50 protein-coding genes (2 of these 50 running past the window's edge) are annotated in these 56874 nt (G+C 70.2%); 19 read left to right on the top strand and 31 right to left on the bottom strand.

Features of this window, described 5'->3' with window-relative positions; translation table 11 throughout:
- A protein-coding gene (locus tag ACYQ77_RS41710; RefSeq protein WP_459722668.1) for a CHAP domain-containing protein crosses the window boundary here: on the bottom strand, positions 1 to 333 show its 5' end (the start). Its footprint begins 444 nt before the window's first position; the window shows 333 of its 777 coding nt (coding positions 1-333); the start codon lies at positions 331 to 333; its stop codon lies beyond the left edge, outside the window.
- A 403-nt stretch (positions 334 to 736) separates the two neighbouring features.
- On the opposite strand from ACYQ77_RS41710, the gene ACYQ77_RS41705 reads away from it, so the two are divergent.
- From ACYQ77_RS41705 to ACYQ77_RS41665, 9 genes are all read left to right on the top strand, one after another.
- Entirely contained in the window at positions 737 to 1021 is a 285-nt protein-coding gene (locus ACYQ77_RS41705; RefSeq protein ID WP_459722611.1) for a transposase, read from the top strand.
- A gap of 297 nt (positions 1022 to 1318) precedes the next feature.
- Positions 1319 to 4000, top strand: a complete 2682-nt coding sequence (gene lanL / locus ACYQ77_RS41700; RefSeq protein WP_459722608.1) for a class IV lanthionine synthetase LanL — start codon at positions 1319 to 1321, stop codon at positions 3998 to 4000.
- On the top strand, positions 3997 to 5805 hold the full coding sequence (locus ACYQ77_RS41695; RefSeq protein WP_459722605.1) for an alpha/beta hydrolase family protein: 1809 nt from the start codon (positions 3997 to 3999) through the stop codon (positions 5803 to 5805). The genes lanL and ACYQ77_RS41695 overlap by 4 nt, the downstream gene beginning before the upstream one ends.
- Before the next feature lie 50 nt (positions 5806 to 5855).
- The gene (locus tag ACYQ77_RS41690) at positions 5856 to 6011 is read left to right on the top strand and encodes a hypothetical protein (protein ID WP_459722604.1); all 156 of its coding nucleotides are present in this window, start codon (positions 5856 to 5858) and stop codon (positions 6009 to 6011) included.
- 43 nt (positions 6012 to 6054) lie between these two features.
- Entirely contained in the window at positions 6055 to 6201 is a 147-nt protein-coding gene (locus tag ACYQ77_RS41685) for a hypothetical protein (protein ID WP_459722602.1), read from the top strand.
- Between the two features lie 32 nt (positions 6202 to 6233).
- Entirely contained in the window at positions 6234 to 6377 is a 144-nt protein-coding gene (locus ACYQ77_RS41680; RefSeq protein WP_459722600.1) for a hypothetical protein, read from the top strand.
- A gap of 80 nt (positions 6378 to 6457) precedes the next feature.
- Complete coding sequence (locus tag ACYQ77_RS41675) at positions 6458 to 7615, top strand: ABC transporter transmembrane domain-containing protein (RefSeq protein WP_459722598.1); 1158 nt, start codon at positions 6458 to 6460, stop codon at positions 7613 to 7615.
- Complete coding sequence (locus ACYQ77_RS41670) at positions 7612 to 8157, top strand: ATP-binding cassette domain-containing protein (RefSeq protein ID WP_459722596.1); 546 nt, start codon at positions 7612 to 7614, stop codon at positions 8155 to 8157. The genes ACYQ77_RS41675 and ACYQ77_RS41670 overlap by 4 nt, the downstream gene beginning before the upstream one ends.
- An 80-nt stretch (positions 8158 to 8237) precedes the next feature.
- Positions 8238 to 9854 carry an ATP-binding cassette domain-containing protein gene (locus ACYQ77_RS41665; RefSeq protein ID WP_459722593.1) on the top strand — a complete coding sequence of 539 codons (1617 nt, stop codon included), beginning with the start codon at positions 8238 to 8240 and terminating at the stop codon, positions 9852 to 9854.
- Positions 9855 to 9862: 8 nt separating this feature from the next.
- On the opposite strand, the gene ACYQ77_RS41660 is transcribed toward ACYQ77_RS41665, so the two are convergent.
- The 4 genes from ACYQ77_RS41660 to hisS all read right to left on the bottom strand — a co-directional run bounded on the left by ACYQ77_RS41660 (position 9863) and on the right by hisS (position 15659).
- Complete coding sequence (locus tag ACYQ77_RS41660) at positions 9863 to 11812, bottom strand: AfsR/SARP family transcriptional regulator (RefSeq protein WP_459722591.1); 1950 nt, start codon at positions 11810 to 11812, stop codon at positions 9863 to 9865.
- 1814 nt (positions 11813 to 13626) lie between these two features.
- Positions 13627 to 14049 (bottom strand): peptide-methionine (R)-S-oxide reductase MsrB, encoded by a 423-nt coding sequence (gene msrB, locus ACYQ77_RS41655; protein WP_459722588.1) that lies wholly within the window; start codon positions 14047 to 14049, stop codon positions 13627 to 13629.
- A 20-nt stretch (positions 14050 to 14069) separates the two neighbouring features.
- Positions 14070 to 14381: a hypothetical protein gene (locus ACYQ77_RS41650; protein ID WP_459722586.1), complete on the bottom strand. Its 312-nt coding sequence runs from the start codon at positions 14379 to 14381 to the stop codon at positions 14070 to 14072.
- 18 nt (positions 14382 to 14399) lie between these two features.
- Positions 14400 to 15659 carry a histidine--tRNA ligase gene (hisS, locus tag ACYQ77_RS41645; protein WP_459722666.1) on the bottom strand — a complete coding sequence of 420 codons (1260 nt, stop codon included), beginning with the start codon at positions 15657 to 15659 and terminating at the stop codon, positions 14400 to 14402.
- A 74-nt stretch (positions 15660 to 15733) separates the two neighbouring features.
- Here hisS and ligD point away from each other — a divergent pair, with 74 nt between their 5' ends.
- Positions 15734 to 16762: a non-homologous end-joining DNA ligase gene (ligD, locus tag ACYQ77_RS41640; protein WP_459722664.1), complete on the top strand. Its 1029-nt coding sequence runs from the start codon at positions 15734 to 15736 to the stop codon at positions 16760 to 16762.
- On the opposite strand, the gene ACYQ77_RS41635 is transcribed toward ligD, so the two are convergent.
- A complete protein-coding gene (locus ACYQ77_RS41635) occupies positions 16763 to 17206 on the bottom strand; it encodes a hypothetical protein (RefSeq protein ID WP_459722584.1) in 444 nt (147 codons plus the stop codon).
- A 192-nt stretch (positions 17207 to 17398) separates the two neighbouring features.
- Here ACYQ77_RS41635 and ACYQ77_RS41630 point away from each other — a divergent pair, with 192 nt between their 5' ends.
- The gene (locus ACYQ77_RS41630) at positions 17399 to 17599 is read left to right on the top strand and encodes a hypothetical protein (RefSeq protein ID WP_459722582.1); all 201 of its coding nucleotides are present in this window, start codon (positions 17399 to 17401) and stop codon (positions 17597 to 17599) included.
- Here ACYQ77_RS41630 and ACYQ77_RS41625 read toward each other — a convergent pair.
- The 4 genes from ACYQ77_RS41625 to ACYQ77_RS41610 all read right to left on the bottom strand — a co-directional run bounded on the left by ACYQ77_RS41625 (position 17596) and on the right by ACYQ77_RS41610 (position 23303).
- Positions 17596 to 18387: an endonuclease/exonuclease/phosphatase family protein gene (locus ACYQ77_RS41625; RefSeq protein WP_459722662.1), complete on the bottom strand. Its 792-nt coding sequence runs from the start codon at positions 18385 to 18387 to the stop codon at positions 17596 to 17598. The two genes, ACYQ77_RS41630 and ACYQ77_RS41625, sit on opposite strands and share 4 nt — an antisense overlap.
- A gap of 50 nt (positions 18388 to 18437) precedes the next feature.
- Positions 18438 to 19949, bottom strand: coding sequence for an alpha/beta hydrolase (locus ACYQ77_RS41620; protein ID WP_459722659.1), 1512 nt, complete (start codon positions 19947 to 19949; stop codon positions 18438 to 18440).
- Between the two features lie 1528 nt (positions 19950 to 21477).
- Positions 21478 to 22542, bottom strand: coding sequence for an ATP-dependent DNA ligase (locus tag ACYQ77_RS41615; protein WP_459722580.1), 1065 nt, complete (start codon positions 22540 to 22542; stop codon positions 21478 to 21480).
- 5 nt (positions 22543 to 22547) lie between these two features.
- Positions 22548 to 23303, bottom strand: a complete 756-nt coding sequence (locus ACYQ77_RS41610; protein WP_459722578.1) for a pyrimidine reductase family protein — start codon at positions 23301 to 23303, stop codon at positions 22548 to 22550.
- Between the two features lie 310 nt (positions 23304 to 23613).
- Between ACYQ77_RS41610 and ACYQ77_RS41605 the strand changes: the two genes are divergently transcribed.
- The 3 genes from ACYQ77_RS41605 to ACYQ77_RS41595 are packed head-to-tail and all read left to right on the top strand — an operon-like array spanning position 23614 to position 26479.
- Positions 23614 to 25239, top strand: a complete 1626-nt coding sequence (locus tag ACYQ77_RS41605; protein ID WP_459722575.1) for an ABC-F family ATP-binding cassette domain-containing protein — start codon at positions 23614 to 23616, stop codon at positions 25237 to 25239.
- Positions 25236 to 25949 carry an SDR family oxidoreductase gene (locus tag ACYQ77_RS41600; protein ID WP_459722572.1) on the top strand — a complete coding sequence of 238 codons (714 nt, stop codon included), beginning with the start codon at positions 25236 to 25238 and terminating at the stop codon, positions 25947 to 25949. Before ACYQ77_RS41605 ends, ACYQ77_RS41600 begins: the two co-directional genes overlap by 4 nt.
- Entirely contained in the window at positions 25946 to 26479 is a 534-nt protein-coding gene (locus tag ACYQ77_RS41595) for an AAA family ATPase (RefSeq protein WP_459722569.1), read from the top strand. Before ACYQ77_RS41600 ends, ACYQ77_RS41595 begins: the two co-directional genes overlap by 4 nt.
- A gap of 199 nt (positions 26480 to 26678) precedes the next feature.
- On the opposite strand, the gene ACYQ77_RS41590 is transcribed toward ACYQ77_RS41595, so the two are convergent.
- The 7 genes from ACYQ77_RS41590 to ACYQ77_RS41560 all read right to left on the bottom strand — a co-directional run bounded on the left by ACYQ77_RS41590 (position 26679) and on the right by ACYQ77_RS41560 (position 38745).
- Positions 26679 to 29378, bottom strand: coding sequence for a beta-galactosidase (locus ACYQ77_RS41590; RefSeq protein ID WP_459722566.1), 2700 nt, complete (start codon positions 29376 to 29378; stop codon positions 26679 to 26681).
- Positions 29375 to 32287 carry a glycoside hydrolase family 3 C-terminal domain-containing protein gene (locus ACYQ77_RS41585; protein ID WP_459722564.1) on the bottom strand — a complete coding sequence of 971 codons (2913 nt, stop codon included), beginning with the start codon at positions 32285 to 32287 and terminating at the stop codon, positions 29375 to 29377. The genes ACYQ77_RS41590 and ACYQ77_RS41585 overlap by 4 nt, the downstream gene beginning before the upstream one ends.
- A gap of 30 nt (positions 32288 to 32317) precedes the next feature.
- Positions 32318 to 34561 carry an alpha-xylosidase gene (gene yicI / locus ACYQ77_RS41580; protein WP_459722561.1) on the bottom strand — a complete coding sequence of 748 codons (2244 nt, stop codon included), beginning with the start codon at positions 34559 to 34561 and terminating at the stop codon, positions 32318 to 32320.
- A gap of 64 nt (positions 34562 to 34625) precedes the next feature.
- Positions 34626 to 35438, bottom strand: a complete 813-nt coding sequence (locus ACYQ77_RS41575) for a carbohydrate ABC transporter permease (protein ID WP_459722559.1) — start codon at positions 35436 to 35438, stop codon at positions 34626 to 34628.
- Positions 35435 to 36355, bottom strand: a complete 921-nt coding sequence (locus ACYQ77_RS41570) for a carbohydrate ABC transporter permease (RefSeq protein WP_459722557.1) — start codon at positions 36353 to 36355, stop codon at positions 35435 to 35437. Before ACYQ77_RS41570 ends, ACYQ77_RS41575 begins: the two co-directional genes overlap by 4 nt.
- Before the next feature lie 22 nt (positions 36356 to 36377).
- On the bottom strand, positions 36378 to 37670 hold the full coding sequence (locus tag ACYQ77_RS41565; RefSeq protein WP_459722555.1) for an ABC transporter substrate-binding protein: 1293 nt from the start codon (positions 37668 to 37670) through the stop codon (positions 36378 to 36380).
- Positions 37671 to 37740: 70 nt separating this feature from the next.
- Positions 37741 to 38745, bottom strand: coding sequence for a LacI family DNA-binding transcriptional regulator (locus ACYQ77_RS41560; protein WP_459722657.1), 1005 nt, complete (start codon positions 38743 to 38745; stop codon positions 37741 to 37743).
- Positions 38746 to 38854: 109 nt separating this feature from the next.
- On the opposite strand from ACYQ77_RS41560, the gene ACYQ77_RS41555 reads away from it, so the two are divergent.
- Both ACYQ77_RS41555 and ACYQ77_RS41550 read left to right on the top strand, forming a co-directional pair.
- On the top strand, positions 38855 to 40369 hold the full coding sequence (locus ACYQ77_RS41555) for a glycoside hydrolase family 13 protein (protein ID WP_459722552.1): 1515 nt from the start codon (positions 38855 to 38857) through the stop codon (positions 40367 to 40369).
- A 20-nt stretch (positions 40370 to 40389) separates the two neighbouring features.
- Positions 40390 to 41409 carry a LacI family DNA-binding transcriptional regulator gene (locus ACYQ77_RS41550; protein WP_459722550.1) on the top strand — a complete coding sequence of 340 codons (1020 nt, stop codon included), beginning with the start codon at positions 40390 to 40392 and terminating at the stop codon, positions 41407 to 41409.
- A 481-nt stretch (positions 41410 to 41890) separates the two neighbouring features.
- On the opposite strand, the gene ACYQ77_RS41545 is transcribed toward ACYQ77_RS41550, so the two are convergent.
- The 4 genes from ACYQ77_RS41545 to ACYQ77_RS41530 form a co-directional block, all read right to left on the bottom strand.
- Positions 41891 to 42478 (bottom strand): ATP-binding protein, encoded by a 588-nt coding sequence (locus ACYQ77_RS41545; protein ID WP_459722547.1) that lies wholly within the window; start codon positions 42476 to 42478, stop codon positions 41891 to 41893.
- Positions 42475 to 44199, bottom strand: coding sequence for a carbohydrate-binding module family 20 domain-containing protein (locus ACYQ77_RS41540; RefSeq protein ID WP_459722545.1), 1725 nt, complete (start codon positions 44197 to 44199; stop codon positions 42475 to 42477). Before ACYQ77_RS41540 ends, ACYQ77_RS41545 begins: the two co-directional genes overlap by 4 nt.
- Before the next feature lie 276 nt (positions 44200 to 44475).
- The gene (gene rocD, locus ACYQ77_RS41535; protein ID WP_459722655.1) at positions 44476 to 45675 is read right to left on the bottom strand and encodes an ornithine--oxo-acid transaminase; all 1200 of its coding nucleotides are present in this window, start codon (positions 45673 to 45675) and stop codon (positions 44476 to 44478) included.
- Positions 45676 to 45766: 91 nt separating this feature from the next.
- The gene (locus ACYQ77_RS41530) at positions 45767 to 46711 is read right to left on the bottom strand and encodes a GlxA family transcriptional regulator (RefSeq protein ID WP_459722543.1); all 945 of its coding nucleotides are present in this window, start codon (positions 46709 to 46711) and stop codon (positions 45767 to 45769) included.
- A gap of 82 nt (positions 46712 to 46793) precedes the next feature.
- Between ACYQ77_RS41530 and ACYQ77_RS41525 the strand changes: the two genes are divergently transcribed.
- Together ACYQ77_RS41525 and ACYQ77_RS41520 are read left to right on the top strand one after the other, a co-directional pair.
- On the top strand, positions 46794 to 47222 hold the full coding sequence (locus ACYQ77_RS41525) for a hypothetical protein (RefSeq protein WP_459722541.1): 429 nt from the start codon (positions 46794 to 46796) through the stop codon (positions 47220 to 47222).
- Positions 47223 to 47224: 2 nt separating this feature from the next.
- On the top strand, positions 47225 to 47476 hold the full coding sequence (locus ACYQ77_RS41520) for a hypothetical protein (RefSeq protein ID WP_459722539.1): 252 nt from the start codon (positions 47225 to 47227) through the stop codon (positions 47474 to 47476).
- Here ACYQ77_RS41520 and ACYQ77_RS41515 read toward each other — a convergent pair.
- From ACYQ77_RS41515 to ACYQ77_RS41475, 9 genes are all read right to left on the bottom strand, one after another.
- Positions 47442 to 47927 carry a hypothetical protein gene (locus tag ACYQ77_RS41515; RefSeq protein WP_459722536.1) on the bottom strand — a complete coding sequence of 162 codons (486 nt, stop codon included), beginning with the start codon at positions 47925 to 47927 and terminating at the stop codon, positions 47442 to 47444. The genes ACYQ77_RS41520 and ACYQ77_RS41515 overlap by 35 nt on opposite strands.
- 211 nt (positions 47928 to 48138) lie before the next feature.
- The gene (locus ACYQ77_RS41510) at positions 48139 to 48468 is read right to left on the bottom strand and encodes a hypothetical protein (RefSeq protein WP_459722533.1); all 330 of its coding nucleotides are present in this window, start codon (positions 48466 to 48468) and stop codon (positions 48139 to 48141) included.
- 12 nt (positions 48469 to 48480) lie between these two features.
- Positions 48481 to 48852 carry a hypothetical protein gene (locus ACYQ77_RS41505; protein ID WP_459722530.1) on the bottom strand — a complete coding sequence of 124 codons (372 nt, stop codon included), beginning with the start codon at positions 48850 to 48852 and terminating at the stop codon, positions 48481 to 48483.
- A gap of 110 nt (positions 48853 to 48962) precedes the next feature.
- Positions 48963 to 49961: a TIGR03842 family LLM class F420-dependent oxidoreductase gene (locus tag ACYQ77_RS41500; RefSeq protein ID WP_459722527.1), complete on the bottom strand. Its 999-nt coding sequence runs from the start codon at positions 49959 to 49961 to the stop codon at positions 48963 to 48965.
- A 12-nt stretch (positions 49962 to 49973) separates the two neighbouring features.
- Complete coding sequence (gene hydA, locus ACYQ77_RS41495; RefSeq protein WP_459722524.1) at positions 49974 to 51359, bottom strand: dihydropyrimidinase; 1386 nt, start codon at positions 51357 to 51359, stop codon at positions 49974 to 49976.
- 2 nt (positions 51360 to 51361) lie between these two features.
- On the bottom strand, positions 51362 to 52204 hold the full coding sequence (locus ACYQ77_RS41490; RefSeq protein WP_459722522.1) for a nitrilase-related carbon-nitrogen hydrolase: 843 nt from the start codon (positions 52202 to 52204) through the stop codon (positions 51362 to 51364).
- A complete protein-coding gene (locus ACYQ77_RS41485; protein ID WP_459722519.1) occupies positions 52197 to 53738 on the bottom strand; it encodes an NCS1 family nucleobase:cation symporter-1 in 1542 nt (513 codons plus the stop codon). Before ACYQ77_RS41485 ends, ACYQ77_RS41490 begins: the two co-directional genes overlap by 8 nt.
- 94 nt (positions 53739 to 53832) lie before the next feature.
- On the bottom strand, positions 53833 to 54627 hold the full coding sequence (locus ACYQ77_RS41480; protein ID WP_459722518.1) for an LLM class flavin-dependent oxidoreductase: 795 nt from the start codon (positions 54625 to 54627) through the stop codon (positions 53833 to 53835).
- 7 nt (positions 54628 to 54634) lie between these two features.
- The gene (locus ACYQ77_RS41475; RefSeq protein WP_459722515.1) at positions 54635 to 55507 is read right to left on the bottom strand and encodes an alpha/beta hydrolase; all 873 of its coding nucleotides are present in this window, start codon (positions 55505 to 55507) and stop codon (positions 54635 to 54637) included.
- Between the two features lie 49 nt (positions 55508 to 55556).
- Here ACYQ77_RS41475 and ACYQ77_RS41470 point away from each other — a divergent pair, with 49 nt between their 5' ends.
- Positions 55557 to 56723 (top strand): ADP-ribosylglycohydrolase family protein, encoded by a 1167-nt coding sequence (locus tag ACYQ77_RS41470; protein ID WP_459722513.1) that lies wholly within the window; start codon positions 55557 to 55559, stop codon positions 56721 to 56723.
- Here ACYQ77_RS41470 and ACYQ77_RS41465 read toward each other — a convergent pair.
- A protein-coding gene (locus ACYQ77_RS41465; protein ID WP_459722510.1) for an amino acid ABC transporter ATP-binding protein crosses the window boundary here: on the bottom strand, positions 56695 to 56874 show its final stretch. Its footprint extends 549 nt past the window's final position; only the last 180 of its 729 coding nucleotides appear in the window; its start codon lies off the right edge, out of view; it ends in the stop codon at positions 56695 to 56697. The two genes, ACYQ77_RS41470 and ACYQ77_RS41465, sit on opposite strands and share 29 nt — an antisense overlap.

Genomic DNA, 56874 nt, shown 5'->3' with positions numbered 1-56874 from the left:
GTAGTAGATCGACCCGGAAGATACCGTCACCTTGGGGCTGGCGTTCGAGGTCTTCCATGAACCGGGGGCACTGCCGCGACCACACCCAACGCTGAAGTAGATCGTGGTGGACAGGCGTGTTGAGAACGACTTCGAGAATCGCGCGATGTTGGACGCACCCGGATACGCCGTCCACGACGCGAACGCGCTGCCGCCGCCCGAACTGTGCAGGTAAACCCCAGAAACCGGATAGCCACCAGGGCAGGTCACGGTGCCGCGGACGTTGTAGGTGACAGCAGCGGACGCCTCGGTCGCCGCGAGCAGCGGAAGACTCAAGACCGCGGGCAGAAGCACAGCCAAGACACTCGATCGTAGCCTCATGGGTCCTCCGGGAAGCTGCAGATGGGTACCTGGACAATCGCGCCCCTCTACAGTGGAGTTTCGGGCCCAGGGGAATCTGACCTGATTCTGGCCAGTTCCTTGCCAGCGGGTACTCAGTGAAGGCAGCACTGTCGCTTCGCGCGAGGCGCGCGGCCAAGCGGTCGTTGACCAGGCAGCTTGACATTGCACAGTGGACCGGCAATGTCCACCGCGGGATGCGGGGTGTTGTCCGTCGGCGCGGGGCCGGCGGAGTCGAGGTTGGGGGGCCTCGAGTGAGCACACGTGCGCTCACATACGTCTGGGCCTTGACCCCGGGTGTTGGACACCAGACACACTTGGATCTTGATGGGTCCGGGTGGACAGGAGTCCCGCACTGATGGTGATGAAGCAGTATCCGCCGGAGTTTCGGGCTGAGGCGGTGGCGTTGTTCCGGTCCCGGCCGGGGGTGACGATCAAGTCGGTGACTGATGATCTCGGGATCAACCACGAGACGTTGCGTACCTGGATCCGGGCTGACGACGCACAGCACGCCGGGTCATCGGCTGATCCCGCGGCTGGGTCGCTGTCGAGCGCTGCGGAGGATGAGAATGCCGCGTTGCGCAGGCGGGTCCGTGAGCTGGAGGAAGAGCGCGACATCCTGCGGAAGGTATCTGGGTCGTAGTTGCCCTGCCGGATAGCGGGGATTGGGAACCGGCCTCGTTCGTCATCAATCCAGCGACAGCCTATTCTCCCGGGCTTCGTCCTGTGATGAACCACCATGACTGGCGGCCAGTGGTTGAAGCCACCACTGGTGGGCTTTTTTCGGGCTTTTATCGCATTTAAATTCGCGCCGGGCATGCTTGTCCTGCCATGGCTGGTTGAAGCATCAACGAAGAATCGTGGCGGTGGACAGGAGCGATGAGTGAACGACAGACCGATTGCCGCTGACCAGAATGACGTGTCCTATGTGGGAGATTTCGTGCGGACGCGGGAGGACGTCGCCCGCCTGCACGGCTGGACACACAACGTCACGGACTTCTGGTGCTACGTGACTCCGCCCGGCCACGCGTCGAGGCCGCAGGGCTGGAAGATCCATGTGTCCGCCACGCCGCGGTCGGCGGTGGCTGTGCTCACCGCGGTGTCGCGGGTTCTGCTGGCGCACCGGGTGGCGTTCAAGTTCGCCAAGGGCCTCGCCGAGCTGCGGAGCCTGCTGTCGGTCAGGTGCAGCCGGGGCGCGGGCGGCAAGTTCATCACCATCTACCCCTCCGACGACGACCAGTTCCGCCTGCTGCTGGATCTGCTGCACGAGGCGACGGAAGGCGCGGAAGGCCCGGTGATCCTCTCCGACCGCCAGTACCGGCCGGGAAGCCTGGTGCACTACCGCTACGGCGGTTTCTCTGGCCGGCAGCAGGTCCTGGAGACCGACGGGGCGTACGTGCACATGCTGGTCGCCCCGGGTGGGGAATGGACCCCGGACAACCGGAACGCGTGGTACTCGCCGCCCGTCTGGGCGCCGCTGCCCTTGCCTGCCGCCGACGACGAACGCAAGAACGTCAAGCGGGGCGAGGCCAAGGTGCGCCTGGATGACCGGTTCGTGGTGTTCGAGGCCATCCGGCACTCGAACCGCGGTGGCGTCTACCGAGCCGTCGACGAGAGGACCGGGGAGCGGGTGGTCATCAAGGAGGCCCGTCCGTTCGTCGCGGCCGAGATCGACGGCACCGACGCGCGTGACTTCCTTCGCAACGAGTACGAGACCCTGCGCACTCTGGAGCCCCTGCGGATCGCGGTCCGGCCGGTCGCGTTGTTCGACTACCAGCAGCACACCTTCCTCGCAGAGGAGGAGGTCCCCGGGGTCACGCTGTCGGCGTGGGTGGACAACGAGGTCCGGCTGCGACCGGACCGGGTGATTCCGCTCGAGCGGATACTGCCGATCGCGAAGCAACTGGTCGACCTCGCGGCCACCGTGCACGACAAGGGACTGGTGTTCCGCGACTTCACGCCGAACAACGTGATGGTCACGCCGGACGAGCAGCTGCTGCTGATCGACACCGAGTTCCTGGCCGCGCCAGGCGACCAGGTCACGCGGGTGATGACGATGTCGTACGTCGCACCGGAGGAGCTGACCGGTCCGCCGCGGTATCCGGCGCCGCCGCCGACGGCGGACCTCTACAGCGTCGGGGCGACACTGTTCTACCTGGGCAGTGGTGTGCATGCGTTGCTCCCCGCGGACGAGACCTCGGGTCCACCCCGTCCGCACGACCAGCGCGTCGAGTTCCTCACCGACGCGCTGGCCGCGTCGAACCCCACCATGCGCGCCCTCGCGCCTGTCCTGCGTGGCCTGATGTGTGCCGACCCGGACGCACGCACCCCGCTGCACCGCGTGCGCGAGGAGTTGGACACGCTCATCCCCGCCGCTCCCGCGCTGGCCATCCGCACGTCAACGCGCCTGGCACCCGAGCTGCAGCAGCGCCTGCTCGACGACGGCCGTGCGCAGATCGTCGCCGCGATGACGCCGGAGGACCGCGAGAACCTGTGGCCTGTGACGCCCCTCGAAGGCCGGATGTTCGACCCGCTCAGCCTTCAGGGCGGCATCGCGGGCACCGTCGACGCCCTGCGCCGTGGGGTCCAGGCCACCGGGGACGACAACCTGCGCACCGCCCTGCGGACCTCCGCGCGATGGCTCGACCAGCGGCTGCGCGACGACGGCCGGATCCTGCCCGGGCTGTACTTCGGCAGAGCGGGCACCTACTGGGCGCTCTACGAAGCTGCGGCGGAGCTTGGCGACCAGGACATGGCAGACCGTGCGATCGATCGCGCGAAGCACCTGCCCGTGGTGTGGAACAACCCGGACCTCACCCACGGTGTCGCGGGCAGCGGTATGACGCAGCTACACCTGTGGCGCCGGACCGGCGACCAGGAGCTGCGGGATCGTGTGCTGCTCAGCGCCGAGACAGTGCTGTCCCTCCGCACCGGCGACGAACCAGTCTGGCCTGCACGCAACAGCCCTGACCCGACGACGAACGACCTGGTGCACTACGGGTTCGCGCACGGAACCGCGGGTATCAGCGCCTTCCTGCTCGCCGCGGGCATCGAGTTGGAACGTCCCGACCTGGTCCGGTCGGCCGAGGTCGGTGGTGAACTACTGCTCACACTGGCCAGACCGGCGGGGGATGGCGCGTGGTGGCCGGTCGCGCAGGACGCCGCGGAGGACTCCGCCCGGCTGAGTGGGTCGTGTTGGTGGTGCAGCGGCGCGCCGGGTGTCGGCACGTTCTTGATCCGGTTGTGGCTGGCCACCGGTGACGACCGCTACCGCGAGGCGGCGCACCGGGCCGCGGTGTCGACCAGGGCAGAGCGATGGCTCCTCGCCGCGAGCCACTGCCACGGTCTCGCGGGCAACGGTGAGTTCCTGCTGGACATGGCCGCGGCGACAGGCGAGGAGCGGTACCGGGAGTGGGCGGAGGAGCACGCCCTGGGGCTCTACCGGCTGGCGGCGCTGCGTGCGGACCGGCTGGTCGTCACGAACGAGACCGGCACCGGCGTCGGCTACGCCTACAACACCGGGTTCACCGGTGCGGTCGGGTTCCTGCACCGGCTCCGCCACGGCGGGGAGCGGTGGTGGATGGTCGACGACGGTCTCGAACTCCCCGAGGATCGGCGATGACGACCACCGTTTCCGCGCTGTGGGAAACGATGTCCAGCCTGCGTTCCCGGTTCACCTTCCGCTACTCCTCGACCGGCCGCAGCGCGGTGTGCCTGGTCACCGACGGCCGGGGGTTCATGTACCTCGAGTTCTGGACGCTGTTCGGCGCCTCGGCCGGGGCCAGGGCGGTGCCCGGGGTCCGATGGCCCGCGAACACCACTCCGCCCGGGCTGGTGCCGACCGACGCGATCCCGTTCGACGACGGCGCCGTGCTGGTGGTCGCACCGGATCAGCTCACCGTCGTCGAACCGGACGGCACGACCCGGTCCGCGGGCTGGGCGCCGTTCCGGCCCGCGGTGCTCGCACCGGTTCCGGACGGATCGCGCCGCGTGCTGCTGCTCGGGCGACCCGATCCGGACGACGACCGGTGTGCCGCCTGGCTGTGGAGTGGAGAGGGCGAACCGCCGCGGAACCCGCACACGCTGCCCGCGCTGGTGTTGCGCGGCGGAGGGTGGGCCGACGCCGCGGGTTCCGGCTACGTCGTGAACACGAGACTCGGCCGGCGACGCCGGCCTGCGCGGTACGACCTCGTCACCGGCGCGTGCGTGCCGTTGACCGCACCCACGTCGGCGGACAGCGACACGGCCTGGTTCACCGCCCACCGGACCGGTGCCGTGCTGATGGCGAGCGAGTACCAGGGCACCCACCGGCTGTCGCTGCACCGCCCCGGCCACACACCGGTGCGACTGGCCGCGCCCGACATGCTCAGCGGCACGGTCGTACCGCTGGCCATGCACCCCGACGGCCGGTGGGTGACCCTCCACGTCCGGGACGGCCTCCACGAGGAACTCGCGGTGCTGGACACCGAGACCGACACGATCCGCGTCCTCGACACCCCGCCCGGCCGAGGGCACGGCGCGGTCGCGTGGGCGGAAGCCGCAGGTGGGGAGCCCACCATGTGGTCGTTCTCGATCGGTCCCGGCCTGCCGTGCCGGGCGGTCGGCTACACGGGTGACGACCGGCACGAGATCCTGGACGACACTTCGGCCGGCCGGTACGAGGGCTGGGCGCCTGCCACGCTGACCCGGTTGCCAGGGGCCGAAGGGGACATCGAAGCCATCGCCTGCGGACACCAGGACTGGCGCACCGCGCGGCAGGTGGTGCTCGCACTCCACGGCGGGCCTGCCGCGAGCTGGACGTTGAAATTCTCGACGTTGTTCCAGATGCTCGCGGACGAAGGCGTCACCGTGCTCGCGTTGAACCCGCGCGGCAGCACCGGCTACGGCGTCGCGTTCCACCAGCTGATCGTCGGCCGGTGGGCGGGCCCGGACCTGGCCGACGTGCTGGCCACCGCGCGGTACCTGCGTCGCGAGCGGGGTGGCCGGGAACCGGCGGTGTGCGGGGCGAGTTATGGGGCCTACCTCGCGCTCGTCGCGGCCTGCGCCGATCCGCGGCTGTGGTCACGGGTGGGGGCGATCGCTCCCATGCTGTCCCCCGCCCGGCTGCACGCGGAAGCGGGGGAGGAGGTCCGAGCCATGATCGACCGGCTGGGTGGGCGCACCCCCATCGACGACGAACTCGGTGACCGCGACGTGCTCAGGTTGCTGCCCGCCCTGCGGGCGCGGCTGATGGTCGTGCACGGCGCAGCCGACCGGACAGTGCCGGTGACACAGTCCCGCCGTCTCGTCGCGGAGCTGACGGCGCTCGGTCGCGAACCTGGTGCGGACTTCCGGTACCACGAGGTCCCCGAAGCGGGGCACACCCCACTGGACGGGTCGGCGGAACTCCACCGCGCCATGGCCGCGTTCCTCGCGGGAGCCGAGTGACCCCCAGGCCGGTTTTCATTGTCCTACCCGGGGAAGGAGGTGAAACAACCATGGTTCTGAACGTCGAGATGCTCCAGGAGCTGTCGGCCACGGAAGAAGTCGGTCTCTCGGACTGCGAGATCTTCTTCAGCTGCTGCGGTCCGATCGTGCCGCCGTTCCCGCCGAGCACGATCATGACGTGCTTCGGCTGCACCTTCACCAGCTGACGCGCGTCCGTGTGCTGATCACAACCCCGCGAAGGAGGTGAACATGTCCCTGTCCGTCGACGTCCTCCAGGAACTGGAGCCCACCGAGGTCACCCTGAGCGATGACTGCTGCTGGAACTCCATCGTCCAGGGCTGCCAGATCTGGAGCCTGACGACCTCAACCTGCCACAGCTGCACGAACACCGGCTGACGCCGATGTTCGCACCGAGAAGGAGTTTGACGATGACCGTGCGAGTCGAGGTGCTGCAGGAGCTGCCTGCGGCCGTCGAAGGCTCCACACCGGACGGTTGCTGCGCACTCGGCAGCATCTTCACCTGTCCGTCCAACACGTTCGACGCCGTACGGGCGGACACCGCAACGCCCTGACGCCGGAAAAGGCGGTGGTCGCCCCGGCCGTTACCCGGGGCGACCACCGTCCAGGTTAGGCAACGAAAGGTGACCAGACCATGGCACGGGCCTCCGACCAACCTCTGGGACAGGTGCTGCGCACCCGGCCCTGGCTGACCGCCGTTCATGTCGTGGTCCGCTTGCTGGACGCGGTCTGCGCCATCACACTGCCCGCGACACTGGCCGGGGCCGTGAACGCCGTGCTGGGACGCGGCGACACGACGGACGCGCTGCTCTGGCTGTGCGTCGTACTCGTCACGGCCACCGCGGCCGAACTGGTGGCGGAGACGGTGGACGTCCGGCTCGTGACAGCGGCGACGGCTGGGTTGCGGCGCAGGCTCGTCACCCACCTGCTGCGGTTGGATCTGCGCGGTCAGCGCCGCTTCCGCGACGGTGACCTGCTCAGCAGGTTTCTCGAAGGCGCCGCGGAGACCGGCAGGCTGGTGCCGGTGTTGACCGGCGCGGTGGTGTCCGGGCTGACATCGCTGGCCGGTATCGTCGCGCTGCTCGTGATCGACTTATGGACCGGGCTGCTATTCCTCGTCGGCGCGCCGCTGGTGTTGTTGCTCGCCAACGGTTTCCTGCGGCGCGTCACGGTGCTCACCCAGGACTATCAACGGATACAGGGAGAACTGTCCACGCGGTTCCTCGGTGCCGTGCGAGGTGCCCGCACCATCCGCGCCGCGGGTACCGTGGCACGGGAGATCGACCGGGTGCTCGCACCGCTGCCTGCGCTACGCGAAAGCGGCCGAGCGTTCTGGCTGGCGCAGCGGGACATCAGCTGGCGGCTGTCCGTGATCGCGCCGCTGCTGCAGGTCGGAGTCCTCGCCACCGCGGGGTACGGCGTGTGGGCCGGCCGGGTGAGCCCTGGCGCGCTCATCGCTGTCGGCGGCTATCTTGGTCACGCCATGGGCCTCCTCCGCCAGTTCGGTGCACTCGGTGCGTTCGGCCGGGTCCGCGGCTCTGCGGCACGGGTCGGCGAACCGCTAGTCATCCCCCCGGCGACGGCGGGCAGCGCGCCTGCACCCGCGACGGGCCGCGGCGACGTGCGACTACGCGGTGTCCGCGTCACGATGGACGATCGGACAGTCCTGGACGGTATCGACCTCGATCTGCCAGCCGGGGCGTCGGTGGCGGTAGTCGGCGCCGCGGGCGCGGGCAAGTCCAGCCTGGCCGCCGTGCGAGCGGACTGCGGCAACCGGATTCGGGCACGGTGACGGTCGACGGAACAGATCTCGCCACGGTCGACCCGGCCGCGCTGCCCACCATCGCGGCCTACGCGTTCGAACGCCCGGTGCTTTTCGGCGGCACGGTCGGGGACGCACTCGCCGACGGTGACCTCCCGGCGGACGCTCGTGCCGTCGCCGACGCGCTGCCGGCCGCCGACGCCGCTGACTTCGTCGACCGGCTACCCGGCGGTCTCGACACCCCGCTCGACGCACTGCGCGTGTCCGGTGGCGAACTCCAGCGCCTCGGACTCGCCAGGGCGTTCAGCAGACGGCCGCGCCTGCTCGTCCTCGACGACGCGCTGTCCGGTGTGGACACGCTCACCGAGCGGCGTATCACCGCCGCGCTCACCCGGCAGCGCGTCACCCGGCTCATCGTCACCACCCGGGTGTCCACGGCACGCGAAGCGGACATCGTCGTATGGCTACACGAAGGGCGGATCATGGCCGTGGGTCCACATGAGACGCTGGAGTCCGATCCCGGCTACCGCGCGCTGTTCGGCACTGGTCTGCTGACCGGGACCACGCCGTGACGCCGGGTGGCTGGGCGCTGATCCGGCCCGCTTTGGCCGGGCAGCGCCACGCGGCGATCAGACTCGCAGGGTGGTCGGTGGTGGAGACCGTTCCGGTTCTGCTGTCCGGCCAGCTCATCGCGCGAGCGGTCGATGCCGGGTTCCTCGCCGGGCGGCCGGGATTCGGTCTGCTCATGCTCGTCCTGTTCGCCGTGGCCATGGTCATCGGTGCGGCAGCCGGACGTCAGGCTGTCCCGCCGCTCGCCGCCATCGCCGAGGCGGTCCGCGACCACCTGGTCACCCGGATCGTGCGAGCCGGTCTCCACCGGGCAGCGGCCGAGGACGGCCGCACCGACCTCGCTGTGGTCACCCGTGTCACCCGGCAGGCGGAGACGGCGCGGCAGCTCGTCGCCGCGCTGCTCACGACGACGCGCACCGTGGTGTTCTCGGTGGTCGCGGTGCTGGTGGGCCTGTTCGCGCTGGTTCCCGAGCTGGCGTGGCTGACGTCCGGTGGTCTGGTCGTCTCCGGCGTTCTGCTCGCCCTGCTGTCACCGGTCCTGCGCAGGAGATATCACGCGTCGCTCGTCGCCGAGGAGCGCCTCGCCGACGAGGCCGGACGAACCATCGCGGGACTTCGGGACATCCGGGCCTACGGAGCGGCCACCGTCGCCGGCTTCCGCGTGGGGCGATCGGTTACGGACGTGGCGGCGGCGGCGCGAGCCACCGCGAACGCCGGGGCCGCTCGTGTCGCGGTGGTCGCTCTCGGCGCTCGGTTGCCGCTCCTGGCCATGCTCCTGCTCGCACCCAGTCTGGTCGCGGCGGGGGCCGTCACCCCAGGGCAGTTGCTCGGCGCGGCGACGTATCTGGTCACCGGCCTCGAACCGGCCCTGCGGGCAGTGGTGCACGCCGTGGGCAACGCCGGGCTGCAGCTGTCCGTGGTGCTGCGCCGCCTTGGCGACGTGACAGCGGAACCACACGCCGGGACCAGCACGGTCGGCCGGACCACGAACCGGTACGACCTGCGGCTGACCGGTCTCACCTTCCGGTACGGGCCGTTCTCCGCGCCGATCGTCGAGAACCTCGATCTCACGCTGCCGCACGGCACGCACCTGGCGGTCGTGGGACCGAGCGGTATCGGCAAGTCCACCCTCGCCAACCTGGTCGCCGGCCTGACGCCACCGGACAGCGGGCTGATCACGCTCGGCGGGATCCCGGTCGAGGAACTGTCCGAGGCGTGGCTGCGCACGACGATCGCGGTTGTGCCACAGGAGTCCTACGTTTTCACCGGAACGTTGCGGGAGAACCTCGGCTATCTCACGACCACCCTGACGGACGAACGCCTGGACGTCGTCGTCGATGAGTTCGGCCTCCGGCCCCTGGTCCGGCGACTCGGGGGCTACGACGCCGATCTGGGCGACGTGGACGCGCTCTCCCACGGCGAACGGCAGCTCATCACCCTCGCCAGGGTCCACCTCGGCCCCGCCAGGATCATCGTTCTCGACGAAGGCACCTGCCACCTCGATCCGCTCACGGAGGCACGGGTGGAGGCTGTGTTCGCCGCGCGTGGCGACACACTCGTCGTCATCGCCCACCGGATGAGCTCGGCCGCTCGTGCCCAACGGGTCCTGGTCCTCGACGGCAGCACCGCGCGAGTGGGCACCCCGAAGGAACTGGCACAGACCTCGCCGTTGTTCGCCGACCTCCTCGGCCACCGGTAGCCGAGGAGCTACACCACCACACGGCCGGCACGCATGCGCATCATCTCGTCGCCGGCGCCATCCTGCGGGTTCACGGGCAAGCTCCGCGCGTACTCGTGCAACAAGGGGTGCAGGCGATAACGACCGAGTGCCGGGCGTTCGACCAAGCTCGTGCCGACCAGCCGGTCCATCGCGCGCCGCACCTCGGCCGGTGGCAGGCCGGCGAAGCGAGCCACATCCTCTGCGGTCTGGTCCTGGGAGCCCATGCGGCCGAGCAGCCGGAAGAGATGCTGATCCGGCGCTGTCAGCCGCAGGTAGGACCGGTCGAACGCGGCACGCACCCCCACCGTGTCGTCACCGTCCACGACGAGCTCCGCCAGGCGGGCCCGCTCACGCAGGAAACGCACATGCTCGGCTACATCCCCGGCAGGGTCCGCCGCGACGTGTGCGCCCGCGATCCGCAACGCGAGGGGGAGGTGTCCGGTCAGTTCCGCGAGCGCCTCGACCGCCGCCGGCTCTCGCGCGGCACGCTCCTCGCCGACGAACGTGGCGAGGAGCTCAGCGGATCGTTCGCGGCTCAGCACGTCGAGCACCATCCGCTCCGCCCCGTTCGTCACAGCCAGACCGCGCAGGTCCATCCGGCTCGTCACCAGGACCGCGCTGCCGGGGACGCCCGGCAGCAACGGGCGGACCTGCTCGGCGTCCTCGGCATCGTCCAGGACGACCAGCACCCGACGTCCGCTCAAGAGCGCGCGGTACTTCGCGGCGCACCCCTCCACGCTCTCTGGCACTTCCCCCGCGGGCACGCCGAGGGACTGAAGCAGCGATCCGAGCGCTACCTTCACGGGCAGCGGTGGTTGGGGCGCGAACCCGCGGAGGTCGATGTACAGCCGACCGTCCGGATAGCGCTCATGTAATCGATGGGCGACATGGAGGGGCAGGGCTGTCTTGCCCACTCCCGGCATGCCGCCGACGATCATGATCGGCACGGCCGCTTCGTCCGCGTCCCGTGCCCAGGTGACGAGCTCGGCGACCTCGGGCCGGTCGACGAATCCACGGACACCGGGAGGCAGCTGGGTCTGCGCTGGTGCGAGGACCGGGTCACCGCCCGACCGCGTGGACCGGGCCACAGACCGGTCTTCGGCAGCCGGAACGAAGCCGGCGGGCCCGGCACCCGACAGGATGTCCTGCTGCAGCCGCTGGAGGCGCTCGCCAGGCTCGACACCCAGTTCATCGCGGAACAACCGCTGCACGGTCTGGTACGTGTCCAGGGCGTCGGCAAGCCGCTCGGACCTGTACAGCGCAACGACGAGCTGCTCCCAGAACGGCTCGTGCCACGGATGTTCCTTGGTCAGCTGCACGAGCTCGCTGACCACCTCCCTGGCCCGGCCGACCGCCAGGTCGATGTCCAGCCTGCGCTCGACGACGAACAGCCTCTCCTCCTCCAGTTGAGAAGCCACTTCCCGCTGCAGGGAGTCCGATGGGACGTCACTCAGCGGGTGGTCGCGCCACAGGTTTATCGCCTCTGTGAGAAATGCCAGTTCCAGTTCCCGGTCCCCGTTCCGCGCCGCCGCCATGGCCTGTGCCCGGAGGTCGCGAAAGCGCAACAGGTCGAGCTGATCCCGTGTGACCTCCACGCTGTAACCGTCGGTGTGGGTACGTACGACCGCCGAGCGACCATCGTCTCCAAGCACCCGTCTCAGCCGCATGGCGTGCACGCGGATCGTGCGACGGGCGGTCTTCGGCGTTCGGTCGCCCCACAACCGGACCGCGAGTTCATCCAGCGACACCGGCTGGTTCGCCCGGACCAGCAGCGCGGCCAGGAAGACCCGGAGCTTGGCCGCGCCGATCTCGATCCGGCTTCTGCCCCGCACGACCTCCAGCGGTCCAAGGATTCCGAATCGCAACTCATCCTCACGTCCGTCGGACACCGACCAACGCACCGGCAACCCCCCGTCGTCGACACCGTCCCCACCCATCCGAAGCTCGATCAGGTTCCGAGTTATTCCCCCTTGCCATCGGAACCCCGGCTCCGGGCAGGCGGTCGCAAGCCGTGGTTCATCCCGGCTAGCAGGTTGTGGTAGTCGTGAGATATGCCGTTTGGCGTAATTTGCACCCAATTCACCCGGGTCGCTGTCGTCAAACATTGCATATGGGGCAATGACCTGCGGTAACGTCCCAATAATGAGACGAGGGCTGCTCTGCTTGACAAGCTTGATATGATTTATGGTTTAAGTATCTTTTGATACATTAGTCTCGCGTCCTGCCCGCCGCGTTTGTCTTCTCCCCGTGGATCTGCATCCTATTGGTGGTGCTCGTCCTGGTGTTCGTTCTTGCGCTCGTGGGTCTGATACTCGCCAAGAAACAGCCAGGTGACTGCATATCGGTTCGGCTGTTTCCACCGAAGATCGAGGTTTGGTCTGTGGACGGAACGTCCGTCGGTGGACCCGACGCGGGTCCGTCGCCGGTCTGTGAGGTAGCCCAGGCGATGGGCTTACGGTGGCGTCTGTAGCTACCGCCTCACCAAGAGTTCGACGGACAGCAGCGCACGCTCGGTGACGAAGCCGAAACCTCGCGACCCGCAGCGAACGGTCAGCCGATGTGGTCGAGGTTGTCGTCGAGACGGCCAAGGACGCTGCCGCAAGCGCCGTGCTGACCGCCAGTGTCGAGGCCGACCGACGCCACGAGGAACTTACTCCACGGCTGACGTACAGGTTGATCGTCAGCGGACCTGAGCACGGTAGCGCTGACGCAGTCCCCGGCGCCAGCGCGCGACTAACGATCACTCTCGGCGGCCCGCACTGATCTCGACGAGGTCACCGTCGCCATCCGCGACGACTGGCCAAGGCGGGCACCCGAGGAGGGGCGTGACATGGTCGTGACACTGGCGGTGGGTGGTGGGGTGGTGGGCTATCGTAGAGATTGTCGTGCTGGTATAGCCGCAGGGTAAAGGTGGTAGGCGACGTCGAGGGTGCCCCTCCGGAGGCAGTCGTCGGTGTCGTGCACTCGTGATTCATTTCCCCCGAGAAGGGGAGTCGTGCGTCGAGTAGTGGTCTTGCCTGCTCTGACCTTTGACCATCGCCATGTGAAGGTTGTTGCGCACGCTGTTGCAGCGATGCGAGCCATCGCACCTGATCGAATTCTCCTCACCGGGCTATCTGCAGGTTCGGGATGCATGGGTTGTGTGCCATCCCCGTGCGCTGCTTGCTTGCCGAGTGGAGATCTTTATCCCCGATATCGTGCATTTCTTGATGAGGTCGCTTAGCTGGAGTCCTCGCCGGCGGTGGGGTTTGTGGGTTTGGGGACTGAGGCGCTTGCGACCTGTGTATGTCGATTGCATCGTGAGGACTGGCTGGAGGACCGCGGTGTGGATGCCTTGCCTGCTGCCCACGAGTTGGTGCCGGGATGGTGTGTCCTGGGGCGGCCGATCCAGGTATGCCCGAGAACGGAACGGGCGCCGGGGCAGACTGCAGTAGCGTTGGCGCGTCGCCTCGGCGCATCCGTCATCATTGGGGACACGAACCGGCTCGGCGTGGGGCGGCTGAGGGTCGTCGACAGCAGTGGGTTCGAACAGGTGCTTACCGGGTTCGAGGTGGGGCGTCTTCGGCTTGATGAAGGCGTGACCAAGATCGACCGGCGTAACAAGAGTGAGTTCGGGTAGGCGTCGTGACGCTCGATGGAAGCGTCGTGGTCGAGACGCGATGGGTGTCGATCTAGGCACTGGTCCTGCGCCTCTGCTGTGGTCGAGGGAACGACCACAGCAGAGGTTCGGAGGTGCTTTGGTCCGCTGGGCCTAACCCTCGTTGGGGACCAATCGCAGCGAGATCGAGTTGATGCAGTACCGCTGGTCGGTGGGGGTGTCGTAGCCCTCGCCCTCGAAGACGTGGCCCAGGTGGCTGTGGCATGTGGCGCAGATCACTTCGGTCCTCACCATGCCGAGGCTGCGGTCCTCTCGTAAGATCACCGCGTCCGAAGTTCGTGCGGCATAGAACGACGGCCAACCACAGTGTGAGTCGAACTTGGTGTCGCTGCGGAAGAGTTCCGCGCCGCAGGCTCGGCACTCGTACACGCCGGTGGTCTTGGTGTCGGTGTACTCGCCGGTCCACGGGCGTTCGGTGCCTGCCCGGCGCAGCACCGCGTACTCCTCCGGCGTGAGCTGCGCACGCCACTCCTGCTCCGACTTCACCACGCGCGGCCGCTGCTGCTCGGTTTCCATGCCGTCCAAACTACGCGTCGTCAGAAGAACGTGGTGACCACGAAGACCAGGGCGTCCCATGCGGTGATGGTCACACCGAGCAGGATGAGCAGCACGAGGATGGCCGCCATCAGCTTGTAGTGGCCGCCGAGGCGGTTGGCGGAGTCGGCGAAGTCGCCGACGTCCGACAGGTAGCCCTCGACGGTGTAGCCGGACCGGACCCGCTGCTGCCGGTCGAGGTGGGCGGCGAACGCCTGTGCTTCGGGGTCGTCGGGGTCGAGGCCGATCAACTCGTCGTCGAACTGAGCGGACCGCTTGTTCTCCGGTTCGTCCGGGTACGCGGTGGCCGCCATGGCCCCACCGTAACCTCTCTACTTCGCCTTGTCGCCGAGAGCGCGCTCCGCACCCGTCTCGTCCGGTTTGACGTGCACGAACGACGTGAAACCCCACTCCTCCAGCCGGGTGAGCTGGGCGCCGAACTTGCCGGACCGGCGCACCGGCGACACCGAGCGGCCGTCCGCCCGCAGCTCACGCGCGATCGACAGGACCCGGGGGATCGGCGTGTCCTGCTCGTACAGCACGGCGACCGCCTCGCGGTCGGGGGCGCTGGCCAGCAGGTCCACGATCCGTTCGAAGCCGATGGAGAACCCGCACGCGGGCACGTCCGTGCCGAGGAAGCGGCCGATGAGGCGGTCGTAGCGCCCACCGCCCGCCACCGAACCACCCGATGCCGGGTGCGTGACCTCGAAGATCTGGCCCGTGTAGTACCCCATGCCGCGGACCAGCGTCGGGTCGAACTCCCAGGTCAGGTCCGGTAGGGCGGCCAGGCCGCCTGCCGTGGTCGTCATGTCGGCGAGCACGTCGTCGCCGAGGCCGGGCAGCGTCGTGGCCAGCTGGTCGGTGAGCTTCGCCGCGTCCAGGCCCTGCAGGCCGGTGATGGTGTCCTGGAGCCTGCCGACGGTCGCCCCGTCGATGCCGAGGCGGTCGGTCAGCTCGGCGCGGACGCCGTCCCAGCCGACCTTGTCCAGCTTGTCGAGCGTGATGAACAGGCGGTCCCAGCCCTCCGCGGGCACGCCGGACTGCTCGGCCAGCGCGGACAGGAACCGGCGGTCGGAGATCCGTACGGTCGTACCGGAAAGCCCGGCCGCGGCCAGTGCCGCCGACGTCGCCTCGATCAGCTCCACCTCGGCCAGCACGCTCGGCTCGCCGAGCATGTCGATGTCGCACTGGTAGAACTGCCGGTACCGGCCCTTGGCCGGCCGCTCGGCCCGCCACACCGGCCCGAACTGGAACGAGCGGAACGGCTGCGGCAGCGTCGCCCGGTTGGCGCCGTAGAACCGCGACAGCGGCACGGTCAGGTCGAAGCGCAGGCCGAGGTCGACGAGGTCGGACAGCGGCGTCCCGTCGGCGACCGTCGGCTCGAGGCCGCGGCGCAGCACCTGGTAGATCAGCTTCTGGTTCTCGCCGCCCTGACCGCCCTGGAGGCGCTCGATGTTCTCCAGCGCCGGGGTCTCGATGCGCTGGTAGCCGTAGCGGCCGTAGACCTCCGTGATCCGCGCCAGGACATGGTCGCGCATGGCGACGGCCGAGGGCAGCAGATCACGGGTTCCCCGCGCGGGGGTCAGGTCCATCTTCACCGTTATTACGCTACTTGACCAGGCGAAGCCCTTTTCACACGCCGTAGTCTGTCGCCGTGGCCGAGGCGATGGAGTTCGAGGTGGACGGGCACGCCGTGCGCGTGTCGAGTCCGGACAAGCCCTACTTCGCGGAGCTGGGCATCACCAAGTCGGACGTCGTCCGGTACTTCCTGTCGGTGGGCGACGGTATCCTGGGCGCGCTGCGTGACCGGCCCACCACGCTGGAGCGCTGGCCGGGTGGCGTCTTCGAGGGTGCGAAGCTCTCCACCCGGGCGGACAACCGCGGCGACGCGTTCTACCAGAAGCGGGTGCCCAAGGGCGCGCCGTCGTTCGTGGAGACCGCCCGGATCACGTTCCCGAGCGGCCGTCCCGCCGACGAGGTGTGCCCGACGACGCTCGCGGTGGTCGTGTGGGCCGTCAACCTCGGCACGTTGACGTTCCACCCCTGGCCGGTGCGGCGGCCCGAGGTCGACCACCCCGACCAGCTGCGGATCGACCTGGACCCGCAGCCGGGCACGGACTTCCGCGACGCGGTGCGGGTCGCGGGCGAGCTGCGCGCGCTGCTGGCGGAACTGGGGATGGCGGGCTTCCCGAAGACCTCCGGCGGCCGCGGTCTGCACGTGTACGTGCCGATCGAGCCGAGGTGGACCTTCGTCGAGGCCCGCCGCGCGGTGATCGCGCTGGGCCGCGAGCTGGCCCGCCGCATGCCCGACGACGTGACGATGAGCTGGTGGAAGGAGGAGCGGGGCGAGCGGATCTTCATCGATTTCAACCAGATGGCCCGGGACCGGACGATCGCCTGCGCCTACTCGATCCGGCCGACGCCGAGGGCGCAGGTGTCCGCGCCGGTGACGTGGGACGAGCTGCCGGACGTCATGCCCGCGGACTTCACCGTGCTGACCATGCCGGAGCGGTTCGCCGAGGTCGGTGACCTGCACGCGGTGGTCGCGACGACGGCGTTCTCGCTGGAGCCGCTGATGGAGCTGGTGGCCCGGGACGAGGCGAACGGCGAGGGCGACATGCCGTACCCGCCGGAGTACCCGAAGATGGCGGGCGAGCCGAAGCGCGTGCAGCCGAGCCGGGCGCGGGCGGACTAGCTAGCCCACCTTCTGCCACGGCTGGCAGCCCGCGGTCTCCACCAGCTCGTTGAGCTGGATCGTGAGCGTGCCGGGGCCGGTGATCACGCCGTTCTCGATGAGGCCGCCGGTGCCGTCGGACCTGGTCCAGTAGCAGCCGCCCGCGTTGGTGCCGCTCGGACCCGGGGTCTGGTAGACGCCGGGCTGGACCTCGACGCCGACGGTGTGGATGCCGTCGAGCAGCGCCGTGGCCGGGACCTCCGGCGGCGGGGCGACCGTGACGGTCACCCGGACGGTGCTGGTCTGGACGTGCGTCGCGGTGACGGTGACCGTGACGGGTGCGGACTCCGCGGTGTTGTTCGTGCTGGTCGTGCCGACGATCGCCGCGACGACGGTCACGACGACGCCCGCGACGGTCAGTACCAGCCACGGCCACACCGGCCAGCGGTGGTCCGACTTCGCCATGAGCGCGGCTCCTCACCTGCGGTGTGCTGCCCTCGTGCCGTCATCTTTGTCGAAACCGTTACGGCACCGCGACATCCAATGCGGTGAACGTGTGCTCGTTTTCATGTTTAGCCACGTCCGCACGCGTCACTGGTTGCTTTCGGCGGGATCGCAAGGAAGCATCGAGGGGACGGAAGCCGGAGGGAGGTCAACGTGACGAAGCCGTACGTCGTGCGCTACGTGGGCGGGCCGCTCGACGGGCGCGTCGACACGCTCCCCGAGCTGCCGGAACAGCCACGCGACACCGTTACGCACGTGCATCTGCACGAGGGTCCGAAGATCGTGCACCACTACGATCTCTGCTACGCCGTGGAATACGGCTGCGAGTACCGGGTGCGCGAAACCGAGGCCTAGCGCGGCACCGAGACGTCCGCCAGCACCGGGCGGTGGTCGGAGGCGAGCGTGGCCGGCACGGTCGCGGACCGCACCAGCACCCCGTCCGACACGGTCACGAAGTCGATCCGCTTCGTCGGCGCCGCAGCGGGGTACGTGCCGCCGCCGGGTGCCGCGTCGGTCAGCACTGTCCACAGTGGAGCGAGTTCGGGCGCCTCGTGCGGCGCGTTGAAGTCGCCGAGCAGCAGCCGAGGGCCGCGGTCGGCGGACATGATCCGCAGCGTGTCCGCCACCTGCATCGCCCGCACGGCCGGGTCCGCGCGGTAGTCGAGGTGCGTCGAGTACACGTGGACCGGCACGCCGCGCACGAGTACGACGGCCTCCGCGAACCCCGGCGCCGGCTTGGGCACCGGGTCGGGGTCCTGTGTGGACAGCCGGGTGATCTCGTGGTTCTCGGTGTGCAGCACGGGGAAGCGGCTGAGGACGGCGACGCCGTACTGCCGCCGGGGCGCGCCCGGGGTGAGCGGGTCCAGGTCGTAGATCGGCGCGAAGAACACCCGCATCCGCAGCATGGCGGCCAGGTCACGGGCCTGGTCGCGGAAGTCGCTGCGTGCGTCCCAGTGCACGTCGACCTCCTGCAGCGCGACGACGTCCGCGCCGGTGGCACGGATCGCGGCGGCCGTGCGGGACAGGTCGAGCACGCCGTCCGCGCCGATGCCCGTGTGGATGTTGTAGCTCAGCACCCGCAGCGTGACCGGTGGCGGCGCCTGCGCGGCCCCGGCCGGAGCCGCGAGCAGGAACGACAGCATGACCAGCAGCAGCACCCCGACGCGTCGCACGTGGTCACCTTAACGCGTGATCACGGCGGGCAGACGGTTCCGTTGCGGGGGATCGCACCGTCGACGAGGAAGCCGGTGGCCGCCGTCGTGGCGCACGCGGAGAAGCCCAGCGCGCCGTGACCCGCGCCTTCCCAGGAGAGGAACACGCCGGAGTCGAGCTGCTGCGCGGCGCGCTGCGAGCCTTCGAGCGGGGTGACGGCGTCGTTCGCGGTGCCGATGACGAGGATCGGCGGCGCGCCGCGGCCGGTCGGCGTCGGCAGCGGGTGGTCGGGCACGGTCCACGGGCCGCAGAACGCGAGGCGCTGCGCGGCGAGCGGACCGAAGAGCGGATACCGGTCCTGCCACTCCTTCGCGGCGGATTCCACCTGTCCGGGTGACAAGCGCGTCTTCATGTCGTTGCAGGTCGTGACCAGCGCGCCGTCGAGGGACGCGGCCTGGACGTCGCTGCCGAGCGCCAGCGGGGCCAGCATGGCCCGCAGGCCGCTGCCGTCGCCGTCGTTCGCGGTGGCCAGCGCCTTGGCGAGGGTGGGCCACGTCTTGCGGTCGGACAGCCCGATCACGACGGCGTGCGTGGCGGCGCCTGCCGTGATGTCGAGGCCGTCGCCGGGGATGGGGTTGCTGCGCAGCTCGCCCAGCAGCTCCAGGAACGTGCGCTCGGGGTCGGTGCCGAGTTCGCAGCGGCGCGTGACGCAGTCGGCGACGAACGCGTCCCACGCCGCCTCGCCGCCCTTCGCCACGCCCTCGAGGGTCAGCTGCGCGTCCGCGGCCGGGTCGGGCACCCCGTCGAGGACGAGCCGGCCCACCCGATCGGGGAACCGGTCGGCGAACATGCTCACCACGCGTGACCCCTCGCCGTGGCCGATCGCGTTCAGCCGGGACACGCCGAGGCCGGTGCGCAGCGCGTCGAGGTCGGCGGCGGTGCGCCAGGTGTCGAAGGCGGGGAGCTGGCGTTCCAGGGCGATGGAGCACTGCTGCCCGGCGGTCTGCGCGGCCTCGAACCAGGCCTGGACGTCCAGCGCGGCCGGGTCCGGCTCGATCATGTCGCGGCGGACCTGCTGGGGGAGGCAGTTGGCGGCGCCCGAGTTGCCGGTGCCGCGCCGGTCCATGCCGATGAGCTGGAACTTGTCGAAGAACTCCTGCGGGAGCGAGGCCGCGAGCCGGGCCGCGTAGATCGTGCCGGGCAGCCCGTCGACGTCGTTGACGACCGCGATCGGGACGGGCCCGTCGCCCGCCTTGAGGAGCTGGATGCGGGCGGTGCCGCGGTCGGGCGCGTAGGGGGAGTCGAGGACGCCGTTGACGCGGCCGCAGTCGATCGGCAGCCAGCCGGGCAGCTGCTGGAGGGCCAGAGCGTCGCGGATCTCGCCGGAGCAGGTGCGCCATTGGATGTCGTTGTCGGCTTCCTCGAGCGGCGGGACCTCGGTGGGCGGCACCGACTGGGTGGTCGAGACGTCCGGCCCGTCGTTGGTGACGATCTCCGGCCGGACCGAGGGGCCGGCGGTACAGGCAGAGAGCGCCGCCGCGGCGACCAGCATGGCCACGCCTACTCGCCAGGCCGTCACCTTGTCTTGTCCTCCCCTTTGCGCGGTCCGTTGCAGGGTCGCACGGGGGAGGTGAGAACGGGGTGAACGTGGGGCGGGCGGCCTCCGGCCCCCGGTTTCCAGCCTACCGGCCGGGGGCGACGGTTCTGGGTGGTGCGAGTGGTGCTTGTGGACAACTGCGTGCGTTGTGGACAACCCGGGTTCGGCGGGCCGGGGTTGTCGGTGGGCCGGTCTAGGCTGGATTCCGGGGGCCGGAGGCCGCCGGGGTGGCTCCGGGATGGTCTTCGCGCGGGTGGGGCGGGAGGTTTCCGGGGGCTTCGGGGCGGGCTGGATCCGGAGGCTACGGATGGCTTCGGGGTGCCTGGAGGTGGGGTTCGGTCGGGTCGGGGTTCGCTGCGGGCGGTTAGGGCGGTGGGTCCGGTGCACCGCGGCTGGGTGTTTCGGCGGGGCGGGCCCGGGGGCGTGTCTGGGGGTTTCGCGCGGGGTCGGCTTGGCCGTGAGGTTCGGTGGGGTTGGGCTTCGCTTCGGGGGGCGCGGCGGTGGGCCCGGTATGCGGCGGCCGGGGGTGTTTCGGCGGGGTGGGCCCGGGAGGTGTTTGGGGGTTTGGTAGTCGGCTTGGACGTGGGGCTCGGATCGATCGGGTCGGGGTTCGCCGCGGCGGTCACGGCGGGGGTCCGGTACGCGGCGGGCGGGGTGTTTCGGCGGGGCGGGTCCGGGAGGTGTTTGGGGTTTCGGGCGGGGTTGGCTGGGGGTGGGGTTCGGTCGGGTTGGGGTTCATTGCGGGTGGTCACGGCGGTGGGTCCGGTGTGCGGTGGCCGGGGGTGTTTCGGCGGGGCGGGTCCGGGAGGTATCTGGGGGCTTCGGGTCGGAGTCGGCTTGGCGTTGCGGCTCCGATCGGTCGGGTCGGAGTTCGCTGCGGGTGGTCGCGGTGGCGGGTCCGGTACGCGGCGGCCGGGGTGTTTCGGCGGGGCGCGCCCGGGAGGTGTCTGGGGGCTTCGGGCGGGGTTGGCTTGCGGCGGGGGTCGCCGCGGGTGGTCACGGCGGCGGGTCCGGCGCGCGACGGCCGGGGTGCTTCGGCGAGGTGGACCCGGGAGTGTCGGGGGCTTCGGGCGAGCGTCGGCTGGGCGGTGCGGTTCCGATCGGTCAGGTCGGGGAGCGTTGCGGGGCGCGGCCATGGCGAAGGTGGCGGGGTGCTTCGGCGAGCGAGCCGGGAGGTTCCCGCAGGCTTCGGGCGAGGGGTGGACCGGGAGGCCGTCGGGGCGGCTCGGGCGGCAGCCGGGCTTGGAAACCGGGGATGCGGGTCGTTCAGTCGGCGGTCGCCCCGGGTGGGTAGGCGGCTGCGCGGGGGTGCTTCGGCGAGGAGTTTCTGGGGCTCGGGCGAGAGGCGGCTGGGAGGCGGGGCTCGGATCGTTCAGGTCAGGGTCGCCGCTGGGCGGGCGACCAGGTGGCGCGCACGTCGTCGCGCCAACGTGGCTCGGCGTGCCGAATTCAGCGGCTCCGGTTCAGGGATCCGGCTCGAAGGTCAGGACAGCACGTCCGCGAGGTCGAACTTGACCGGCTCCTCCAGCTGCTCATACGTGCAGCTGCGCGGATCACGGTCCGGGCGCCACCGGGAGAACTGTGCCGTGTGCCGGAACCGGACACCCTCCATGTGGTCGTACCGCACCTCGACCACGCGTTCCGGGCGCAGCGGCACGAACGACAGGTCCTTGCCCGCCTGCCACCTGCTGCCCTCCGCGTTCCTCGGCGTCCGCGTGCCCTCCTCCTGCTTCGCCCACGCCCAGGGGTGGTTGTCGAAGTCCGTGACGAGCTCCTGCATCTCCTCGAACAGCTCTTCCCGCCTCGCCAGGGGGAACGCGCCGATCACGCCGACGCTCGCCAGCACGCCCTCGTCGTTGTAGAGGCCGAGCAGCAGCGAGCCGATGCGGTTCGGGGCGCTCTTGTGGACGCGGTAGCCGGCGACGACGCAGTCGGCGGTGCGTTCGTGCTTGATCTTGAACATCACGCGCTTGTCCGGTTCGTACTCACCCGCCAGGGGCTTGGCGATCACCCCGTCGAGGCCGGCGCCCTCGAACTGTTCGAACCACTGCTGGGCCACCGCCGGGTCGGTGGTCGTCCTGGTCAGGTGGATGGGGGCCTGCGCAGGCGCGAGGGCCGCCTCCAGCGCTGCGCGGCGGTCGGCGAACGACCGGGTCGTGTAGTCCTCGTCGTCCAGGGCCAGCAGGTCGAAGGCCACGAACTTGGCGGGGGTCGTCTCCGACAACATCGTGACGCGGCTCGCGGCCGGGTGGATGCGCTGGGCGAGCACCTCGAAGTCGAGCCGGTCGCCGGTCGGGCCGACGACCACGATCTCGCCGTCGATCACGCAGCGGGCCGGGAAGTTGGCCTTCACCGCCTCGACCAGCTCCGGGAAGTACCTGGTCATGGGACGTTCGTTGCGGCTGCCGATCTCGACGTCGTCACCGTCGCGGAAGATGATCGACCGGAAGCCGTCCCACTTCGGCTCGTAGCTCATCTCGCCCGTCGGGATCTTCTTCACCGGCTTGGCCAGCATCGGCTTCACCGGCGGCATGATCGGGAGCTGCATGGCCGTCATTCTGGCCCGGATGCCGCCTTCTTGCGATACCGCAGCATCAGAAATCCCTCGTCGGAGAGCACGGACTCCAACGTCAGGTCGATCGGCGCGGCCGCGGGGAGGCCGTCGGCGACGCGGACGGCGCCTGCGCCGGTGAGCAGCGGGGACACGGTCAGGCACAGCTGGTCCACCAGGTCCGCCGCGATCAGGTCCGCGAACAGCGTCGGGCCGCCCTCGCAGCACACCCGCAGCAGGTCGCGGTCCGCGAGCGCGGCCAGCGCCGCGGCCGGGTCCACACGGTCCTCGCCCGCCACCACCACGTCGGCGCCCGCGTCGGCCACCGCCTTGCGCCAGTCGGTGGGGGCGGCCTCCGAGGTCAGCACGATCGGCGGCACCCGGGTGTCGGTGATCAGCGGGGACGTCGGGTCGACCGAGCCGCGGCCGGTGACCACCGCGATGGGCGGGATGTCCGCGAGCCCCAGCCGGGTGCGCCGCGACGCGCGCAGCTCCGTGTGCTTGACGCCCCGGTACCCCTCGGCCAGCGCGGTGCCCGCACCCACGAGCACCACGTCGGCGAGGTCACGGCCGAGCGCGAACACCTTCTTGTCCGCCGGACTGGACAGTCCACGGGAACGCCCGGACAGGGTCGCGGCGCCGTCGGCGCTCGCGACGAAGTTGACCTGCACGAAAGGACGGGTCAGCTCGGTGGGGTACGCGTAGAGGTCTTCCAGCGCGCGGTCGTCGACGGAAGGGCCGGGGCTGAGCAGATGCATGCCCCAATCCCAGCACGCGTCAGCGGCGCTTGCCGTTCCGGTGCTGGTTCACCAGAGCCCACACGGACACGGCCTGGCCGTCGTCGTCGCCCGAGCGGGACCTCCGGGCCGTGAGTGGATCGCTGCGACCAGACTCGAGCTCCTGTCGGATCTGGTCGTAGATCGGGGTGTCGGACAAGTGCATCCCTCCCGTTCGCAGCCAAACCCTCGCAGGTGACGCAGCGTACCGCCTCGGATCCACAGCGGTGGCAAGGGGGTTGCTTTCGAAAACCAGTCGCCCGAAACGCCCCGATGCCGGACGATCTGCGGTATGGGCGCGGGATTTCTGGAGGCCAACGGCCTCGGCCATCGACTCGACGACGGTAGACAACTCTTCCGCGACGCGTCGTTCCGGGTCAGCACCGGCCAGGTCGTCGCGCTCGTCGGCGCCAACGGGGCGGGCAAGACGACGTTGCTGCGGCTGCTGTCCGGCGACCTGCCGCCCAAGGAGGGCGGGGTGACCGTCCAGGGCGGACTGGGCGTGATGCCCCAGTTCATCGGGTCGGTCCGGGACGAGCGCACCGTGCGGGACCTGCTGCTGGCCGTCTCGCCACCCGCGTTGCGGGCGGCCGCCGTGGCACTCGACGACGCCGAACTGGCCATGATGGACACCGACGACGAGCCGACTCAGTTGCGTTATGCGACCGCCCTGGCCGGCTGGGGCGAGGCAGGCGGGTACGACGCCGAGGTCCTGTGGGACACGGCGACCGTCGCCGCGCTCGGCGTGCCCTACGACCGCGCCCAGTTCCGGTCCGTGTCCACGCTGTCCGGCGGCGAGCAGAAACGTCTCGTCCTGGAGGCGCTGCTGCTGGGCCGGGAACAGGTGCTCCTGCTCGACGAGCCGGACAACTACCTCGACGTGCCCGGCAAGCGGTGGCTGGAGGAACGGCTCGCCGCCTGTGGCAAGGCCGTGCTGCTCGTCAGCCACGACCGGGAGCTGCTCGCGAGCGCCGCCACCCACATCGTCACGCTCGAGGGCGGCACGACCTGGGTGCACGGCGGCGGGTTCGGCACCTGGCACGCGGCCCGCGAGGCCCGCTGGGACCGCATGGCCGAGCTGCGCAGGCGCTGGGACGAGGAGCACCAGAAGCTCAAGGACCTGGTCCGCAACCTGCAGCAGGCCGCCATGGTCAGCGACGGCATGGCGCCCAAGTACAAGGCCGCCTGCACCCGCCTCCGCAAGTTCGAGGAGGGCGGGCCGCCGCCGCTGCCGCCGAAGGAGGAACGGGTGCAGCCGCGGCTGCGCGGCGGGCGGACCGGGCTGCGTGCGATCCAGTGCCACGGCCTGGAGCTGACCGGGCTGATGAAACCGTTCGACCTGGAGGTGTTCTTCGGCGACCGGGTCGCGGTGCTCGGGTCGAACGGCTCCGGCAAGAGCCACTTCCTGCGGCTCCTCGCAGGCGACACGGTCAAGCACGACGGTGCGTGGAAGCTCGGCGCCAGGGTCGTGCCCGGGTTGTTCGCGCAGACCCACCAGCACCCGGAGTGGGTGGGCCGGACGCTGCTCGACGTCCTGTGGCGCGGCGACGGCACGCGGGAGGGCCTCGACGAGGGGGCCGCGTCGTCGAAGCTGTCCCGGTACGGCCTCGCGGGCTCGCGGTCGCAGCGGTTCGAGACGCTGTCCGGCGGGCAGCAGGCCCGGTTCCAGATCCTGCTGCTGGAGCTGTCCGGCGCCACGCTGCTGTTGCTGGACGAGCCGACGGACAACCTGGACCTGACGTCGGCCGAGGCACTGCAGGACGCGCTCGAGGCGTTCGAGGGGACGGTCATGTCGGTGACGCACGACCGCTGGTTCGCCAAGTCGTTCGACCGGTTTCTCGTGTTCCGGTCCGACGGCCAGGTGGTCGAGACGGACGAGCCGGTGTGGGACGAGGCCAGGGTGCGGAGGGCGCGGTGAGCGTCGCGGTCGTGACGGGTGGTGCGTGCGGCATCGGCGCGGGCGTCGCCGAGCGCCTGCGTGCCGACGGGCACCGGGTCGCGGTGCTGGACGTCGACACGGCAGGCGCGGAGGGCGACGCGATCGTCCACTGTGACGTCGCGGACGAGGAGTCGGTGGCGGCCGCGTTCGACGAGGTCGTCACGACCCTCGGCGAGCCGCTGATCGTGGTGAACAACGCCGGGTTCGCGCGGGACCAGCCGCTGACGGACATGTCGACGGCCGACTGGGACGCGGTCGTCGACGTCTGTCTGCGTGGCGCGTTCCTCACCACCCGGCTGGCCGCGCCGTTCATGAAGGCCGCGGGCTTCGGACGGATCGTGAACATCTCGTCGACCTCCGCGCTCGGCGACCCGGACCGCGTGCAGTACGTGTCCGCGAAGTCCGGGCTGAACGGGTTCACGAAGGCGGCCGCGCTGGAGCTGGGCCCGTTCGGGGTGACGGTCAACGCGGTCGCGCCGGGCTTCACCGCCACCAACATGACGGTCCGGTCGGCGGCGCGCCGGGGCCGGACGCTGGCGGAGCACATCCGGATCACGGCCGAGGCGTTGCCGGTGCGGCGCGCGGGCCACCCGGCGGACATCGCGCACGCGGTGTCGTTCTTCACGAGCAAGGGCGCCGGGTTCGTGACCGGTCAGGTCCTGTACGTGGCGGGTGCTCCGCTGGGATGAGCCTGGGGCCGGCGGTGGTGGTGATCACCGGGATCATGGCGGCCGGCAAGTCGACGGTCGCCCAGCTGCTCGCCGAGCGGTTGCCGAGGGCCGCGCACGTGCGGGGTGACCTGTTCCGCCGGATGATCGTGTCCGGCCGCGCGGACATGACGCCCGGCGCGGAGGAGGAGGCGGTGGCGCAGCTGCGGTTGCGGCACCGGCTGACCGCACAGGTCGCCGACGGGTACGCCGGCGCCGGGTTCACCGCGGTCGTGCAGGACGTGCTGCTGGGCGAGCACGTCGACGAGCTGCTCGACGCGCTGCGGACCCGGCCGAGGTACCTGGTGGTGCTGGCGCCGTCGCCCGCCGCGGTGGCCGCGCGCGAGGCGGGGCGGGCGAAGACCGGCTACGGCGCGTGGACCGTCGAGGACCTCGACCACGGTCTGCGCGCGATGCCGCGCCGGGGCCTGTGGCTCGACTCGACGCACCTGACGCCCGAGGCCACCGTGGACGCGCTGCTGGCGGGCCTCGGCACGGCCCGGATGCCCTGAACGTCGTTACGACAGGTCCCGGCGGCGGCCAGGACCGCGTCGGCGACCTCCGCGGGCGGGCGGCCCTGTCGCCGGCCCGCGCCGCGAGGGCTTCGACCTCAGTTCTCCTCTGCTCTTCGACAGCGAACACACCGTCGGCTTGCCCGCGCCTGCGTTGCCGGTCATCCCAGTGGCACCGGCTCAGCTTCGCACGACCGCGTCAGCGGATCCGGTGATTTGCCAGCGGGACCAGGCTGACCTGGCCCAGGGTGCTGTCCTCCAGTGCGATCACCGCCAGGGCGAGCGTGTTCTTCCCGTCCGGGCGCAGCACGCCCGACGGCAGGACGAACTCGCGTTGCGGCCCGAGGTCGGCCGTGAACTGGCCCATCTGCCAGCCGTTCACGAACATCAGCACGCGGTAGGCGCCCGTGCCGTCGAACCGGAGCGCCACCGGGACGTCCTGGTCGCGTGGCAGGCCGAGCGTGAACTCCGTGCGGTACCAGGTGACCCCGGGCGTCAGCGTGGCAGGCGCGGGTTTCCAGTCGCGTGACTGGAAACCCGGCAGGTGCCAGCCCGCGCGTTCGCCCAGCAGGCCGCCGTTGTTGAGCGGCCCCCGGACCGGGTCGGGTTCGTTGCCCCGCAACCGCCACGAGACAGGTGTATCGGAACCGATCAGCGCCGCGCCGACCAGCCCGCGCGGCTGCTTGAAGCGCGTGTCGTCGGCGGTCCAGTCGTCGTTGTGGCCCATGTTCTCCACCAGCACCGACAACACCGCAGGCTCGCCCGGCGCCAGCGGTGGCAGCGTGAACGTGCCCGGGCCGGGATCGGGGTTCACGGGTGCGTCCGAGTCCGCCTGCGTGCCGCCCTTCGCCCAGCCGAGGTAGGTGCCGTTCAGCCACACCTGGTACACGCCGTTCTTGCCGGTGATCGCGTTCAGCTTCACCGCGGTCTCCGCGCCGGTGGCGGTGAAGTGGCCCCGGTACCAGACGTGGCCGTGGTCGTAGCCGTACGGTCCGGACGGCAGGCCGCGGTCGGCGACGGTCCAGTCCGCGTCGGCCACGACGGACTCGCGCTGCGTGCGCCAGCCGGACAGGACGGGCAGGTGCACCGGGTCCGGCCCGCGGAGCGTGCCGGCCAGCGACCCGCTCGACGTCCTGCGGGCAGGTAGCACCGTCGAGCCCACGACCAGCCGTCGCGCCGGGGTGAACACCTCCACCTCGGTCGGCGCCGACGTGTCCGCCCGCAGCGTCACCGTCGAGCCGCGCACCGTCGCGTCGCGGACCAGCGACGGGCTGCGCACCAGCGTCGACCCGAACTGCCAGAACTCGGCCGCCGTCTCGTTCGTGCCCAGCAGCACCAGCATCGGCGGACGGCCACCGCCGCTCACCAGCACCCGCGACAGGCCCTCGTGCCGGTAGTCCAGCCTCAGGTCGCCGCCGGAGAACGAGGACCGGACCGACCCGGCGAGCACCTTCACCGTGGGACGCGACGAGTAGCGCAGGACGGTCGATCCGTCTGTCCCGGTACGCCCGTACAGCAACGCCACGTCGCGGGTGTGGGTCATCAGCTCCGACGACGACCACACGAGCCGCTGACCGCCCATGTCGTAGCCCGCGACCAGCACCTGCGCGTCCCGCGCCCCGACCGTGACCGGCACCCGGTACCGGCCGTCCGGCGTCGTCCAGTCCAGGGTGGACGAGCCACCGTCGAGCGACCTGGCCAGCACGAACTGCGTCCCCGTCGACGGGTTGGCCCGCGCGCGGGTCTCCACCGCCGCGTTCGACGACGTCGGCGGGACCGCCGGATCGGTGTGCGCCAACGGGGTGACCGCGCGCACGAAGTACCCCTGGCGCTTGAACTCCGCGTACTTTCCGGTCAGCTGCCGCGACTCCGTGATCGCCGCGCCGTAGTCGTAGGACGTGTAGACGTCGTTCGGCTGCCCGAGCCAGCCCCAGTTCGTGCCGCCGAAGGCCATGTAGTACCCGAACATGGTGGCGCCGCTGGTGATCAGGTTCGACTTGTGGAAGTACCGCATGAACGACGGCCCGGTCAGCTCCCGGCAGCGGTCGTACCCGGCGCGGTTGAGGTCGATCGCCCCGGCCTGGTACTCCGCCGCGTACACGGGTGCGTTGCCGGTCAGGCGTTCTGTGACCCCGGCGCCCCACGGCCCCCACAAGTCAGGTGACTGGCATTCGAACGACTGCGGGTAGTCGTCCACCCCGGGGATCTGCACCGCGCCCGGTCCGGACGCCCATGCCGGGGTCCACGACGCGTCACAGCACTGGTTGTGCGTGATCGGCACGTCGATCCCGGCCGCCCGCGCGGTGTCCTGCAGGTCCTGCATGTACCGCGCGTCGGTGTTGGCGGCGTACTCGTTCTCGACGTTGTACGCGATCACCGAGCCGCCACGGGTGATCTGGTGCCGCGCCAGGATCGGGTTGATGTGCGACAGCCACTCGCGGTACGCGGCCGTGTAGCCGGGATCGCTCGACCGCGCCCGGCCGTCGACCTGCTTGAGCCACGCGGGGAAGCCGCCGCCGCTGACCTCGGCGTTGATGTACGGGCCGGGCCGCGCGACCACGTACAGGCCCAGCTCCTCGGTGAGCCGCAGCAGCCGGTCGACGTCCCGCACGCCGGTGAAGTCGTACTCGCCGGGCGCGGGCGAGTGGTAGGCCCAGTTGAAGTAGAGCGAGACGCCGGTGAACCCGGCGGCGCGGATCTTCTCCAGCACGTCCCGCCACAGCGCCGGGCTGGGCAGGCGGAAGTAGTGGAACTCGCCGCTCCACAGGAACACCCGCTGCCCGTCGACCTTCAGCGAGTACCGGTCGTAGGTCACCGTGTGCGCCGGGGCCGCCGCGGCCACGGGCGTGGCAGCGCCCGTGGCCAGCAGCAACGCCAGCACCAGTGCCAGCCGTCTCATCGCAGCGAGAACGTGTCGACGCGCAGGTCGCCCGTGAGCACGAGGTACACGTCGTGCCTGCCGTCGGCGGCCAGCGCGGTGGAGACGGCGGCATATGTGTACTTGTCGGCCGTGCCGGGGGAGGTGGCCGTGCCGATGAGGCGACCGGCCGGGCCGCCGAGCCGGACCTCGATCGTGCCCGCACCCGCCACCCGCGCGGTGAAGGCGCGGACCCGCCGCAGTTCGCTGCCGTGGAAGGAGAGCCAGCCCGGGCCTGCGACCGAGTCACCCCGTTCCTTCGACGTGTCCACGAGGGAAACGTTTGCGTAGTCGTCGAAGTCGATCGCGCGGGTGGTGCGGGACAGGTCGCGGGGCGGAATCCGCTCGCCCGCGATCCGCACCGAGCCGCGCTGCCGGATGTCGGCCGACGACGCGCCGACCAGCACGTCGTACGTGCCGCCCTCGACGACCCAGCGGCCACGCGTGACGTCCCAGTGCGCCAGGTCCCTGACCGGCACGGAGAAGCGGACCGTCGTCGTCTGCCCCGGCCGCAGGTGCACGCGCTGGAACGCCCGCAGCGTGCGCCTCGGTTGCGGGTCACGTGACTCGCGTTGGTGCGTGTACAGCTGGACGACCTCGTCGCCTGCCCGGTCAGACGTATTGGTGACCGGCACGCTCACCGTCAGCGGCGACTCGATGGCGAGTCGCCCGTACCGGAACGTGCTGTAGGAGAGGCCGTGCCCGAACGGGTACAGCGGCGTGCCGTCGAAGTACTGGTAGGTGCGGCGGGCCTTGATGATGTCGTACTCGAGGATGTCCGGCAGGTCCGCGTCCGAGCGGTACCACGTCTGCGTGAGCCGCCCGGCCGGGTTGACGTCGCCGAACAGCACGTCCGCGAGCGCGTGCCCGGTCTCCTGCCCCGCGTGCGTGGTCCACAGGATCGCCGGGACGTGCTCCTGCTCCCACGTGAGCGTGGTCGGGTAGCTGTTCTCCACCACCACGACCGTGTTCGGGTTCGCCGCGCGCACCGCCCTGATCAGCGCGGACTGGCTCTCCGCCAGGGCCATCGTGGTGCGGTCGTGGTCCTCGCGGCCGTTGATGAACGGCATGCTCCCGACCACGACGACCGCCGCGTCCGCGCCCGCCACGGACGCGACGGCCTCGTCGACGCCACTCGACACCGTCTCCTTGACGAACCGGGTGGCACCCGCGGCGTCCGGGGAGCCGAGGACCACCCGGCCGTCGGACGCCACCGTCAGGTAGTTGTTCGGGCCTTCCCAGTCGTTCACGGTCTCGTAGCCGACGTACTTGACGACAACCTCGCCGTCACCCGCGTCCTCGAACGTGAACTGCTGGTGCACGAACCAGTCGCGCGGCTGCGGCGCCCGGTTCACGAACGCGCTGGTCGCGCCGAACCCGTCGCGCTCGACGTACTTGCCGTTCGCGACGCTGCGCAACGTCACCACGCCCTGGCCCCAGTCGAACACGTCGAAGTGCGTGCCCGTCGAGGTGGCCGCCACCGTGAGCGGGGCGCCGTCCTCGGCCGCGCTCGCGGTGACGTACCGGCCGTCGGTGGTGCGCAACGCAATACGGTCGACTGCTTCCGTGCCGGTGACGGTCACCCGTTCCGCGATCCCCGCCCGCGGCGTGACCGCGTACGGCAGCTTGCCGGAGTACCAGTCGGTGTACAGCGTGTCGGCGAGCGGACCGACCACGGCGACCGTGCCGGTGGCGCGCAGCGGCAGGGTGCCGTCGTTCTTCAGCAGCACCACGGCCTTCCCCGCGGTCTCCCGCGCGAGCCGCCGGTGCGCGGGGCTGTTCACCACGTCCATGGTGATGCCGGCGTAGGGGCCGCCGTCCGGGTCGAACTCGCCGAGCCGGAACCGGATCGTCAGGATGTGCCGCACCGCGTTGTCCACGTCGGACTCGGCGAGCAGGCCCTGCGCCAGTGCCGCGTTCACCGCGTCGATCGTCGGCTTGGCGTTCGTGTTGTCGACGGTGAAGCTGTCGATCCCCGCCTTCAGCGTGGCCGCGTCGGCCTCGGCGAGCGTGGCGAAGTAGGCCTGCGAGCCGATGAGGTTGTTGGGGTTGCCCGCGTCGGTGACGTTGAACAGCACCTGGTCGGTCCAGGTCCGCACCACGTCGTCGAAGTCCGGGCTGACGGTCATGGGCCGCCCGTTCGCCAGGTTGTACGCGGCCATGACGCCGGTCGCCGCGTTCGCCGCGATCGCGGGCTTGAACGCGGCCTCGTCGTACTCCTTCTTCACCCTCGGCCGCAGGTTCGACGACGTCCGGTCGCGGCGGACCTCGTTGTTGTTGGCCACGTAGTGCTTGAGCGTCGGCGCGGTCTTCAGGTGCCGGGGGTCGTCGCCGGCCATGCCGCCCGCGTACGCCGTGGAGATCACGCCGGTCAGGTACGGGTCCTCGGAGTAGCCCTCCTCGTTGCGGCCCCAGCGCGGGTCGCGCAGCAGGTTGACCACCGGCGCCCACGCGTTCAGCCCCCACACGACCGGGTTGGCCGAGTGGTGGCCGCGGAGCTCGTCGCCCACGACCGACCCGACCCGCTTGATCAGCGCCGGGTCCCAGGTGGCGGCGAGCCCGACGGCCTGCGGGAAGACGGTCGCGACGGCGGTCCGCACCGCGCCCGGCTCGGGGGTGGACGTGATGTCGGTGGACCACGCGACGCCGTGCAGGGCCTCGGTGCCGGTCTTCCACAGCGCCATGCCGAGGCGGGGGATCGCGGGCTGGTACTGGTGCAGCAACGAGACCTTCTCCGGCAGCGTGAGCCTGCCGAGCAGGTCCTCGACGCGGGACTTCAGGGGGAGCCGGGGGTTGCGGAACGGGTGACTTGCCACCGCTTCCGCGTGGACGGGGACCGCGAGCGCGGCCGTGGTGACACCTGCTACCGCTAAGAACGTACGTCTTCTCATGACCACTCCAGTGGGGTGCAGAGGCTGGGTTCAGAGCTGGACGGTGAGCGAGGATCCTTCCGCGCCGACGGGTTCGGCGCCCGCGACGCGGACGCGCCAGCGGGCGGGCGGCGTGTCGGCGGACACCTCGAGGGTGTCGCCGCGCCGGGTGGTGGTGAAGGTGCAGGCGACGTCGCCGGACACCGTGGGCACCACGGTCGTCACGGCCGCGCCGTCGGCCAGGCCGAAGACGTGCAGGGTGACGCCGTCGGCGTAGTCGTAGTCGGGCCGGTCGTCGACCGCGCCGACCGGGAGCACCGTGCCGGGCCGGACCAGCAGCGGCACGCTGTCGACGCCGTGCTCCTCCCGGACCCAGCGCGGGCCGGTGACGGTCTCGCCGGTGAGGTAGTGGGTCCACGAACCGTCGGGGACGTAGTACTCGACGACACCGTCCTCGCGGAACACGGGCGCCACCAGCAGGTCCGGGCCGAGCATGTACTGGCGTTCGAGATACGTGCACGCCGGGTCGTCCGGGAACTCGACGACCATCGCCCGCATCACCGGCACCCCGGTCAGGTGCGCTGTCCTGGCCGCCTGGTACAGGTACGGCATCAGCGTCGCCTTGAGCTTCGTGAAGCGCCGCAACACGTCCACGGCTTCCTCGTCGAACGCCCACGGCACCCGGTAGGAGTAGTTCGCGTGCAGCCTGCTGTGCGACGACAGCAACCCGAACGCTATCCACCGCTTGAACAGCCACGCCTCGGGTGTGCCCTCGAAGCCGCCGATGTCGTGGCTCCAGTACCCGAACCCCGACATCGTCAGCGACAGCCCACCGCGCAGCGACTCCGCCATCGACTGCGGCGTGGAGAGGTTGTCGCCGCCCCAGTGCACCGGGAACTGCTGCGTGCCGACGGTCGCCGACCGCGCGAACACGACCGCGTCCCGTTCGCCGCGCCGCTTGCGCAGCAGGTCGAACACGGTCTTGTTGTAGAGGTAGGTGTAGTAGTTGTGCATCTCCTCGGGGTCGGACCCGTCGAAGTAGGTGACGTCGACCGGGATCCGCTCGCCGAAGTCCGACTTGAAGCAGTCCACGCCCATGTCCAGCAGCGCGTCGAGCTTGGCCGCGTACCACTCGCGGGCCTCCGGGTTGGTGAAGTCGACGACCGCCTGCCCCGGCTGCCACAGGTCCCACTGCCACACGTCGCCGTTCGGGCGCTTGAGGAAGTAGCCGCGGGCCTTGCCCTCCTCGAACAAGGCCGAGCGTTGCGCCACGTACGGGTTGATCCACACGCACACCTTCAGGCCGCGTGCCTTCAGCCGGGACAGCATGCCGCGTGGGTCGGGGAACACCTTCTGGTCCCACTCGAAGTCGCACCACGACAGCTCCCGCATCCAGAAGCAGTCGAAGTGGAACACCGACAGCGGCAGGTCCCGCTCGGCCATGCCCTCGATGAAGGAGGTGACCGTGGCCTCGTCGTAGTCGGTGTTGAACGACGTCGACAGCCACAGCCCGAACGACCACGCCGGTGGCAGCGCGGGCCTGCCGGTCAGCGCGGTGTACTTCGCGAGGATCTCCTTCGGCGTGGGTCCGTGGATCACGAAGTACTGCATGGACTGGCCCTCGATGCTGAACTGCACCTTCGACACGTCCTCGGAACCCACCTCGAACGACACGCGCCCCGGGTGGTTCACGAACACGCCGTAGCCCGCGTTGGTGAGGAAGAACGGCACGTTCTTGTACGCCTGCTCGCTGCTCGTGCCGCCGTCCTCGTTCCAGATGTCGACGACCTGGCCGTTCTTGACGAGCGGGCCGAACCGCTCGCCCATGCCGTACACCGTGTCGCCGACACCGAGGTTGAGCCGCTCCCGCACGTGGTGACCGTCCGGTGTGGACATGAGGCCGAGGTCGTGCTCCCCGCTGGACGTGAGCACCCGGCCGTCCGCCACGAACTCCAGGCGCCACGGGTTGCGGGTCGCCCGTACCGACAACGCGCCGGACGTCAGGGTGTCGCCGTCGATCGTCGGCGCCGGACCGGACGGGAACAGCTCGAACCGCGGCGACTTCCCCGCGCCGCCCGCGTGGTGGGTCACCCGTACTCCGACCACGTCCGGCATGGGTGACGTGAGGTCGATCGTCAGCACCGCGCCGCTCTGCAGGTCGCGCCTGCTGTGCACGGGGTAGGTGGGGGCGAGGATGCGCAGCCCGTCGGGGGTCTCCGCCACGTCGAGCACTTCGACGGGGTAGGCGGGCGTGACCCCAGGGCGCATCAGCCAGTGGCCATCCGTGAACTTCATGCCACCGCCCCCTCGCGGGCTCCGTGGCGGCACCGTGCCTGATGATTCGCTCCGCAAGCTCCGCTCATTTGACCGCTCCCACCGCGATGCCCCGCGTCAATGTCCGTTGGAAGATCAGGAAGAACACCACCGCCGGGATGATCCCGAGCAGTGCCGACGCGCTCTGCGCGGTGGCGTCCATGAGACGTTGTCCCTGCAGCACACCGAGTGCGACCGGGACCGTCTGGTTGTCGTTGGAGACCAGCATGATCATCGGGATGAAGAACTCGTTCCACGTCCAGATGAAGAAGAACACCAGCAGCACCGACAGCGTCGGCCAGGACAGCGGCACGACCACCCGCCACAGCACCTGCCACCGGTTCGCGCCGTCGATCCGCGCCGCCTCGATGATCTCCCTCGGGAACGTCGACAGCACCGACGTCAGCAGGTAGACACCGAACGCGCTCTGGATCGCGGTGAAGATGATGATCACCGCGAGCTTCGTGTCGTAGAGGTCGGCCTCCTTCGCCAGGAAGTACAGCGGGTAGACCAGTGCGTCCTGCGGCAGCAGGTTCGCGAGCAGGAAGACCGCGACGATCCACGTGCGGCCCTTGACCCGGCCGATGCCGAGCGCGTACGAGGTGACGATCGCCACCAGCACCGCGAGCACCGCCACCGCCCCGGCGATCACGGTGCTGTTGACCAGCTTCTCGCCGAAGTCGACCCGCAGCCAGAAGTCGACGATGCCCTTGAGGTACAGCGCGTCGGGCAGGCCAAGCGGACCGCTCGTGTCGTAGGACCGCGGCGACTTGACGGCGTTCACCAGCACCAGCAGGAACGGGATCAGCGTGCCGACCGCCAGCACGGTCAGCACACCGACGACGAGCCGCCGGGTCATCGCTCCTCCCTGTTCTGCGCACGGAGGAACAGGAACGACAGGCCCACGATGATCGCCGCCAGCACGGTCGCGATCGCGGCGCCGTACCCCACGTTCGCCTTCTCGAAGAAGTTCTGGAACGAGAAGTACGACGGGGTGAGCGTGGACCCGCCCGGGCCGCCCCTGGTGAGCACGAAGATCTTGTCGAACGACTTGAGCGACGCGATCGTGCACGTCAGCAGCACCACGTAGATCTCGGGCCGGATCTGCGGCACGGTCACCGCCCACAGCCGCTGCCACCAGCTCGCCCCGTCCAGGGCGGCGGCCTCGTACAGCTGCGGGTCCACTCGCTGCAGTCCCGCCATGAAGATCACCAGCGGGAAGCCGATCTGGATCCAGACCAGCACCGCCATGACCGACAGCAGTGCGGTCTTCTCGTCGCCGAGCCAGTTCTGCGTCCACGACTCGAGCCCGACCGCGCGGAGCAGCGCGTTCGCGGCGCCGAACTCGGGGTGCAGGATCCAGCCCCACACCACGCCCGCCACGACCGTCGGCAGCACCTGCGGCAGGTAGAACGCGGCCCGCAACGCCGTCGTGGTGCGCGGGTGGCGCTTGGACACCACGTCGAACAGGGCGGTCGCGAGCAGCAGCCCCAGGAACGTCGGGATCACGGCCATGGCGAGGACCAGCGCCGCGTTGTTGCGGAACGACAGCCAGAACGTCTCGTCCGCGAACAGCTTCCGGTACTGGTCGAAGCCGACGAAGTCCGGTTCGCCGACACCCTGCCAGCGCGTGAAGCTGATGCCGATGTTCATCACGAGCGGCACCGCGATCACCGCGGCGAACAGCAGCACGCCCGGCACGAGGTAGGGCAGGTACCCGCGCTCCCGCCGCCGATCGCCGGGAAAGGCGCGTTCGCGGCGTTCAGTGCTGTGCACGCGCCTTTCCCGGCTCTGGGTCTCAACCACCGACATTGGCGAGGTTTTCCTCGTACGGGCCGGCCAGCTCGTCCAGCACCTCGGCTGGCGACGCCGTGCCGTTGATCAGCTTCTGCGTCGCGGACACCAGCACGTCGTAGTAGCCGGGCACCGGCCAGTCCGGGTAGTAGGCGAGGCCGTCGCGGTCCACCAGCGTCTGGTAGTCCTCGATGAGCTTCTTGCTCTTCGCGTCCGTGATCGCCGACGGGTCGGCCGCCACCGGGATGCCACCGGAGTTGCCCAGCAGGTTCTGGTTCGCCTTCTTCATCGTGATGTCGATGAAGTCGTACGCCAGCTCCTTGTTCTCCGAGCCCTGCGGGACCACCCAGATGTTGCCGCTCGACCCGAGTGCCATGTCACTGCCGGGGAACAGCATCGTGTCCCACTCGAAGTCCTTCACCGTGGACTGCACGCGGCCGTACCACCACGAGCCGGACACCATGATCGGGAACTTGCCGGACATGAACGCGACACCCATGCCCTCGGCGTCGATGCCCGCCGCGTCCTCGCTGACGTACCCCTTCTTCACCCAGTCGGCGAAGGTCTCGGCGCCGTAGGTCCACGCGTCGTCGTGGAAGTCGACCTTCCCCTTGTACTGCTGCAGGTCGGCCACCCACTGCTTGTCCGCCTTGGACAGTGCGAGCTGGTAGAACAACTGCTGCGCCGGGTACTCCTTGCCGCCCATCGACAGTGGCGTCACGCCGGCCGCCACGAACTCGTCCATGGCGGCGACCAGGTCGTCGAACGTCTGCGGGATCTCGACCCCGTGCTGCGCGAACAGGTCCTTGTTGTAGTAGACCATCGTGTACTCGGCGTAGTTCGGGACGCCGAACCACTTGTCGCCGCCCATCACGCCGCGCTCGTCGTACTTGCACGTGGTCTGCAGGCTCGGCGACAGGAGCTTGTCCCAGCCGCGTTCGGTGACCTCGGCGGACATGTCGGTCAGCAGGCCCTGCTTGGACAACAGGCCCGCGGTCGCGTTGCCCTTGTTGTACTCCATGAGGTCGGGCGCCTCGTCCGAGTTCAGCACCATCGGGGCGTTCTTCTGGATCTGCTCGAAGCCCTTCTCCTCGAACTTCACCGTGACGCCGGGATGGGTGTCCTCGAACTCCTTGATCGCCTCGGCCCACGCCTTGCCCATGGCGCTGTCCGGGCCCTCGTAGTGCCACAGGCGCAGCTCGTCGGCGTTGCTGCCGCCACCGTCGTCGCCGCACGCCGCGAGTAACGGTGCGGCCAGCGCGAGTACCGCGAGCAAGGCCTTTCCTGGCTTGAACATCGTTGTTCCTCCCGTCTGTCGAATCGCTTCGACGACGTGCCTGCCGGATGGGTGGGGGAGTCGGGGGTGGTTACCTGGGGACGGCGGTGCTGGCTCGGACGGTCAGGTGCGGGGCGAGCAGGGTCGCGTCGGGAACCTGCCGGCCACCCAGCTTGGCCATCAGCAGCCCGACCGCCTGGCGCCCGACCTCCTGGGCCGGGATGGCCACGGAGGTGAGCGCGGGCATGGTGTACTCGGCGAGTTCGTCGGGGCAGATCGCCACCACCGACAGGTCGTCCGGCACCGAGCGGCCCGCCTCGCGGAACGCGGCGAGCAGCGGTGCGACGACGGGTTCGTTGTGGACGACGACGGCGGTGAGATCGGGATGCTCGGCCAGCAGCTCCGCCGCGACCTTCTGGGCGCCGGCCTGCGTGGCCTCGCACGCGTGCACGCTGGCGGCGATGCCGTGCCGCGCCGCCGCCTCGGTGAACCCGTTCGTGGTGCGGGAGGCGAACCCGGTCTCCCGCTCGTAGACCTCCGGCGGCGACCCGATCAGCGCGACCCTGTGGTGGCCCAGCTCGGCGAGGTGGTCCACGCAGGCCGCGCCCGCCGCCGTGAAGTCGAGGTCGATGCAGGTCAGGCCGTCGGTCTCGGCGGGGAAGCCGATCAGCACGGCAGGCCGGTCCAGCTCCTTGAGCACCGGGATCCTGGGGTCGTGCAGCTCGACGTCCATGACGATGATCGCGTCGACCATCGACGTGCCCGCCACCCGCCGCAGGCCCGCCTCGCCCTCGTTCTGCGTGAGCAGCAGGACGTCGTGGTCGTGCTCGCGGGCCGCGGTGACGACCGAGGTCGCGAACTGCATGATCACCGGCACGTGGATGCCGGTGCGCAGCGGCACGACCAGCGCGACGACGTTGCTGCGGTTGGACGCGAGTGCCCTGGCGCCCGCGTGCGGCTGGTAGCCGAGCGCCTTGATGCTGGCGAGCACCCGCTCCCGGGTCTCCTGGGTGATCGACCGTTTGCCGGACAGGACGTACGACACCGTGCTGGGGGCGACCCCAGCGTGGCGTGCCACGTCCTCGATCTTCGCCACGGTCATCACTCCGTCGAATCGCTTCGACGCTGAATGCTAGGTAGCCGTTCGGGGAGATCGCAATGGTTCGGGCTTGCTGAAAGTCGATGCAAGGTTTTACATGTCAGCCATGACCCAAGAGTGGTGGCGAGACGCCGTCATCTACCAGGTGTACGTCCGCAGCTTCGCCGACTCGGACGGCGACGGCGTCGGTGACCTCCCCGGCGTGCGCTCCCGGCTGCCGTACCTGGCGGAACTGGGCGTCGACGCGGTCTGGCTGACGCCGTTCTACGCGTCCCCGATGGCCGACGGCGGCTACGACGTCGCCGACTACCGCGCGGTCGACCCGCTGTTCGGCACCCTCGACGACGCGAAGGCCCTGGTCACCGACGCGCACGCGCTCGGCCTGCGTGTCATCGTCGACATCGTCCCGAACCACACCAGCGACCAGCACGAGTGGTTCAAGCAGGGCCTCAAGGACCGCTACATCTTCCGCCCCGGCCGCGGCGACGGCCCGCCGAACGACTGGGAGTCGATCTTCGGCGGTCCCGCGTGGACCCGCACCGAGGACGGCGACTGGTACCTGCACCTGTTCGCGCCCGAGCAGCCGGACCTCAACTGGGACAACCCCGACGTGCGCGCGGAGTTCCTCGACATCCTGCGGTTCTGGCTGGACCTGGGCGTCGACGGGTTCCGCGTGGACGTCGCGCACGGGATGGTCAAGGCCGAGGGCCTGCCGGACGTCGGCCGCCCCGACCAGAGCGCGCTGCTCGGTGCGGAGCCGCTCCCGTACTTCGACCAGGACGGCGTGCACGAGATCTACCGCGAGTGGCGTCGCGTGCTCGATTCCTACGACGGCGAGCGCATGGCGGTCGCGGAGGCGTGGGCCCCGACCCCCGCGCGGACCGCGCTGTACCTGCGTCCCGACGAGTTGCACCAGGCGTTCAACTTCCACTTCCTGAAGACCGGCTGGGCCGCGGAGCCCATGCGTGCGGTGATCGACGCGTCCCTCGCGACCGAGTCGCCTGCGACGTGGGTGCTGTCCAACCACGACGTGGTGCGGCACGTGACCCGGTACGGCGGCGGCGAGATCGGCCGCAAGCGGGCACGGGCGGCGGCGCTGCTGATGCTCGCGCTGCCCGGGTCCGCGTACGTCTACCAGGGTGAGGAGCTGGGGCTGCCCGAGGTGGCGGACCTGCCGGAGGAGGTGCTGCAGGACCCGGTGTGGGAGCGGTCCGGTCACACCGACCGCGGCCGCGACGGCTGCCGCTTGCCGATCCCGTGGACCGCGACCGGCCCGTCGCTGGGCTTCGGCCCGGGGACGCCGTGGCTGCCGCAGCCGGAGTCGTGGGCGAAGCTCGCGGTCGCCGAGCAGGAGACGTCGCCGGAGTCGATGCTGACGCTGTACCGCAGCGCGCTGCGGCTGCGGCGCAGGCTCGCGTTCGGCGAGTTCGAGTGGCTCCCGGCCGACGACGACGTGCTGCACTTCCGCCGCGGCGCCTTCCACTGCATGGTCAACATGAGCGAGTCGGTGGTGCGGGTGCCGGACCCGGGCCCGGTGCTGCTGGCGTCGTCGTACTACGGCCTCGACGGCGAGGTCGTGCTGCCGCCCGACACCGTGTTGTGGTGGGACGAACAGCGGTGACTCGCCTAGAGTCATCAGGTGTGACAGCCCGTCTCAGTGACATAGCCACGCAGGCGGGCGTCAGTGAGGCGACGGTCAGCCGCGTGCTGAACGGCAAGGCGGGCGTCTCGGCGGCGACACGTCAGGCGGTGGTCGCCGCCATGGACGTGCTCGGCTACGAACGCCCGCCCCGGCTGCGTGAACGCAGTGCCGGGCTGATCGGGCTGATCACCCCGGAGCTGTCGAACCCGATCTTCCCGGCGCTCGCGCAGGTGATCGAGCAGGTGCTGACGTCCCGCGGCTACACGCCCGTGCTGTGCACCCAGACCCCCGGCGGTTCGACGGAGGACCAGCTGACCGAGCTGCTGGTCGAGCGCGGGGTCACGGGGATCATCTTCGTGTCCGGCCTGCACGCCGACTCGACGGCCGACATGGACCGGTACGTCAAGCTCGCGGGCCGCGGCGTGCCGTTCGTGATGATCAACGGGTACACGGAGAAGGTGTCGGCGCCGTTCGTGTCGACGGACGACCGCGCCGCCATGCGGCTGGCGGTGTCGCACCTGGCGGAACTGGGGCACGAGCGCATCGGCCTGGCGATCGGGCCCCGGCGGTTCGTGCCGGTGGTGCGGAAGATCGAGGGGTTCGTGCAGCACATGCGGACGGTGCTGCCGTACACCGCCGAGCAGGCCGAGGAGTTCGTGCAGCACTCGCTGTTCACCGTGGAGGGTGGCCAGGCGGCCGCTGCTGCCCTGCTGGACAAATCCTGCACCGCGATCATCTGCGGCAGCGACCTGATGGCGTTCGGCGCCATCCGCGCGGCCCGGCAGCGCGGGCTGTCGGTGCCCGCGGACGTGTCGGTGGTCGGCTTCGACGACTCCCCGTTGATCGTGTTCGCCGACCCGCCGTTGACCACGCTGCGGCAACCGGTCGAGGCGATGGGCCAGGCGGCGGTGAACGCGCTCCTCGAGGAGATCGGCGGCACCCCGGCCCCGCACGCGGAGTTCGTCTTCATGCCGGAACTCGTGGTCCGCGGCTCGACGGCGGCGCGGGTACGCGGCTGAGCTGTCCACAGGTGGGGTGGTTGTCCACAGGCAAGATCGACATCCGTCCCCCTGTCGGTGGTCACCGGTAGACTGGACAGCGGGGTGCCCCCGGGAGTGGTGGGGGCTGCCCGTATGTACTGGGGCCGCGGTTTTCTTTCGGTTTTCGCTGGGTCAGCGGTTTGTGTCCCGGGTTTTGTGGTGTGCCTTGCCTGGGTTTTCCCTCCGGGGGGTCCTCGCCGGACGGGCTGGTCTCCGGGATGGCGGGGGTTTGGTCTCGGGTTGGGTTGGCAAGGACTGGTGTCGGTGGGTCTGCCTGCCATCCCGTCGACCTCCCGGAGGGCTATCACACCGCGTCAAGGGGGCCCGGGCGGTTTGGTCAGCTGGTTGCGTCGTGCATCCGGGCCCCCTTGACACGGTGTGATCGGGCTTCGCCAGGTCGACGGGATGGCAGGCAGCAGTCCTCGTGTGGTGGGCTTGCGCCCTTTGGGGGCTGTCCCGGTCATTGGGTCGGGAAGCCGTGGAGTGCCACTGTCAGGTGGTTGCCGAAGTCTGTTGGCAGGGGACCGGCCGGGGGCAGGCCTGGGCTCGGCATGAAGTGGACCGTGGTGCCCGTCGTGCCGGCCGAGGGGATCGGGGTCAGGTCCGTGACCGGGATGCCGTGTTCGTAGCGTTGCGTCCACGAGCCGTTGGCGCGGCGGTTCGTGTGGACCAGCCACTCGCTCAGCGCCGCCACCACCGACATGCCGCGCCTCGGATGACCGTCCGGCAGCAGCACCGACGGCTCGTCGAAGAAGCGGAGGTCCTTCGTCGCCATGACCGGTTTCCTCACCGTGCGGCCGGTCGCGTCCACGCGGGTGTCGGTGCCGCGGCCGTCGTCGGCGACCGAGATCGAGTCGTCGGCGTGCCGGGTCACCACCGCGTGGCCCGTGCCGCGTGCCGCGGCCTCGTCCGCGGCGTACGCGAGCACCTCCAGCACGAGGTGGAGTACGCCACCCGGAGCGAACTCCGCTGGCCCTTGACGGATCAGCTCCAGGTGGCGCACGTCGATGGCACGAGCCCAGTCGTGCGTGGTGTTCTGCCAGGTCACCTGCGGAACGTACCGCCGTCGATCGTCACCGCGCCCGAGCCGCCCGTGCGGTAGGTCCGGTTCGCGCCCGTCTCCCAGATCACCGGCTGCCCGTCCTGCTTGATCACGAACTTGTACTCGACATTCGTGTTCGCCGGGAGCGTGCCGCTGCCCTGCCAGCGCGGGTACGTCGACGAGTTCGTCGTCAGCGGCACCGCGTTCGCCGGGTTCCACGAACCCAGCTGCGGCACGTTGCCCACCACGAACACGTTCTGCCCCCACGACGTCTCCGCCCGCACCGTGTACGACACGCTCACCTGGTCCGGGTTCTGCGTGCCGCCGCCGGTGTGGAACGCGACCGCCGACTTCGCGGGCACGGTCAGCGCCGCCCGGCCGCCGGACACCGTCACCTGGCTCGCGCACGCCGTGATCACGTTGCAGTAGGAGCCGTCCGGCAGGCCGGTCGTGAAGGTGCCCGTGTACGCGCCGCCGCTGTTGTTGATCGCCACGAAACCGGCCGAGCCGCGGCCGAAGCCGATCACGTTCGACGTCGGCGACTGCCAGTTCGCCACCGCCGCGCCGCCGACCGCGTTGTGGAACGCCACCATGCCGGTCACCGCCCGGTCGCGGTTCAGGCAGTACCAGCCGTTGCCGCACGTCGTGTCCGTGACGAAGCCGCCCGAGTTCGGCGGCGCGCCCTCCGGGTTCGAGAACTCGAAGCCCGCGTACACGGTCGGCGTCGTGTGCTTGTACGCCAGCTGGAACACGTTCGCGAGCACCGCCGTCGCGCCGTCCTTGTACGTCAGGTGCCTGCCGTTGCGTTCGGTGTCGTGGTTCGTCACGAACGACACCGAGTTGTCCGCGGGCAGCAGGCCGTTCCCGAACGACGACAGCGACGCGATGTCGCCCTGGAAGGCGGACTTCAGCTTGTCGCCGTAGGTGAAGTCGAGGACGTCGCCGCTGCCGAAGTAGTCACCTGGCGACGGCGGCGTGCCGGGGAACACCTCGTGGAACACGTACGGGCGCGCGCCGGACGTCGTGTTGTTCAGGCGTGCCACCACGTCCGCCAGCTCACTCGCCGGGATGTGCTTGGCCGCGTCCACGCGGAAACCGTCGACGCCCAGCGCCAGCTGGGAGTTCAGGTAGCCGGCGAGCTTGCCGCGCACCCCGGGATCGCTCGTGTCGAGGTCCGGCAGGTCCAGCAGCTCGCAGTGCTGCACCTCCCAGAGGTCGCCCCAGTTGGCGATGTCGCGGTCGCAGACGTCCACGTTGTACTCGCCGCGGTCGTACATCGGCGGGTCGTACTTGTCGCCGATCACCGTGCCGTCGTAGCCGGTGCCGGTCATCGCCGCGGTGTGGTTGACCACCGCGTCCGTGTAGACCTTGACGCCGGCCGCGTGGCACGTGTCGATCATGGTCTTGAACTCGGCCTGGGTGCCGAACCGGCTGTTCAGCTTGTAGGAGTAGGGCTGGTAGACGTCCCACCACACGCCGCTCGGGTGCTTGAACGACTCGGCGGGCGGGGCGACCCACACCGCGCCGTAGCCGGCGGGGTCGAGGTTGGTCGTGCATTCGCGGGCCACGGAACGCCAGTTCCACGACCACAGGTTGGCGATCACGTCGCCGTTCGGTACTCCGGTGTCCGCCACCGCCGTCTGGGCAGAGGTGGTGACAAGCCCGGTCGCGCACAGGACCGCCACAGCCGACATCGCGACTGTGCGCAGGAGCGGTCGTCGTTCCATTTCAGGTCTCCTCGTCGAGCCGGTCATGGACCCGGCGAGCGGACGGTCACCGCTGCGCGCCCGCCCGCCGGGAGACTTTGCGCAAACTGCTGAAAGTTCTTGCAGACTAGACCGGCGCGACGACTCTGTAAACCGGCGGACGGCGGGTATCAGGCGTCGAGGAGGAGCTGGTGCGCACATGGGAGTGCCCGCGAGCCCGGCCTTGTCGCCGTGCTCGCGGGCACTCGTGATCGCCTGCCGAGCCCGCTCGCGTTCACGAGCGCAGGCGTCGTCCGGTCAGCGGGTCAGGACCTCCGCGATCGTGTCCACGCCGCGGTCGAGGTCCTCCTGCGAGATCACCAGCGGCGGGGCGACCCGCAGCGTCGTGTCGTGCGTTTCCTTGCACAGCACGCCACGCGCCATCAGCTCCTCGCTCGCCGCGCGGGCCGTCTTGCCGCCGGGCGCGATCTCGACACCGGCCCACAGGCCACGGCCCCGGACGTCCGCGACGCCGTGCCCGATCAGCTCGGTGAGCCGGGCGTGCAGCTGAGCGCCGAGCGTGGCGGACCGGGATAGGAAGTCGCCCTCGCGCAGCAGCTTGATCACGGCCCGGCCGACCGCGCACGCGAGGGGGTTGCCGCCGAAGGTCGAGCCGTGCTCACCGGGCCGCAGGACGCCGAGCACGTCGCGCTTGCCGACCACCGCCGACACCGGCATGATCCCGCCGCCGAGCGCCTTGCCCAGCGTGTACAGGTCCGCGGTCACGTCCTCGTGCTCGCACGCGAACAGCGTGCCGGTCCGGCCGAGGCCCGCCTGGATCTCGTCGGCGATGAACAGCACGTCGTTGTCGGTGCACAGCTGGCGCACGTCCCGCAGGTAGCCCGAGGGCGGCATCAGCACCCCGGCCTCGCCCTGGACCGGCTCGATCAGGACGGCCGCCGTGTACGGGGTGATGGCCGCCTCGAGCGCCTGCGTGTCGCCGTACTTGACGACCACGAACCCCGGCGTGAACGGGCCGAAGTCGTTGCGGGCGGTCTCGTCGGTGGAGAAGGAGACGATCGTGGTGGTGCGGCCGTGGAAGTTCGAGCCGGCGACGATGATCTCCGCCCGGCCGTCCGGCACGCCCTTCACCTGGTAGGCCCACTTGCGGGCGACCTTGAGCGCCGACTCGACGGCCTCCGCGCCGGAGTTCATCGGCAGCACCATCTCGGTGCCGGTCAGCTCCGCCAGCTCCTGGCAGAACAGGCCGAGCTGGTCGTGGTGGAAGGCACGGCTGGTCAGCGTGACCCGGCCGAGCTGCTCGATCGTGGCGGCGATCAGGTCGGGGTGGCGGTGACCGAAGTTCAGCGCGGAGTAGCCGGCCAGGAAGTCCAGGTATCTCTTGCCGTGCACGTCGGTGACCCACGCGCCCTCCGCCTCGGCGATCACCACAGGCAACGGGTGGTAGTTGTGCGTGCTCCACTGTTCGTCGAGCGCGATGAAATCGGCAGCAGTCATCGACATGTGAACAGGTTAAGTCCGTTCAGCGGTTGTTTCATCCGCAGACCGTTGCGTAAAACGCCACTTCGTTGCGTGCTTGAGCCTGATGTCAGCCGTTCGTTGCGAAGGCGGCGCGGTAGGCGTGCGGACTGGTGCCCACCACGCGCCGGAAACGTTCGCGGAAGGCCGTCGGCGAGCCGAAGCCGACGTCGCCCGCGATCCGGTCCACCGGGTGGGTGGTGTGCTCGAGCAGGTACTGGGCGCGCCGGACCCGCGCCCGGTGCAGCCACTGGAGCGGTGTCGTGCCGGTCTGTTCGCGGAAGCGGCGGTTGAGGGTGCGGGTGCTCATGCCGGCCCGCGCGGCGATGTCGGCGAGCGCGAGGTCGTCGCCGACGTGGTTCTCCAGCCAGGTCAGCAGCGGTTCCAGCGCGGCGCCACGCGGCACCGGCGGCTGGTCGTGGACGATGAACTGCGCCTGCCCGCCCTCCCGCTCGAGCGGCATGACCGACCGGCGGGCCGCGTCGGCCGCGACGGCGGAACCGAGGTCGCGGCGGATCATGTGCAGGCACAGGTCCAGGCCGGCGGCCGCGCCTGCGGACGTCAGCAGCCGGCCGTTGTCGACGTAGAGGACGTTCGGGTCGACGTCGATCTGCGGGTACCGCTCCGCGAGCTCGGCCGCGCCCATCCAGTGGGTGGTGGCACGCAGGCCGTCGAGCAGGCCCGCGGCGGCGAGGACGAACGCACCGACGCAGATCGACGCGATCCGCGTGCCCTTCGCGGCCGCGGCCCGGAGCGCGTCGACGACCTCGGCGGGGACGGGCGCGTCCGGCGTCATGCGACCGGGCACCACGATCGTGTCGGCGTCGGCGAGAACGTCGAGGCCGTGCTCGGGGGTGAGGGTGAAGCCGTCGGTCCGGACGGTCCCCGGGCCGCAGACCAGCACCCGGTAGGCGGGGCTCCCGTCCGGCAGCCAGGCGAAGCTGAACGCCTGCACCGGCGTGGCCAGGTCGAAGGTGATCACGTCGTCCAGCGCGAGCACGGCCACCGTGTGCATCAGTCCCCCTTGGCGAGAATCCGTCGGTGGTTGTCATTCTTGCCGATTCCGGCGGTCCGCTGCCGTGGCTACCGTCCCTCCCGTGACCAAGGTCCTGTTGTCGCTGCACGTCATCGCGGCGATCGTCGCCGTCGGCCCGGTGACCGTGGCGGCGAGCATGTTCCCGGCCGCCGTCCGCGCCGGGCGGACGGACCACCTGCCCCTGCTGCACCGGATCTGCCGGGTCTACGCCGCGGTCGGCATCGCGGTCCCGCTGTTCGGCTTGGCCACGGCGAGCGCACTCGGCGTGCTCGGCGACGCGTGGCTGATCACGTCGATCGCCCTCACCGGGGTGGCGGCCGCCGTGCTCGTGTTCGGGGTGCTGCCGGGTCAGGAGCGGCTGCTGGCGCCGCGGGAGGGTGCGGTCGCGATCCGCACCCGGCTCGCCATGCGGACCGGGGTGTTCAACCTGCTGTGGGCGACGGTCACGGTGCTGATGATCGTGCGCCCCGGCTCGACGACGGGGGTGTGAACGTGTACTTCCGCGTCGCGGCGGCGGTGGAGTGCGGGTCGCTGGTGGTCCTGCTCGTGAACCTGGCGACGGTCCACCTGCCGGCCATCACGTCCCTCGGCGGCCCGGTGCACGGCCTCGCGTACCTGGTCGTCGTGGTCGCGACCCTGCGCGCCGCGACGGCGTCCCGCACCGCGAAGGTGCTCGCGTGGGTGCCGGGGATCGGCGGGCTGCTGGTGCTCAGAGCCGCTGCTCGACCAACCGCATCCGCATGACGGCGGTGAGGTGCTCGGCGTGCTCGCGGGCCGTCCGGTGGTCGGTGCGCACCAGGTCGTGGTCGGCGGTCGTCATGAGCACGAGCGGGTCACCGGCGCCGGACAGGACCAGCGCGCACGGGAGCACCCAGTCGCCGACACCGAACCAGCCGGTCACGCCCGTCACGGCCAGCGGCAGCCCGGGGACCGCCGCAGGCACCAGCTCGAGCCACTCGTCCGCGTCCGCGCGTCCCATCGTGAGCCAGGGTTCGGTGCCCCACCGGACGTCGGCACGGTCGACCGGGCCGGTGCACGCGAGGCCGTCCTGGCGGTAGGAGAGCGAGACGAACCCGGCGTCGGTCTCGAGCACCAGCTCGCCCGGCAGGGGGATCACGCCGTCGTCCGACACCGCGGCCAGCTGCCAGAGGCCGGTCACGGTGGTGCCGAGCAACCGGGCGTACGGCTCGAGCACGTGCCTCAGCTCCGGTTCCGTCCTGCGATGGCGGCCAGGTTCCCGGCGTGGGCGGCGGCACTGCGTGCGATGTCTCGACACCGCGTTCCGCGATCAGCGCCAGGGCAGCGTCGACCAGCGTGGCACACCGGTCGCCGTGGTGGTAGCCCAGGCGACGATCTGCCTTCGAGGGGTCATCGGGGTGGCGGTGCCCCCTCGAAGGCGACTGTCGTCAGGCGGCGATCTCCTTCAGGCGGTCCGCCAGCTGGGTCAGGCGGTCGTACTCGCCCTGTAGTGCGCTCACCCGTTGCCGGATGCGGTCGGCTGCCTCGTGCCTGCCGTTCGCGTCGTAGCACTCCGCCAGGTCGATGCCCGCCGCGATGCCCGCCGCGATCGCTGACAGCAGTGCCAGGACCGAGCCGTACAGGGTGGCCGCTGCCACCGGGGTGAGTGCGCCCACCGAACCGGCCTCGATGATGCCTGACGCCACGATGCCGGCACCGCCCGCGCCGCCCGCCAGCACGCAGCCCGTCGCGACCATCCATTGCTTGAAACACGCCATGTCAGTCGCCCCCTACGCCAGCAGCTCGTCGTCTTCGGTCGGCACGTCCTCCTGGCTGATCCCCACGTAGTTGATCAGCCAGTCCTCCATGTCGTTGGCCTCGGCGAGCGCCATGATCTCCGGGTAGTACTCCCCGAAGTTGGCCATCTCGTAGCGCAGGTCGTCCGGCAGCGCCACCGCGCCGCCCTCGCCGCCCGAGTCACCTGCCGGCTGCCACTGGGTACCGTCCCACCGCCACTGGCCGTCGTCGGACAGCTGTCCGACCTCGGTCGTGTTCGGGTCGTAGCTCGCCTGCGGTCCGGCTTCCACCGGCTGCCAATCGGCGCCGTCCCACCACCACTGCCCGTCCTCGGACAGCGGCGCGTCGGCTGGTTGTTCGGGCATCGCCCCACCTCCTACTGGTCCGGCATCGACAGTGCCGGGGCAGGAGGTGGGGTCACACGGTCTCGCGTGCGTGCGGACGGACGTAAGGCGCCGCCCCAAAGGGCGCGCGGCTACGCCGTCAGTTTCGGAATGATCTCCGATCCGTATGCGGCCAGGGTCTGCTCCTTCTGGTCGTGCATGAGGTACAGCGCGAACTGGTCCACGCCCATTTCCGCCAGCTCGGTCAGCCGGTCCACGTGCGCCGACGCCGGCCCCACGAGGCAGAACCGGTCGACGATCTCGTCGGGGACGAAGTCCGTCGACGGGTTGCCCGCCTTGCCGTGGTGCGCGTAGTCGTAGCCCTCCCGGCCCCTGATGTAGTCGGTCAGCTCATGGGGCACCGGCCCCGACTCGCCGTACCGGGCCACCAGGTCGGCGACGTGGTTGCCCACCATGCCGCCGAACCACCGCAGCTGGTCGCGTTGGTGCGCGACGTCCTCGCCGACGTACGCGGGCGCCGCCACGCACATCGTGATCCCACCGGGGTCCCGCCCGGCGGCCCGTGCCGCGGCGCGCACGGACTCGATCGTCCACCGCGTGATCGCGGGGTCGGCCGTCTGCAGGATGAAACCGTCCGCGTGCTCGCCGACCAGCTGGAGCGCCTTCGGCCCGTACGCGGCCATCCAGACTTCCAGCTTCCCGTCCCGTACCCACGGAATCCGCACCGGTGCGCCATGAAGTGAAACCTCCCGTCCTTCCGCGAGATCGCGGATCGCGTGGATGGAATCACGGAGCACCGACAACGACGCGGGCTTCTGCCCGATGACCCGTCGCGCTGAGTCACCGCGGCCGATGCCGCACACCGTTCGGTTGCCGTACATGTCGTTCAGCGTCGCGAACAGTGACGCGGTGACCGACCAGTCCCGAGTGGACGGATTGGTCACCATCGGCCCCACGACCAGGGAATTGGTGCGCGCGAGGATCTGCGAGTAGATCACGAACGGTTCTTGCCACAACACGACCGAGTCAAATGTCCACCCGTACGTGAACCCTTGCTGTTCGGCCGACACCATCAGGTCCACGACCGCCGAGGCGGGCGGGTCCGTCTGCAGCACCACACCGAAGTCCATGCCGAACTCCCATCAGACCAAGTACTGCGACAGCTCGCGCGACAGGAACTTGCCGTGGCCCTCGTGGCCGTGGAACTCGCCGCCGTCGACCACGACGGACCCGCGCGACAGCACGGTCGACACGCCGCCGGTGATCGACATGCCCTCGTACGCCGAGTAGTCCACCGCCATGTGGTGCGTCTCGACACCGAGCGTGTGCTGACGAGCCGGGTCGTACACGACGATGTCCGCGTCCGCGCCCGCCGCGATCACGCCCTTGCGCGGGTACAGCCCGAACATCCGCGCGGGCGTCGCCGACGACACCTCGACCCACCGCCGCAGCGACAGCTCACCGGCCACCACACCCTGGTGCAGCAGGTCCATCCGGTGCTCGACGCCGGGGATCCCGTTGGGGATCTTGGAGAAGTCCCCGCGCCCCAGCTCCTTCTGGTCCTTGAAGCAGAACGGGCAGTGGTCGGTCGACACCACCGACAGGTCGTTGGTGCGCAGGCCGCGCCACAGGTCCGCCTGGTGCTCCTTGGGCCGCAGCGGCGGCGACGCCACGTACTTCGACCCCTCGAAGTCCGGCTTGGCCAGGTCCTCGATGGACAGGTAGAGGTACTGCGGGCACGTCTCCGCGAACACGTTCTGCCCGGTGTTGCGCGCCTCCGCGACGGCAGCGAGCGCCTGCGACGCCGACAGGTGCACGATGTAGAGCGGCGCGCCGGTCACCCGCGCGAGCTGGATGGCGCGCGAGGTCGCCTCGCCCTCCAGCTCCGGCGGCCTGGTCAGCCCGTGCTCCACCGGGTCGGTGCGCCCGGACGCCAGCGCCTGCGCGACCAGCTCGTCGATCGCGATGCCGTTCTCGGCGTGCATCATGATGGTGCCGCCGATGTCGGCGGCCTTCTGCATGGCGCGCAGGATCTCGCCGTCGGTCGCGTAGAACACGCCCGGGTAGGCCATGAACATCTTGAAGCTGTTCACGCCCGCGTCGATGCAGGACTCCATCTCCTTCAACGACTGGTCGTTCACGTCGGAGACGATCATGTGGAACCCGTAGTCGACGGCGCAGTGCCCGTCGGCCTTCTCGTGCCACTTGTCCAGCGTCGACAGCAGGGACGTGCCCTTGGCCTGCACGGCGAAGTCGATGATCGTCGTCGTGCCGCCCCACGCGGCCGCCCGCGTGCCGGTGAAGAACGTGTCGGCGGAGAAGGTCCCGCCGAACGGCATCTCCATGTGCGTGTGCGCGTCGATGCCGCCGGGGATCACGTACTTCCCCGCCGCGTCGATGACCGTGTCGGCCTCGGTGAACACGCCGGGCGCGGCGACGGCGGCGATCTTCTCGCCCTCCACCAGCACGTCCGCCGTGAGGGACCCGTCGGCGTTGACGACGGTCCCGTTCTTGATGAGGATCCCCATCGTCACGCCCCGGTGAGCTGGTCGTACGTGTCCGGCCTGCGGTCGCGGTAGAACTGCCACAGGTCGCGGACCTCGGTCAGCAACCCCATGTCGAGGTCACGCACGATGACCTCCTCTTCCCCGTCCGAGGCGGTTTCGCCCACGACCTGACCGCGCGGGTCCGCGAAGTACGACTGTCCGTAGAAGTCGTTGTCACCCAACGGTTCCACGCCCACCCGGTTGATGGTCCCGACGAAGTACTCGTTCGCCACCGCCGCGGCCGGCTGCTCGAGCTTCCACAGGTACTCCGACAACCCGCGCGAGGTCGCGGACGGGTTGAACACGATCCGCGCGCCACCGAGCCCGAGCGCGCGCCAGCCCTCCGGGAAGTGCCGCTCGTAGCAGATGTACACGCCGATCTTGCCGACCGCGGTGTCGAACACCGGGTAGCCGAGGTTGCCCGGCCGGAAGTAGAACTTCTCCCAGAACCCCTTGACCTGCGGGATGTGGTTCTTCCGGTGCTTGCCGAGGTAGGTCCCGTCGGCGTCGATCACGGCCGCGGTGTTGTAGTAGACACCCGGCTGCTCCTGCTCGTACATCGGCACCACCAGCACGACCCCGTGCTGGTCGGCCAGCTCGCACATGAGCTGTGTGGTCGGCCCGTCCGGGATCTGCTCGGTGTAGGAGTAGTAGTCGGCGTCCTGCACCTGGCAGAAGTACGGCCCGTAGAACAGCTCCTGCAGGCACACGACCTGCGCGCCCTGCGAGGCCGCGGTACCGATGTGGGTGACCGCGTTCGCGATCATCGACTCCTTGTCACCCGTCCACTTCTGCTGGACGAGCGCCGCCCTGACGATCTCAGACAACTGCCTCTCCTTCCGCCACCGGCTCGGGCGCCGGTGAACTCTCCCGCGTGGTGCTCCGCGCGGTCAGCAGCAGGTACACGAGCGATGCTGCCACCAAACCGACGACCCAGCTGTAGTTGTAGAAGCCCTTCAGGAACGGGATCAGCCCGTCCACGGGGAACGGGTTGCCCGACGCGCTGTGCGCGCCGCCGACCGCCAGCACCGCGCCGACGAGCGTGGCGACCAGGGCGGGGATGTTCCACCCGCCGGAGAACCAGTACCGGCCGCCCTCCTTGTAGAGGTCCTCCAGGTCGAGGTGGGTGCGGGCCCGCAGCCAGTACCCGGCGACGAGCACGCCCGCGACCGCGCCGAGCACGCCGCCGTAGAACCCGAGCCAGCCGTTGATGTACACGTCCGCGTTGGCGAGCAGCCGCCACGGCTGGATGACGATGCCGATGACCCCGGTGATCAGACCGCCGAGCGCGAACGTGATCCGCTTCGGGAACGCGTTCGAGAAGTCGTACGACGGGCTCACGACGTTCGCCGCGAGGTTCGCCGAGATGGTGGCCAGCACCAGGCAGAACAGCGCGATGACCACGACGACCGGCGAGGAGAACCGCGCCGCGAGCGTCGCCGGGTCCCAGATCACCTCGCCGAACAGCACCGCGCCACCGGAGGTGGTCAGGACCGCGACGATCGAGATGAACGTCATCGTGGTCGGCAGGCCGAGGATCTGGCCGCGGACCTGCTTGCGCTGGGAACCACCGAACCGGGTGAAGTCCGGCATGTTCAGCGACAGCGTCGCCCAGAACGCGATCATGCCCATCAGCGACGGCGCGAAGACCTGCCAGAAGTCGGCGCCCCAGCCGAGCTTCGACGGCTGCGACAGGATCGGGCCGAAGCCGCCCGCCTTGATCAGCACGTACGCCAGCAGGATCAGGAACCCGATGCTGACCAGCGGCGCGGTCCAGTTCTCGAACTTCCGCACGGCCTCCATGCCCCGCCAGATGATCAGCATCTGGATCACCCAGAACACGGCGAACGACAACCACAGCGTGATCGGCTGCCCGCCGACGGCCGAGGCGTTCACCCAGCCGTCCCCGGCGAGCTTGCCGACGATCACGTAGATCGCCTGACCACCGACCCAGGTCTGGATGCCGAACCAGCCGCAGGCGATGAACGCCCTGAGCAGCGCAGCCAGGTTGGCGCCGCGCATGCCGTAGAACGCCCGCGCGAACACCGGGAACGGGATGCCGAAGCGGGTCCCCGCGTGGCTGTTCAGCAGCATGGGGATCAGCACGATGATGTTGCCGAGCGTGATCGTGATCAGTGCCTGCACCCAGTCCATGCCGAGTGCGATCAGGCCGGACGCGAGCAGGTAGCTGGGGATGTTGTGGGCCATGCCCATCCACAGCGCGAAGTAGTTGTACGTGGTCCAGTTGCGCTGCGCCACGGGCACCGGAGCGAGCTCGGGGTTGTAGAAGCGGCTGTCCGCGATGCCGGAGTGGTCGGCTAAGTCGACCCGGCCGTCTGAGCTGGTGGTCGTAAGTGCCATCCTGGGATCCTGGGGCGCGGCGATCTCCCGAGGCAGTGTCACTGTGTACACCGTTGGCACCGTCGGTGCGCACTTTGTCAGTTGCGCGCGCCGGTCACCGCAGCGCCGCGGCGTACCGCACGAGCCCTTCCAGGTCGGGCTCGTCCGGGGTGGGCTGCAGGATCACCGCGTCCGCCCCGGCCTCCGCGAGCCGCTCGACCATCGCCGGGATGTCGTCGTTCGCGACGCCGAACTCGTCGGTCCGGTCGTTGTCGATCCGCTCCTGCGCGCCGTCGCCGATGGCGGCCCGGATGTAGACGGTGATGGGGGTGTCGCCGACCAGGTCGCGTGCCCTGCGCACCCCGTCGACGCCCGCGCGGGCCTCGATCACCACGCCGTCGGCCAGCTCACCGCACAGCGCGACCGACTTCGGGCCGATGGCGCCCGCCCAGATCTTCGCCGGCGCCGGCCACGTGAGCCGGACCTTGTCGAGCGTGACGTACCGGCCGGCGACCGTGACCTCCTCGCCGTCGAGCAGCCGCCGCAGCGCCGTCAGGTACTCGCGCAGCAACGTGAGCGGCGACTCGACCCGTGCCCCCGCCTGGCCCATCCACTTCTGCGCGCCGTGCCCCCACGCGATCATCGACCGGCCGGGGAACATCCGCTCGATGGTCGCGACCTCCATCGCGGCCAGGGCGACGTTGCGCAGCGGCACCGGCAGCAGGCCGATGCCGATGCGCACGTTCGTCGTCCACGCGAGCGCGGCCGCGGCGGGCGCGATGCCGCTCTCGTAGAAGCAGTCCTCCCACAACCACAGCTCCTCGAGACCGGCCTCGTCCGCGGTCCTGATCACCGACTCGAACCGTTCCGGCGGGAACTGCGGACGCAACACGAACCCGAGAGTGGTCATGGTCGTTTCATACCAGGAACGGGCGCACCCACGCCGCCATGCGGGCCAGCGAAGCGTCGGCGACCTCGTCGTGCCCGGCCGACATCTGGAACGTGTGCTGCTGCCCGGGGACGACGTCCAGGGTGGCCTCGACGCCCTGGCTGAGCGCCTTCTCGTGCAGGCGCAGGCTGTCGTCGAGCAGCATCTCCGCGTCGCTGACCGTGATGTAGGTGGGCGGGAGGCTCGACAGGTCGGCGTTGAGCGGCGACGCCTCCGGACCGGCGGGGTCGCCGTCCGGGCCGAGGTACATGGCCACCAGCGCCCGCAGGTCCATCGGGCGGTCGCCGCCGAACAGGACGTCGGTGGACACGTTCGTCGTCAGCGACTCGCCGCGGAACTCCATGTCGGTCCACGCCGAGAACGGCATGATCGCGACCGGTTTCGGGTCGACCCGCAGTGTGGTGGTGAGCGTGAGCAGCCCGCCTGCCGAGTCGCCGGTGATCGCGATCCGGGTGACGCCCTGGTCCCGCAGCCAGTGGTAGGCCGCGACGCAGTCCGCCAACGCCGCCGGGTGCCGGTGCTCTGGGGTGCGTCGGTAGTCGACGACCAGCGCGCGGACGCCGGTCTTCTTGGCGAGGTGGGCGAACATCTTGCGGTGCGTGTACATGGAGCCGCCGACGAACCCGCCGCCGTGCAGGCACAGCAGCACCCCGTCGTCGGGCACGCCGTGCGGGACCGCCCACAGGGCCCCGACGCCGCCCGCGTCGACCTCCAGGTAGTCCACGCCGCCCGGCTCCGCCGTCACGTCACCCCAGTGCGCGTCGATGACCCTGGCCTGGTCGAGGGGGAGGTTCCGGTGCGAGTTCGCGTTGCTGTTCCGGTAGTGCTCGATGAGGTTCATACCCGGGAAGACCGGACGTGGGCGCGGGAGGAATCGGTACCGTGTCGGCGTGCTGGTGGAGTTGGCGGTGGGGGACGCGTACGGGGCGGCGTTCGAGTACGCGCCAGCGGCGATGGTGGCGGAACACAACACGGTGACGGACTACTGCCGCCACCCCACGCACACCGGCATCGCGCCCGGCGACTACACCGACGACACGCAGATGACGCTCGCGCTCGCCGAGCTGCTGGTCGACGGTGCCGAATGGACGCCGCCGGTCATCGCGGCCAAGTTCGTGGAGGTGTTCCACCGGGATCCGCGCGTGGGGTACGCGTCCCGGTTCCAGGGCTTCCTGCGGGCGACGCGCACCGGTGCGGAGTTCCTCGCGACCATCCGCCCGGACAGCGACAAGAGCGGCGCCGCCATGCGGGTCACGCCGGTCGGGCTGCTGCCGTCGGTCGACGAGGTCCGCGAGTACGCGGCCGTGCAGGCGCGGATCACCCACGACACCCCGGCCGGGGTGGCGGCGGCCGAGGCGGCGGCCCTCGCCGTGCACTACTGCCACCACGAACTGGGTCCGCTGCGGGACGTGGCGGGGTGGGTCTCCGACCGGACCGGGGTGGACTGGACGCGCCCGTGGTCCGGCAAGGTCGGCCCGAAGGGCGAGATGGCCGTCCGCGCGGCCCTGACAGCGCTCGCCGCCGCGACGTCCATGCGTGAGCTGCTGCGGGCGTGTGTCGCGTTCACCGGCGACGTCGACACGGTCGCCACCATCGCGCTCGCGGCCGGGTCCCGGTCGCCGGAGGTGGCCGACGACCTGCCCATGGCGCTGTTCAGGAACCTGGAACGCGGCCCGTACGGCTTCCCCTACCTGTACGACCTGGACCGCCGCCTGCTGTCGGCCATGTCGCCACCCGTGACCGACCCGGCCGCGCTCCTCGGCACGTGGTCCGACGACGCGCTGTACCTGGGCGCCATGGCGGCCGAGTCGGTGACGTTCGAGGCCGACGGCACCGGGCACCACCTGTGGGAGAACGCCGCCGCGCAGGAGAAGACCCCGTTCCGGTGGGCGCTGACCGCACCCGGTGAGGTCCGCGTCGACGACGAGGTCCGCACGGCCCGCATCGGCCCCGGCACCACCGCCACCGGCGACCGGATCACCGTCCTCACCCTCGGCGGCACCCGCTATGGGCGCTGTCTCCCGGTGACTACAGCACCTGCGACAGGAACTGCTTGAGCCGCGGCGACTGGGGGTCGTCGAAGATGGCCTCCGGGGTGCCCTCCTCGACGATCACGCCCTGGTCCATGAACACGACCTTGTCCGCGACCCGCCGTGCGAACCCCATCTCGTGGGTGACCACGATCAGCGTCAGCCCGCGCCCCGCGAG

The organism is Actinophytocola sp. KF-1, from assembly GCF_054661535.1.
The sequence above is the reverse complement of the archived record's forward strand: the minus strand, read 5'-3'. Positions and strand labels throughout refer to the sequence as shown.

What these genes read in the sequence shown, in the direction of transcription:
- ACYQ77_RS41705 (WP_459722611.1), top strand. Translation starts at nt 737, where the DNA reads ATGGTGATGAAGCAGTATCCGCCGGAGTTTCGGGCTGAGGCGGTGGCG.
- ACYQ77_RS41695 (WP_459722605.1), top strand. Translation starts at nt 3,997, where the DNA reads ATGACGACCACCGTTTCCGCGCTGTGGGAAACGATGTCCAGCCTGCGT.
- ACYQ77_RS41690 (WP_459722604.1), top strand. Translation starts at nt 5,856, where the DNA reads ATGGTTCTGAACGTCGAGATGCTCCAGGAGCTGTCGGCCACGGAAGAA.
- ACYQ77_RS41685 (WP_459722602.1), top strand. Translation starts at nt 6,055, where the DNA reads ATGTCCCTGTCCGTCGACGTCCTCCAGGAACTGGAGCCCACCGAGGTC.
- ACYQ77_RS41680 (WP_459722600.1), top strand. Translation starts at nt 6,234, where the DNA reads ATGACCGTGCGAGTCGAGGTGCTGCAGGAGCTGCCTGCGGCCGTCGAA.
- ACYQ77_RS41675 (WP_459722598.1), top strand. Translation starts at nt 6,458, where the DNA reads ATGGCACGGGCCTCCGACCAACCTCTGGGACAGGTGCTGCGCACCCGG.
- ACYQ77_RS41660 (WP_459722591.1), bottom strand. Translation starts at nt 11,812, where the DNA reads ATGGGTGGGGACGGTGTCGACGACGGGGGGTTGCCGGTGCGTTGGTCG.
- msrB (WP_459722588.1), bottom strand. Translation starts at nt 14,049, where the DNA reads ATGGAAACCGAGCAGCAGCGGCCGCGCGTGGTGAAGTCGGAGCAGGAG.
- ACYQ77_RS41650 (WP_459722586.1), bottom strand. Translation starts at nt 14,381, where the DNA reads ATGGCGGCCACCGCGTACCCGGACGAACCGGAGAACAAGCGGTCCGCT.
- hisS (WP_459722666.1), bottom strand. Translation starts at nt 15,659, where the DNA reads ATGGACCTGACCCCCGCGCGGGGAACCCGTGATCTGCTGCCCTCGGCC.
- ligD (WP_459722664.1), top strand. Translation starts at nt 15,734, where the DNA reads ATGGAGTTCGAGGTGGACGGGCACGCCGTGCGCGTGTCGAGTCCGGAC.
- ACYQ77_RS41635 (WP_459722584.1), bottom strand. Translation starts at nt 17,206, where the DNA reads ATGGCGAAGTCGGACCACCGCTGGCCGGTGTGGCCGTGGCTGGTACTG.
- ACYQ77_RS41625 (WP_459722662.1), bottom strand. Translation starts at nt 18,387, where the DNA reads ATGCTGTCGTTCCTGCTCGCGGCTCCGGCCGGGGCCGCGCAGGCGCCG.
- ACYQ77_RS41620 (WP_459722659.1), bottom strand. Translation starts at nt 19,949, where the DNA reads ATGCTGGTCGCCGCGGCGGCGCTCTCTGCCTGTACCGCCGGCCCCTCG.
- ACYQ77_RS41615 (WP_459722580.1), bottom strand. Translation starts at nt 22,542, where the DNA reads ATGCAGCTCCCGATCATGCCGCCGGTGAAGCCGATGCTGGCCAAGCCG.
- ACYQ77_RS41610 (WP_459722578.1), bottom strand. Translation starts at nt 23,303, where the DNA reads ATGCATCTGCTCAGCCCCGGCCCTTCCGTCGACGACCGCGCGCTGGAA.
- ACYQ77_RS41605 (WP_459722575.1), top strand. Translation starts at nt 23,614, where the DNA reads ATGGGCGCGGGATTTCTGGAGGCCAACGGCCTCGGCCATCGACTCGAC.
- ACYQ77_RS41595 (WP_459722569.1), top strand. Translation starts at nt 25,946, where the DNA reads ATGAGCCTGGGGCCGGCGGTGGTGGTGATCACCGGGATCATGGCGGCC.
- ACYQ77_RS41590 (WP_459722566.1), bottom strand. Translation starts at nt 29,378, where the DNA reads ATGAGACGGCTGGCACTGGTGCTGGCGTTGCTGCTGGCCACGGGCGCT.
- ACYQ77_RS41585 (WP_459722564.1), bottom strand. Translation starts at nt 32,287, where the DNA reads ATGAGAAGACGTACGTTCTTAGCGGTAGCAGGTGTCACCACGGCCGCG.
- yicI (WP_459722561.1), bottom strand. Translation starts at nt 34,561, where the DNA reads ATGAAGTTCACGGATGGCCACTGGCTGATGCGCCCTGGGGTCACGCCC.
- ACYQ77_RS41575 (WP_459722559.1), bottom strand. Translation starts at nt 35,438, where the DNA reads ATGACCCGGCGGCTCGTCGTCGGTGTGCTGACCGTGCTGGCGGTCGGC.
- ACYQ77_RS41565 (WP_459722555.1), bottom strand. Translation starts at nt 37,670, where the DNA reads ATGTTCAAGCCAGGAAAGGCCTTGCTCGCGGTACTCGCGCTGGCCGCA.
- ACYQ77_RS41555 (WP_459722552.1), top strand. Translation starts at nt 38,855, where the DNA reads ATGACCCAAGAGTGGTGGCGAGACGCCGTCATCTACCAGGTGTACGTC.
- ACYQ77_RS41540 (WP_459722545.1), bottom strand. Translation starts at nt 44,199, where the DNA reads ATGGAACGACGACCGCTCCTGCGCACAGTCGCGATGTCGGCTGTGGCG.
- rocD (WP_459722655.1), bottom strand. Translation starts at nt 45,675, where the DNA reads ATGACTGCTGCCGATTTCATCGCGCTCGACGAACAGTGGAGCACGCAC.
- ACYQ77_RS41530 (WP_459722543.1), bottom strand. Translation starts at nt 46,711, where the DNA reads ATGCACACGGTGGCCGTGCTCGCGCTGGACGACGTGATCACCTTCGAC.
- ACYQ77_RS41510 (WP_459722533.1), bottom strand. Translation starts at nt 48,468, where the DNA reads ATGGCGTGTTTCAAGCAATGGATGGTCGCGACGGGCTGCGTGCTGGCG.
- ACYQ77_RS41505 (WP_459722530.1), bottom strand. Translation starts at nt 48,852, where the DNA reads ATGCCCGAACAACCAGCCGACGCGCCGCTGTCCGAGGACGGGCAGTGG.
- ACYQ77_RS41500 (WP_459722527.1), bottom strand. Translation starts at nt 49,961, where the DNA reads ATGGACTTCGGTGTGGTGCTGCAGACGGACCCGCCCGCCTCGGCGGTC.
- hydA (WP_459722524.1), bottom strand. Translation starts at nt 51,359, where the DNA reads ATGGGGATCCTCATCAAGAACGGGACCGTCGTCAACGCCGACGGGTCC.
- ACYQ77_RS41485 (WP_459722519.1), bottom strand. Translation starts at nt 53,738, where the DNA reads ATGGCACTTACGACCACCAGCTCAGACGGCCGGGTCGACTTAGCCGAC.
- ACYQ77_RS41480 (WP_459722518.1), bottom strand. Translation starts at nt 54,627, where the DNA reads ATGACCACTCTCGGGTTCGTGTTGCGTCCGCAGTTCCCGCCGGAACGG.
- ACYQ77_RS41475 (WP_459722515.1), bottom strand. Translation starts at nt 55,507, where the DNA reads ATGAACCTCATCGAGCACTACCGGAACAGCAACGCGAACTCGCACCGG.